37 protein-coding genes and 1 pseudogene (1 of these 38 only partly in view) are annotated in these 57,671 nt (G+C 51.8%); 7 read left to right on the top strand and 31 right to left on the bottom strand.

All coding sequences use genetic code 11. From position 1 onward, the window contains the following. A protein-coding gene (locus FHS90_RS08810; protein ID WP_182512764.1) for a LamG domain-containing protein crosses the window boundary here: on the top strand, positions 1-1,125 show its end. It extends 2,217 nt beyond the left edge of the window; 1,125 of the gene's 3,342 nt are visible here — the last part of the coding sequence; its start codon lies beyond the left edge, outside the window; the stop codon is at positions 1,123-1,125. Positions 1,126-1,830: 705 nt separating this feature from the next. Here FHS90_RS08810 and FHS90_RS08815 read toward each other — a convergent pair. Next, entirely contained in the window at positions 1,831-3,195 is a 1,365-nt protein-coding gene (locus FHS90_RS08815; RefSeq protein ID WP_182512765.1) for a glycoside hydrolase family 140 protein, read from the bottom strand. Between the two features lie 203 nt (positions 3,196-3,398). Here FHS90_RS08815 and FHS90_RS08820 point away from each other — a divergent pair, with 203 nt between their 5' ends. Continuing rightward, the gene (locus tag FHS90_RS08820) at positions 3,399-4,148 is read left to right on the top strand and encodes a GntR family transcriptional regulator (protein WP_182512766.1); all 750 of its coding nucleotides are present in this window, start codon (positions 3,399-3,401) and stop codon (positions 4,146-4,148) included. Between the two features lie 147 nt (positions 4,149-4,295). Here FHS90_RS08820 and FHS90_RS08825 read toward each other — a convergent pair whose 3' ends face one another. From FHS90_RS08825 to FHS90_RS08915, 19 genes are all read right to left on the bottom strand, one after another. Next, positions 4,296-7,358, bottom strand: a complete 3,063-nt coding sequence (locus FHS90_RS08825; protein ID WP_182512767.1) for a cellulase family glycosylhydrolase — start codon at positions 7,356-7,358, stop codon at positions 4,296-4,298. A gap of 311 nt (positions 7,359-7,669) precedes the next feature. Continuing rightward, positions 7,670-10,453, bottom strand: a complete 2,784-nt coding sequence (locus FHS90_RS08830; protein ID WP_182512768.1) for a glycoside hydrolase family 5 protein — start codon at positions 10,451-10,453, stop codon at positions 7,670-7,672. A gap of 288 nt (positions 10,454-10,741) precedes the next feature. Continuing rightward, positions 10,742-11,497, bottom strand: a complete 756-nt coding sequence (locus tag FHS90_RS08835; RefSeq protein WP_246386804.1) for an SGNH/GDSL hydrolase family protein — start codon at positions 11,495-11,497, stop codon at positions 10,742-10,744. 18 nt (positions 11,498-11,515) lie between these two features. Continuing rightward, complete coding sequence (locus FHS90_RS08840; protein ID WP_182512769.1) at positions 11,516-14,101, bottom strand: hypothetical protein; 2,586 nt, start codon at positions 14,099-14,101, stop codon at positions 11,516-11,518. Positions 14,102-14,421: 320 nt separating this feature from the next. Continuing rightward, positions 14,422-15,843, bottom strand: coding sequence for an arabinose isomerase (locus FHS90_RS08845; RefSeq protein ID WP_377047807.1), 1,422 nt, complete (start codon positions 15,841-15,843; stop codon positions 14,422-14,424). 202 nt (positions 15,844-16,045) lie between these two features. Next, positions 16,046-17,296, bottom strand: coding sequence for an MFS transporter (locus FHS90_RS08850; RefSeq protein WP_066831592.1), 1,251 nt, complete (start codon positions 17,294-17,296; stop codon positions 16,046-16,048). A 152-nt stretch (positions 17,297-17,448) separates the two neighbouring features. Continuing rightward, a complete protein-coding gene (locus tag FHS90_RS08855) occupies positions 17,449-18,357 on the bottom strand; it encodes a DUF5017 domain-containing protein (RefSeq protein ID WP_161947694.1) in 909 nt (302 codons plus the stop codon). A gap of 12 nt (positions 18,358-18,369) precedes the next feature. After that, the gene (locus FHS90_RS08860; RefSeq protein WP_066831597.1) at positions 18,370-19,983 is read right to left on the bottom strand and encodes a RagB/SusD family nutrient uptake outer membrane protein; all 1,614 of its coding nucleotides are present in this window, start codon (positions 19,981-19,983) and stop codon (positions 18,370-18,372) included. A gap of 16 nt (positions 19,984-19,999) precedes the next feature. Continuing rightward, entirely contained in the window at positions 20,000-23,158 is a 3,159-nt protein-coding gene (locus FHS90_RS08865; protein ID WP_182512770.1) for a SusC/RagA family TonB-linked outer membrane protein, read from the bottom strand. A 121-nt stretch (positions 23,159-23,279) separates the two neighbouring features. Then, positions 23,280-24,365, bottom strand: coding sequence for a glycoside hydrolase family 5 protein (locus FHS90_RS08870; RefSeq protein WP_182512771.1), 1,086 nt, complete (start codon positions 24,363-24,365; stop codon positions 23,280-23,282). A gap of 1,823 nt (positions 24,366-26,188) precedes the next feature. Continuing rightward, complete coding sequence (locus FHS90_RS08875) at positions 26,189-27,580, bottom strand: SGNH/GDSL hydrolase family protein (RefSeq protein ID WP_182512772.1); 1,392 nt, start codon at positions 27,578-27,580, stop codon at positions 26,189-26,191. A gap of 249 nt (positions 27,581-27,829) precedes the next feature. Beyond that, the gene (locus FHS90_RS08880; protein ID WP_182512773.1) at positions 27,830-28,417 is read right to left on the bottom strand and encodes a LutC/YkgG family protein; all 588 of its coding nucleotides are present in this window, start codon (positions 28,415-28,417) and stop codon (positions 27,830-27,832) included. Further along, on the bottom strand, positions 28,407-29,798 hold the full coding sequence (locus FHS90_RS08885; RefSeq protein ID WP_182512774.1) for a lactate utilization protein B: 1,392 nt from the start codon (positions 29,796-29,798) through the stop codon (positions 28,407-28,409). The genes FHS90_RS08880 and FHS90_RS08885 overlap by 11 nt, the downstream gene beginning before the upstream one ends. Beyond that, on the bottom strand, positions 29,795-30,535 hold the full coding sequence (locus FHS90_RS08890) for a (Fe-S)-binding protein (RefSeq protein ID WP_182512775.1): 741 nt from the start codon (positions 30,533-30,535) through the stop codon (positions 29,795-29,797). Before FHS90_RS08890 ends, FHS90_RS08885 begins: the two co-directional genes overlap by 4 nt. Position 30,536: 1 nt before the next feature. Then, entirely contained in the window at positions 30,537-31,928 is a 1,392-nt protein-coding gene (locus FHS90_RS08895; RefSeq protein ID WP_182512776.1) for an FGGY-family carbohydrate kinase, read from the bottom strand. Positions 31,929-32,414: 486 nt separating this feature from the next. Continuing rightward, a complete protein-coding gene (locus FHS90_RS08900) occupies positions 32,415-33,689 on the bottom strand; it encodes a sugar isomerase (protein ID WP_182512777.1) in 1,275 nt (424 codons plus the stop codon). 619 nt (positions 33,690-34,308) lie between these two features. Next, positions 34,309-36,435 carry a bifunctional aldolase/short-chain dehydrogenase gene (locus tag FHS90_RS08905; RefSeq protein WP_182512778.1) on the bottom strand — a complete coding sequence of 709 codons (2,127 nt, stop codon included), beginning with the start codon at positions 36,433-36,435 and terminating at the stop codon, positions 34,309-34,311. A gap of 637 nt (positions 36,436-37,072) precedes the next feature. Further along, positions 37,073-38,104, bottom strand: coding sequence for a GntR family transcriptional regulator (locus tag FHS90_RS08910; RefSeq protein ID WP_182512779.1), 1,032 nt, complete (start codon positions 38,102-38,104; stop codon positions 37,073-37,075). 111 nt (positions 38,105-38,215) lie between these two features. Next, positions 38,216-38,365, bottom strand: coding sequence for a hypothetical protein (locus FHS90_RS08915; protein ID WP_182512780.1), 150 nt, complete (start codon positions 38,363-38,365; stop codon positions 38,216-38,218). Between the two features lie 572 nt (positions 38,366-38,937). On the opposite strand from FHS90_RS08915, the gene FHS90_RS08920 reads away from it, so the two are divergent. Next, entirely contained in the window at positions 38,938-39,639 is a 702-nt protein-coding gene (locus FHS90_RS08920) for a fasciclin domain-containing protein (RefSeq protein WP_182512781.1), read from the top strand. Between the two features lie 121 nt (positions 39,640-39,760). On the opposite strand, the gene FHS90_RS08925 is transcribed toward FHS90_RS08920, so the two are convergent. From FHS90_RS08925 to FHS90_RS08965, 9 genes are all read right to left on the bottom strand, one after another. Beyond that, positions 39,761-40,456 carry a LytR/AlgR family response regulator transcription factor gene (locus FHS90_RS08925; protein ID WP_182512782.1) on the bottom strand — a complete coding sequence of 232 codons (696 nt, stop codon included), beginning with the start codon at positions 40,454-40,456 and terminating at the stop codon, positions 39,761-39,763. Between the two features lie 168 nt (positions 40,457-40,624). Beyond that, on the bottom strand, positions 40,625-42,130 hold the full coding sequence (locus FHS90_RS08930) for a sensor histidine kinase (RefSeq protein ID WP_066838047.1): 1,506 nt from the start codon (positions 42,128-42,130) through the stop codon (positions 40,625-40,627). 824 nt (positions 42,131-42,954) lie between these two features. Continuing rightward, positions 42,955-44,115, bottom strand: a complete 1,161-nt coding sequence (locus FHS90_RS22605) for an NTP transferase domain-containing protein (RefSeq protein ID WP_182512783.1) — start codon at positions 44,113-44,115, stop codon at positions 42,955-42,957. Beyond that, positions 44,096-44,572: a cyclic pyranopterin monophosphate synthase MoaC gene (gene moaC, locus FHS90_RS08940; protein WP_066838041.1), complete on the bottom strand. Its 477-nt coding sequence runs from the start codon at positions 44,570-44,572 to the stop codon at positions 44,096-44,098. Before moaC ends, FHS90_RS22605 begins: the two co-directional genes overlap by 20 nt. Positions 44,573-44,812: 240 nt before the next feature. Next, entirely contained in the window at positions 44,813-46,018 is a 1,206-nt protein-coding gene (locus FHS90_RS08945; protein WP_182512784.1) for a molybdopterin molybdotransferase MoeA, read from the bottom strand. 438 nt (positions 46,019-46,456) lie between these two features. Continuing rightward, positions 46,457-47,440: a GTP 3',8-cyclase MoaA gene (gene moaA, locus FHS90_RS08950; protein WP_182512785.1), complete on the bottom strand. Its 984-nt coding sequence runs from the start codon at positions 47,438-47,440 to the stop codon at positions 46,457-46,459. A gap of 261 nt (positions 47,441-47,701) precedes the next feature. Then, the gene (locus FHS90_RS08955; protein WP_066838032.1) at positions 47,702-47,884 is read right to left on the bottom strand and encodes a hypothetical protein; all 183 of its coding nucleotides are present in this window, start codon (positions 47,882-47,884) and stop codon (positions 47,702-47,704) included. A gap of 312 nt (positions 47,885-48,196) precedes the next feature. Next, positions 48,197-49,048 carry a metallophosphoesterase gene (locus FHS90_RS08960; protein ID WP_182512786.1) on the bottom strand — a complete coding sequence of 284 codons (852 nt, stop codon included), beginning with the start codon at positions 49,046-49,048 and terminating at the stop codon, positions 48,197-48,199. Between the two features lie 355 nt (positions 49,049-49,403). Next, on the bottom strand, positions 49,404-49,883 hold the full coding sequence (locus FHS90_RS08965) for a vitamin K epoxide reductase family protein (protein ID WP_182512787.1): 480 nt from the start codon (positions 49,881-49,883) through the stop codon (positions 49,404-49,406). Positions 49,884-51,067: 1,184 nt separating this feature from the next. Here FHS90_RS08965 and FHS90_RS22740 point away from each other — a divergent pair. From FHS90_RS22740 to FHS90_RS08985, 3 genes and pseudogenes are all read left to right on the top strand, one after another. Next, a pseudogene (locus FHS90_RS22740) lies at positions 51,068-51,841 on the top strand (DUF6544 family protein). Between the two features lie 50 nt (positions 51,842-51,891). Then, a complete protein-coding gene (locus tag FHS90_RS08980) occupies positions 51,892-52,608 on the top strand; it encodes a VIT1/CCC1 transporter family protein (protein ID WP_066836520.1) in 717 nt (238 codons plus the stop codon). A gap of 188 nt (positions 52,609-52,796) precedes the next feature. Continuing rightward, positions 52,797-54,185: an MBL fold metallo-hydrolase RNA specificity domain-containing protein gene (locus FHS90_RS08985; RefSeq protein ID WP_182512790.1), complete on the top strand. Its 1,389-nt coding sequence runs from the start codon at positions 52,797-52,799 to the stop codon at positions 54,183-54,185. Positions 54,186-54,480: 295 nt separating this feature from the next. Here the strand turns inward: FHS90_RS08985 and FHS90_RS08990 are convergent, their stop codons facing one another. Further along, the gene (locus FHS90_RS08990) at positions 54,481-54,918 is read right to left on the bottom strand and encodes a hypothetical protein (protein ID WP_066836518.1); all 438 of its coding nucleotides are present in this window, start codon (positions 54,916-54,918) and stop codon (positions 54,481-54,483) included. Between the two features lie 232 nt (positions 54,919-55,150). Further along, entirely contained in the window at positions 55,151-56,710 is a 1,560-nt protein-coding gene (locus FHS90_RS08995) for a DUF3943 domain-containing protein (protein WP_182512791.1), read from the bottom strand. Between the two features lie 286 nt (positions 56,711-56,996). On the opposite strand from FHS90_RS08995, the gene msrB reads away from it, so the two are divergent. Beyond that, on the top strand, positions 56,997-57,479 hold the full coding sequence (msrB, locus tag FHS90_RS09000) for a peptide-methionine (R)-S-oxide reductase MsrB (protein WP_182512792.1): 483 nt from the start codon (positions 56,997-56,999) through the stop codon (positions 57,477-57,479). Positions 57,480-57,671 lie beyond the last annotated feature (192 nt).

Here is a 57,671-nt window from a genome sequence, read left to right on the forward strand (position 1 = left end):
AACCCGGCGGCCAAGAAAGCCTGGATTGACTGGCGGTGCAAAGTCCTGTATGAGCATTACAACCAAATGGGAAACCTGGTGGCAGCCCACCGGTCTGACCTGAAACTCATCCTGAACCTGTTTGTACACCTGACCCACAACAACCGGTTGGCAGACTACCTGAACCAAAACCCGGTAGAGGTGCTGCGCGAGATGGGGATAGACCCGGCCTTATACAAAGATAACCCCAACCTCCAGCTCAACTACACCTTTGTTCCGGCAGATTTGCGTTGGAAACGGGTTAACTATGAGCCAGACACCCATGAGGTAAACCGTACCATCATGACCGCCCCAGAGGTGGTGGCCTCTCTACAGCCGTTAAAAAATGTGGGCGTGACTATTCATGACCGTTATTGGGAAGACCCGGTAGGCAGAACCCACCAGATGGAGGGCCTTCAGAAGCTGGGCGTGCAGGAATTCACCTGGCGGGTAACCACCTTCAACCCTGTGAGTTACCATAGCCTTGAACCTTATGTGCTCGCGCTAAACAACCTGGAGGCTACCACCATCACCAAAGGAGGCTATTTGATTGGCACCTTCGGGATGGAGAAAGAGATTCAGCGGTTCTCAGATGCGTTCCATGCGTTGCCCGCTGTTAAGTTTGAAGACGTGGCCACGGCCACAGATCCCGTACGGATCAGGCAACAAGTGGTAGATGGCCAACTCTACTTCTACGTGCTCAATCTGCTCCCTACGGCTGTAGAGACCGAGGTGCGCCTGCTGGAGAAAGGCGAATTGGCCAACCCAGTGACCGCCGCTAAAACCAAGAGGAAAGACAAGCTAACGGTTCGGCTTCAGCCGTATGATTTGCAGGTGTTCACCAGCTCCTCCTCTACCCAACGGGTCTCTTCCGCCAGGGCGGAAGTAGATGAGGCGTGGGTGAAGAAACTGGAGGAAGACCTGAAAAAGTTACAGCTTGAAGCCAATCAAAAAGGGTTGGGCACCGGAAAATATGCTCCCTATCTTCAATTAGCGCAAGACAGCTGGCGCCAGAAACATTACTCCCGCCTGTACTTCCTGCTGCAGGAGCACTGGGTGCGGGAGATTTCAGAAGCCGGGCAACAGAAAACTGTTCCTGCTCAATAACGTGCAATTCTACCCCTGTTTAAGCCTGCCTCAAATTTCTGTTTTCGGCCTGTTTTTCTAAAAACAGGCCGAAAACAGACCTACCCATGAAAAGAGGTGCGGGCCATGGCCCGCACCTCTTTTCATGGGTAGGTAATCAGCAGCATTTGCAATTTCAAGATGAACTCAGGAAATATGACCCATTTTTGCCCCTTCCTTGAAAGGGGTAGAAGCTTACAAGGGCGCAAGAAGACCAATGAAGTGGAATAATAACATGTTCAGGAATAATGCCTGGAAATGTTCAACTCAGCACAAGTCATCATCCCCTGTCCCCTACCCTGGGCACGGATTTCTATCCTAAAACAGTGCGGGACTACCAACAACGTAGGCAGAATGATTTTCTAGGGTGCGGGTGCATCGTCAGATGCTCTTATATATTTTGTCTAATAGAAAGGACTGCAGAGAACAAGTTGAGTTCTCATTTTTCCGCCGCTGTTCGCCACCCAGAACCTTTCTAGAGGACACACAAAAAAAGTTTAGAGCTTGTTTAATTTTTGATTTTGCAAGCGAAAACGGGGAGCGAAAGGTTCTGGCGAAGCGTTTTTTGAGCAGCATACGCCCCGCTATGGTTCGAGTCAACTGCAAAGTCTGGTTCTTTTGATACCCGTTTGCAGCACAAAAAGCAAATTTAAACATGCTCTAGGTGTTTCTGTCCATTCACTTGGTTTACTTGACCGGGTATTTCTTTCTGGTGTCATCCAGCACTAAAACCCAGTCCTGATCTGCTCCCTGCGTGGGCGGGGTAAAACGCCTTGTCCCGGTGTTCTTGAAGGTGCCGGCTTTGGTATAGGTTCCAGTTCTGGGGTCAAACCAGTGGGCCTTGACTTTTTTACCAGAGATCTTGCCCAAGCTAACTTCCGGGGGGATACCGGAGGCCGTATAGACAAAGGCATAGTCCAGGCCGCGGGTGGCTTGAATACGGGTACTGAAATCATCTGAGGTTTGCACCACCAGTGACTGGTCTGGCACCCGCTCTAACAGCGGCCGTGACTCCATCAGTTTCCGGACAAAGGTCATCTGCTGGGCGCCGGGCAGGTCCAGGGATTCATACCACGGCAGGTTGGCCTCCACTGCTTTTGTGCGGCCCGGCTGCCACATCTGCCAAATGTTGTTGCAGCCATAGGTGTGGCCGTGCGCACCGGCAAAAAGACTGAGGTATGCCCTTCGGCGCAAATCTACCACCTGGGCCCGGCCATTCTTCAAATCAAAGCAAACCGGAATTTCTTCATACAGCGGTTCCCCGTCAAAAGTGGGTTTGGTGGGCTGCCGTTGGTAATCATGCGTGATGCGTTCCCACACTTTTATATCCGGGCAATGCCCGGTCTGCTGCATATTAAAATCCAGCCATTCGTCTTGGTGGAACCACTCAGAGGAGTTGGTCTGGGGGTGGAACGTCATAAGCGCCTTGTCTTGCCCGCCCACGCCCTCAATAATACCGTTGGCCAGCGCCCGCCAGATGGCGACATCAGTGGTGTCTTTTCTGGGGTTTCGGTCGCCGCCCACTACCCAGATGATGTTGGGCTGATGCTTGTACCGGTTTCCCAGGTACTTGCCATAAGTAAAGGCATTCTTCTGGTTGAACACCTCAGGGCCCACCCCCCAGCTGTTTTTGAAAATTTTATCTCCCCAGGTAGGCAGCAGGGCCATGTGCAGCCCAAGCTCTTGTGCTTTTTTGATGATAAAATCTACGTGCGCAAAATAAGCCTCATTGGGCGTGGCCGGGTTATTGTTGAGAAGCGGGGTGTTCCCGTAGGGATTGGGGTCTTCCAGCCCGTTATGCTCGGCCAGCACCACCGCCTGAATGACCGTGAACCCTTTCTGGGCCCGGTTGGTCAGGTAGCGGGCGGCCTCCTCGCGGTTCAGGCGGTGAAACAGCTCCCACGCGGTATCTCCCAGGTAGAAGAAAGGCTTTCCGTTTTGATACACCAGGTACCGTTGGTTGGCGCTCACCTTCACATCTGACTGTGCGTAGACTACCAGTTGAGTGATAAAAAGCACCAGAAACAAAAAAGAAGGGAATAATTTACGCATAAATATAACTTACTTGTTAATAAAGGAGTAACAGGCAAGTGGCGCCAAAAGCGCCACAGCCAATAGATCTTAATGGCTCTCTAGGGCCCCGCTCCTACCTCATACCGAAAAAACACAAATTCATACCCTGAAAAAGCGGGTAGATTGCATTTAAATTTTAATTTTGTAATAGTAGTCCAATTCTACCGTTGCCATTCAATCATATGAAGCCAAAGTTTATTTCTATCAGCGAAGAAATAATAGAAAAAATCAAAAGCGGTGAGTTGCTTCCCGGAGACAAGGTTCCCTCTGAGAACGAGCTCATCAAAACCTACCACATCAGCAACACCACAGCCCGCAAAACCCTCCTGGAAGTAGAGAACAACGGCTGGGCGAGGCGAATCAAAGGCAAAGGCACCTTTGTGCTCAACCGGTCTTCTGACCACCACGTGATGCGCACCCTTGGCTCCCTGGACATGACCCGCCGCGGGTTCAATGAGAACCTTAAAGCCGAAGGGTTCACCCCAAAGAACATCATCATAGAAAAAACCATCTTAAAGGAAGGCATCTCCTCTGACATAGTGGGCAAGCACCTCATCATGGAAGGCCCCGTACTCAAAATACACCAGTTGCGCTACGCAGATGACGACCTGATGAAAGATGAGATCAAATACATCTCCCTCACGCTCTGCCCTAAAATTGACCGCCTTTCCACTGAAATCTCATACTTTAAGGTGTATGAAGACAACTACAACCTGAAAATTTCTGACATTAAGCAAACACTTAGTGTTGACATTATGCAGCCCGCTGCGCCCAACAACAACTTTGACACCAAAGCCCCTATTCCCATCTTTGTGTTAGACAGCGCCGTGTTGGCAGACACCGGCAAGGTCATTGAGATTGAAAGGTCTCTTTACCGGGGCGACAAGTATAAGTTTGCCATTGCAGTGAACCCGGAATACCAAAGCAAATAAATTAACGCCGGGCTGCTTCTGGTTTACTTGTTCCTGAAGGGATTCTCTCATCCCTCTGCCCAACAGAGGAGGTGGTTTTCCTGTTTTGGGGCTATTTTTCAGAAAACAGCCCCAAAACAGGAAAACTACCTCCTCTAGCAGCAACCGTTACTCTTTGATAAACCGTTTATACAGACGCTGCTCTTTCTTCACTACCACCAGCAGATACGTACCGGCTGGCAACGCCTTAACGTCTATGGTTCTTTCCTTCACCGTTCCATTCAGCACAGTTCTCCCTAACAAATCTGTAATGGTTACCTGACCGCCATTGAAGTTTGGGGTATCCAGGAAAAGCTCATGGCGGGATGGGTTAGGGAACAATACGTATTTCTTTGAGGCTTCCAAATCTTCTTTGATACCGGTCAGGGTAGAACAGTTATTGCTGGCAAACTGGTATTTCTGGAGCGTTGGTAATTGCGGCCGGTCCACCCCTCCCCTGGGCTCCACCGCAAGTTTGTAGGTATTCCACCAGGGGCCGGCAGCCCAATACGTACCGTTCACACAGTTAACAGACAGGTAGTTGAGCATATTGTCTAAAGTCACCAACCACCTGGGGTCATCATCTGGCACCCCGTACTCTCCAACAAAGCCTTTGAAATTGTTCTGCTTGAGCCAGGCTACAAACGGTGTCACCCGTTCTACACCCGTGGTTGGGGTGGTTCCTTCAGTGTCATAGGTACCGGCGTAGCTACCAGAGGCATCTCTGTCAAAGTACTGATGGGCTTCAAACACCAGCTTTTTTGACGGGTCTGACAGGGTTTTTAAATTATCACTGGCGGTTTGCCATCTGGCAGCAGAACTCCAGCTGTCACCGGCCACTACAATGGTAGTTTGGGTATCTACCTCCCGTATTTTGGTGATCAGGGCTTGGGCAATGTTCTTCCAGGGCGTGGAGGCCAGCATATCATGGGGCTCATTCATGAGGCCGTAACCCCAGATGTTGCCGTAGTCTTTGAATTCAGCCGCCAGTTTGCCCCAGGCATCTGCCACATGCGCAATGGTGAGTTCAGGCGCGCCAATAATGTATTCGGTGCCGTTGATCTTGCGGCGCCCGTAGTTGTGCATGTCAAGTAGCACCCAGATTCCCCTCACCCGGGCCGCCTCTACAAATTTTTTCATTCGTCCCAACTCCGCCTGGTCCAGGGCACCGCCCAGCGTTAACTGAATTCGTTCCCATTTGAATGGAAGCCTAATCAACGTAAGCCCTTTCGATTTGAAATAGTCCAATTCAGGGATAGTGGGGTAGGTATAGTCTGTATTGACGACACCCGGCATGTTTGAGCCAAATTCGGCCCCTGCCAGATTCACCCCAAAGGGCGCCGGGGTGCGGTCTGGCATGTCTGGGAACGTATACAGGCGTACATTGTCTACGCTGATCTGCTTGGTGTACTCAGAAGCACTGAGGGAGGCAGGAATATCAAACCTGATGATTTTAATACCACCCGCCCAGCGGGGATCTCTGCTTAAATCAATGATGTACTCCTTGAAATCAGTATCATTGGCCGAAATATCAAATTCAATAAAGGCAGCATCATGGGTAGGGTTGGAGGACCACCAGTAGAAACGGGCTTTGTTGTGGATGGTCTCATTCTTTAGCCTGATCACAGCCACCTTAGACACCGCGGGGTCAATAGAACCAACCGGTGCGTCATATCTGATGAGGTTATTGGCCCTGGTGCCAAACAGTTTCAAAATGCCGTTCTCAGTGGTGGCGGGGCTGTAGTTGACTATGGTCCATCCCTGAATGGTGTTGTTTACTATAGGGCTATCAAAGTCCCAGATGTGGGTCTGGGTCTGGAAGCTGCGTAAGATCTGATACGTATGCTCTACCGGTTTATTGAGGACATATATCTGATCAGCAAGGTCTGTTAGCTGCTGCTCCAGCGCCTGCTCCTGCGGCTTGTTTACCAGGTAACTATCAAACAAGGCTTTATTTGCCGTGTATTTGACATCATTGGTACTGATGAGTTGATTGATGTACGCCTCTATCTCAGAATACGGCTTGCCCAAAAGATCGCGGGGCAGGTAACTGAATTCCACCCGTTTCAGGTCTCGCACTTTTATCTGTACGGTTCTGTAGAGGGAGGTTTGCCCCTGTACCTGAAGCGCTTGTTTGTACTGGGGGGTATTTTGTATGGTGGCCAGATTCACACCGGCCTGCAGTTGCTCATGGGTGAACTCAGAAGCCACCGTGCCGTCTATCAGCAGGGTGTACTTGCCCGGGCTCAGGGGGGAAACCTGCAAAAATTCCTCATTGAACTCCCTTATAAACGGAACCCACGCCAGAGCGGGGGCGGCATCTGAGGCAACCGGATACGGCAGGCTGTTGGCTTTTACTTTGAACTCTACCTTACCCATGGCCATGTTGACGTCACGGGCGGTGCAGTTGGCACACTCTTTTACAGCGCCGTTTTCTATCACCGTTTTAGATACATACCTGGGGGCATTGGTCTCCTTGAGGAACTGGTATGCCATGACCAGATGCCCTGGGGCACCGGGGTGAATGCGGTCATTGCTCACAATGGTGGCGGCTGGGTTGGTAGCCTGAAGCTGGGCATTGATGGTGTTTAGGATGGTGTAATAGTCCACCGTCTTCAGGTTGTACTTCTGGGCCAGCTCATCAATGATAACGGTGGCCTTCTGCAAGGCTCCGTTTACGCCCGGCATGTTGGGGGCGGGCAGGGTACCGGTCTCATCATAAATGGTAGGCTTCTGCAAGATCACTTTTAGGTTGGCGGCCAGTAATTTCTGAATTACCTGCTCATAATAGCCTTTGTAGTCTGTTAGGGCGCGTGCCTTTTTGGTCTCTATGTCAGCCTCATTCTGGCGGGCCGGGTCATAGAGGCTGCGGTTTACGTCATTCATTCCGGCCATAACCACGGCGTAATCTGCCGGTTTGCTCAGAATATCAGCGTCCATGCGCTGCAGGAAACTGTTGGCATTGTCTCCCCAGATGCCTGAGTTGTAGAAGACTACTTTCTGGTTGGGAAAACGGGTGGCATAAAACAACAACAGGTAATTATGGAAGTACCCGCCGTGCGTGATGCTGTTGCCAACAAAGTTCACCCTCTCCCCTTCCTTGAAGAAGGGCTCAGGAGTACTTTGCGCCTTAGTCTGAAAAATACCCCAGCTTAAGGTGAACAAAAGGAGTAGTAAAAGTTTATGTTTCATGTAGGTGGTTAGGTATGCGTATAAAATTGAAAATCCTTTTGGTCTGATCAGGCAGTGGCAGCTTCACCGTTTCTTATTGTTCTTTTACCCTGCCTTCTGTTTTTGACCTGTTTTCCTAAAAACAGGCCAAAAACAGAAAACTCAGAAAAGTCATGCGTACCCCTTTGAATCCTACTGAAATACAGCAGGAAGGAAAGGGGGCTGATGAACTGCCCCCCTCCCGTTGTAAGAAATAGTCTCTTTTTCAGAAAATGGCCTCCCTTCCTGACCTTGTCTGGAAAAAGCCATACCAGGTCAGGAATATTCAGAGGTCAGTTGACTTTCACTTTCTGGGTGATCTTTTCCCTGCCGTTGTACCAGGTCACCACATAAATACCAGCTGCCATTCGCTTAACTTTTGCCTCCAGAACTGTTGTGCCTTTGGGAAGGGTGTGCAGTTTTGAATACAGTTTTCTAACGCTCAGGTCAGAGATAAGCAGTTGTCCCCTCTCTTCCTGGGGCACTGTTGCCATGACCTGAAACACACCATCTTTAGCGCTCACTACCTGCCATTGACGTTGATCTTCTAGAAGACTGCCTTCTGCCACCAGGGGCTGTGAGATGCTGGAGACATTTAGGGTTTGCATTGGAGACGCCGTAGCCGCCAGAGAGATAAAATCAATGGCCACCGGGGCTCCCCACGAGGCCGCCTGTACGGGGGTGGGCACGTCAAACCTGATCTGCTTAATGGTGCCCTGACCTGCCCAGGCAGCTATTTGGCTTAAATCAACGGTATATTCTTTAAAAGTGGCGTCATTGGCAGTAATGGTGAACTCAGCATAATGTGCCGCCAGGTCTGGGCCTCTCCAGTAGAAACGGGCTTTGGTTTCGGCGGTGCCGTTTTTTAACTTGATGGTGGCATATTGATAGACAGCCGGGTCAATGGGAGATGCTGCAGGCACATCTAACTTGATGTGGTTATAAGTCACCGGGGCAATGAGGTTCAAAATCCCGTTAGCGGTACTGGCATTGGTGTAGTTCACAATTACCCAGTTCTCTACCATATAATTGGTAACCGGGGCATCAAAATTCCAGGTCAAAGGCTGCGGGGCCGGGGCTACGGCAGAAAGTAACTTTACCTGGTCTACCCGCACTATTTTACCTATGGCGCTGGCACTGGAAGGGCTGGGCAGATCAAACCTAATCTCCTTAATGGTGCTCTGCCCGCTCCAATTGGTGTTCTGGGTCAGGTTCACCACATACTCTTTGAACTGGGTATCATTGGCCGTGATGGTGAATTCCACAAAGTGGGCCGCCAGGTCAGCTCCCCGCCAGTAGAACCGCGCTTTGGTGTCTGGGGTCTCATTCTTCAGCCTGATCACCGCATACTTGCTTACCGCCGGGTTGATGGCATTGGCAGCCGTGGGCTGATGCTTCAAGTGGTTGTAGGTCTGGGACACCGTCAACGAAAGAATGCCGTTGGCGGCGCTTACGCTCCCGTACTGCACAAAAGACCAATTATCTACCAGTCCGTTGGTGAGGGAACCGTTAAAATCCCAGACGTGGGTCTGGTTGGTAGGGCTGCCGGTAGGCACTACATCTGCTGTTAAATAGTTCTGCAGCACGGTCATCTGGGGCCTGTCTACTCCACCCAAAGGCTCTACAGCCATTCGGTTGGCTCCCCACCGGGGTCCCGCCGCCCAATAGGTGCCGTTCACGCCGTTGGCTTTCATGTAAGCCAGCATGTTGTCAAGGGTGACGCGCCAACGGCTAAGATCTGCAGCGTCATCTGGAATACTGTATTCCCCCACAAAGCCTTTCAGGTTGTTCTGTTTGAGCCAGTTGACAAAGGGGGCAATGCGGTCAACGCCGGTGGTGGGGGTTACCTGGTCAGCATCATAGCTGTTGGCATAGAGGCCCGAAAAGTTGGCGTCAAAGTACTGGTGCGCCTCAAAGATGAGCTTATTAGATGGATCATAGAGGTTCTTCAAGTTATCACTGTAACTGGGCCAGTGATAACCGGAGCTCCACCGGTCGCCGCCCACCACAATGGGGGTATGGGTATCTACGTCCCTGATCTCCTCTATAAGATCTTGTGCAATTTCAAACCACGGGTGGGTGGGCAGCATGTCATGTGGTTCATTCATGATGCCGTAGCCCCAGATGTTGTCATAGTCTTTGAACACCAAAGCCAGTTTTCGCCAGACATCTGTCACCGTAGCCACCGGCAAACCAGAGGCCCCAAGAATGACTTCATTGCCGTTGATCACCCGCCTGCCGTAGTTGTGGAAGTCAAGCAGCACCCACATGCCGCGGGCCCGGGCTTCGTCTACAAACCGTTTCATCTGGGTCAGCTCAAAGTTATCCAGCGGCCCGTTCAAACTTTTCTGAATGCGTTCCCAAACAAAGGAAAACCGCACCAGGTTCAAGCCTTTCGCCTTCCAGTAATCCAGCTCGGCCTTGGTGGGGTACTCATAGTGCTGCATGTACACGCCCGGCATATTCTGCTTTTCACCAAAGCCAGCCCCGGCCAGGTTGATGCCAAACGGAGCAGGCTCCCGGGCGGGCATGGTGGGTTTAGGCAACGGTGCGGGCGGAGGCAACACTTCAGTACTCAGCTTTACATAGTCTACCTTCACCTGTTGGCCGTAATAAGCCGTTTGCAAGGTGGTAGGCACATCAAACCTGATGGCGCTGATGGTACCGGTCCAGGCGGTGTCACGGCTCAGGTCTATTTTGTACTCCCTGAACTGGGAATCATTGGGGGTTATGTCAAAATCAATAAAAACCGCACTGGCTTGGCTGCCCCAGAAATAGAGGCGGCCTACCGTTTCTGACGTCTCGTTCTTGAGCCGAATGATAGCCGTTTTGCTTTGCAAGGGGTTAATGGTGACCCCAGAAGGCACATTGTACCTGATGTGGTTGAACCGGGCGCTGCCCGTCAGGCTCAGAATACCGTTGGCCGTGTTGGCGTTGGTAAAATTCACAATGTTCCAACCGTCTACCTGGTTGTTGACCACTGAGCTATTAAAGTCCCAGGCGTGGGTGATGGTTTGGGCGGCTGCTGATAGGCAGAGGCAGAATACTAGGAGAATAAGGGGGAATATTCTTGTCATAGTACATGGGGTTAGAGGTTCACTAATCACTTAAAGAATGAAAGCTTTACAGCGCTGTACTCTGGGAACACAAGGTGTCAATCTGTATCCTTATGGCTTTCTGTTTTTGGCCTGTTTTCTGAAAATCAGGCCAAAAACAGCGGTAGTTCCTAAAATGGGTAAGCTATAAATCCCCCTTTTTCATTCAAGAATAGGCCTCGTTCCTGTTCCTCCAGGTAAGTGCTAGAGGAGCCGGACAGTCTTCTGCCAGGGTTGTATTTTTATCTCATGGGGTCAATGGGTTATCTTCTATTTCTTCACCAGCCACTTGGCCAGCTCTGTGGCAATCAGGTCATGGCCTTTTTTGTTGGGGTGGTTCACGTGTGACATGTACTCCTCCACGCTGCCTCTCTCCCTGGCCAACTTTACAAACTCGGCGTAAGGGTCTGCCAGCCCCACGTGGTATTTGGCAGCCAGTTCGCGCACCTGCTGGGCGTGTTTAGATAATTGGTCATTGGGATCAGTGATGTTCTGGCGTTTGTCAGGAGACGGCGTTACCAGCACCACTTTGAGGTTATTCCGCAACGCTTCTTCAATCATCTTCTCCCAGGCAGCCCTGGCTCTCTCCAGCCCTATACCCTGGTCATTCAAGGCGTAGTCAATAAACAGCACATCTGGCCTGTGCGGCAATACTTCTGTGGCCAGTCTGGGGGCACCCTTCTCTGAGTATTCCCCGCCAATGGCCGTCGTGATCACATTCACCACGGCGTGCGGGTACGCCTCTTTCACTTTGCCCAGCAGCAGGTACGGGTATGACTCCAGCGTATGCACCTCAGAGTTGGCCCAATATCCCGCCGGCACCGAGTGCCCATGAAACACCAGGTTAATGGTGCGGTTGTTCGGCCATTTCACCGTGAGTTCCTGCATGAGATCAGCCAGATACGTGTTAGGGTGAGCCACCCCGGCTGGCACCCTTACAGAGGCCGCAGTAGTTTTCTTCACGGTCTGGCACTGTGAGGCCAAACCCATGAACACAGCCAACAGAAGCAAAAAAGTTTGTTTCATTTTCATGTTCCTTCGCCTTTACCAAGATACTACCACGTCGCCCGTCACATTCTTCACCACGTAATGTTTCCCCAGGGCCGGGTCTCCCTTTTCAAAGCCCAGTTTCCCTTCCTTCCAGGGGTAGGTGGTGTTTAAATAAAAGTGGATGCTTTCATCTGTGGTCTCCTCAGTGGGGTACACCCGTACGGTGGCATTTTTGAGGCCACTGATGGCCAATCTTCTGCTAATGCCCAGCTCCCCGGAGTGCATCTCCTTGCAGGACACAATGCCGTCTTGCTGCTCCACAAACACCCGCACCTCGCGGTGGAAAGCGGTGGGCAACGAGTAGGTGGCGTAGCCGTTCCGGAGACGGGTGTCATAACCCAGCAACACCGGGGCGCCCTGCGGAAACTTGAAACGGTGCTGCACAGAGGTGTTGGGCACGTAGCCGGAGAACTGGAACCCGTTATCATTTCTGGCAATGGTTAACACTGGGTTTTTGACCGTGGGCGCATACTTGTCTACGCTGTACTCCATGCCAAACTCCTTCAGCACATAGCGCAGGTACGCCGGCCCAATGAAATACTCCTTGGCATCATCTGGCTTGAGCAGACGGCCTCCCTCAAAGTGGCTAGAGTTGGTGCCGCGTACATAAGCCACTTTGCCGCCTTTCCAATCTGGGAGGGCTCTGGTCCACACCGCATCACGGGTTTGCTGCCCCTGCTTCATGGTTACCTGCACTGTGGTATGGGCGTCTTTGGTATTCTTCACCTTGGTGCGCAAGCCGCCGCCCGAAAACAGCGCCTGGTGTCTGATCTTCTTTGGGAAACCTGTCTCCACCTGATCTGGCATGTAGTGGTTCACAATCTGCAGCTCGCCTTCAATGGGGCTGGCATTATGCAGATTCAGCAGCTCTGCAAAGGCAGGGCTGATATAATCGGCGGGGCCGAAGACAATCAATTTTCCGCCGTTTTTCACGTGGCTGATCAAGGCTTTCTCATACTCAGAACCAGCCTCCGGCACTATGGCCAACAAAGTAGATTCCTTGAACAGCCCCGGCTTGTTTTTCACCGCAGGCGCCAGGTATTTAGTAGAGATGACCGTGTTCAGTGGGAAGCCGTTGTTGATGGCCTGTCGGATAAACCAGTCACCGTAGTAGATTTCTGGTAACCGCTGGGGCTTGTTCTTTGCCCAGTCATGGTACTCCTCAAACGGATACACCCACACCACCGGCCCCGGCGAGGTGGGGCTGTCATAACGGGCTTTCAGGATATGCGGGGTCACCTCATCTGGCACCTGCGTGGGCATGTTCCCGAAGGAGTCATCAATGGTCAGGAAGTTAAGGTGGGTAGGCAGGTGCATCTCCCCTTTCTCATTGATTCTGGCCACGGCCATGGGCAGGTAGATGTCATGCGGCTCGCGGCCGTAGCGGTCCAGCCAGGGGCTGTTGAGCCACCACGGGTCATGGGTGTAGTACCTGAAAATATAGCGGTCATCTGGCAGTTGCGCCATGCGCGACATATAGCCAATCATCTCCAGCCCAAAATCCCCATCTAAGGCGGCCCACGGCGAATTGGGGGGCGGCAGAATGTTGAACCCGCCCCCATAGATGGCTTGCAGGTCCACCCCGTCTTTGGCCAGGTCAATACCGGTAGAGAGGTTGGTGCCGCGGGTTTCAATCCTGAACTCAGGGCATTCTTTTCTGAAAAGGCTCCAGAAATTGATGATCTTCTCCTTGGTTTCGGCCAGCTTCTCCTCATTGAATCCTTTGCCGGTGAAAATGACCCCGGTAGAGGCCCAGGGTTCCATGCCAAAGCCGAACCCGTTGCTGAACCAGATATAGTCATAGCCCAGGTCCTTTAAAAAGTGCTGGCTCTGCCGCCCGAAAAACGTCCCGAACGGGGTGTTGTCCGGAATACCGTTCGGGAAGCCCGCGTACGGGGTTTTGTCTGCGATGAGGGTGGCGTAGCTGAACACAAATGATTTTTCGCCCATGGCGCTGCCTTCCAGAATCTCGGGGTGTTTCTTGTATTTGAACTCAGACTTGGCAAACTCCGGGCCCGGGTCAAAGGTGGCGCCAATTCTGATGGGTTTGCCCGTAATGGCCTTGCCCATCTCCTTGAGCGTCTGAATGATGAACTTAAGGTCCTTGTAGGTGTACTGCGGCGGATTCTCCAGGTACAGGTACGCCCGCTCATGCAGCGACAGCTCTTTAGGACCGGAATTCACTGCATGTTCTGTGTTGGGGTTCCCAATGTACTTTGACCATTCCAGGCTCTGGCCCAAGTCTCCGCTGTAATCCAGAATCTCAGACCCATCTGAGGTCCAGAGCATCACAGAGACGGTATCAGCGTGCCGAAGCAGGGAATGCCATTGGGTGAACATCTCAGCGGCAGCTCTTCTGATGGCCGCCGGGCTGTTCTCTTTGAAGGGTTTGAGGGAGGCTTCTAGGGTGATATTATGGAAACGCTTGCCCTTCAGGTTGGCATCTTCCAGGGGTAAGGGCGCTACTTCAGCGGTAGCGGCGGCAGTAGTTGGGGCCGCCGCGGGCGTTGAGGTACGGCCCGCACATCCAAAGATGACCGGGACTAAGACAGAAAGGAACAGGTTACTTTTAAGATTCATTCGCTACTGGTTTACTAAGAGTGTTTCATGCCACTTGCCGCCCTTACGGCAGGTAAAATAACCACTAAACACTTGCACTGGCCAAGGCTTTTCTGCATTTCTGTTTTGGGGCTGTTTTCAGAAAACCAGGCCCAAAACAGAAAATTATTTCTTATAGATAGGCTCCCACAGCCTACTGTCTGCCAGTCACCAGGTTAACCCAAAAGCTTGTCTGTGAAGACAGAAAACAAGGCGACAAACTAGATTGTGTTTTCGACCTGTTTTTGTAAAAACAGGCCGAAAACAGCAGACAACAGACAACCTAATCACTAAAAAACTACTTATTCTACAATCACCGCTTCTATTCCCAGATAGTCGCCAATCTTCTTAATGGTCTGGGCGTGGTGGCCAATCCCCAGGGCAAAGTGGTGGGTAGGCCCTTCTTTCACCCATTTCTTCAGGAAGGTTCTCACATCTGGCTTGAAATAGCCACGGGTGTTGGTGTTCCCGGTGGGCGGGATAGGGCCTTCTACAGATTCGCCCTCGGCGATGACAAATTTGAATTTCCCCTCATAGGTTGAGGTAATGCTGAGCATGGTGATAGGCCCTTCCTGTATCTTGAACTCCACCCCTGCCCCAAAGCCCGGTTTGCCGTGGTATTTCTTGAGGCTCCGCAACACCGGTTTGCCCTGGGCAATGGTCACGTTGTGCGGTCCGTCATGCCCTACCAGAATGAAATTCTCCTTGAAATCAACCGGGTGGAATTCAGCGAAGCTCCCGCCAATGCCCAGACGTTCCATGATGAGCATGGCAATGCAGCACTTGAGGTCAGACTCGCCGCACATAGGGAAGCCCGCACCGGTCAGCAGGGAGTTGCCCACAATCAGGTTGGTCATGACTTGCTGGGTCTCGCTGTTAGGGCTGCCTTCATAGTAGTAGGCCAGACCGGTCAATTGCTTCTCCTCTACAAACTTTTCCAGGGCCACAGAAACCTTGGCGGCCACCTCCAGATCAGTATCGCGCAGCTTTTCAGAAATGGGGTCAGAAACGGGGTCTGGCGTATCAAAGAAATCTAAGATGCGGCTTTTCTCATCTTCCAGCTCCTGAAACCCCACCTCCTGCACTTTGCTGACGATCTCATGCGCCTCACACTGCACAATGTGCAGCCCGAAGTGGGCGGTGAGCATGGTGGCGTCTGAGTGCATGTCCAGCATAGCCTCAATAGGGTGACCAATGTGGCCAATACGGGCGGTTTTGAGGTCATGCAGCACACGGGCTATGTTACAGTACTCGGCTATCTCGGCTTCAGCGGCCGGGTCATCATGCAAGGTGCCGATGATGACATCTGGCACCCGCTTGCCCATGCGTACTGCTACCCCGGTAAATTCAGGCAGAGAACAGATATCATCATTGTACAGCTGCTGGTGGGTAGAGGCTTTCTCATAGTTCAAAGCCTTGTCTGGCTGCAGCGCTACTAATACCATGGGCACATCCAGGCTTTTGATGATGACGCCAAAGGTGCTGGAGGTGGCGTAAGTGAGCATGTCACAGAACACCAGGTCCAGGTTGGCGCCTTTTAGTTTAGGCAGTAGTTCATAGGCACCGGTCACGTCATCTACCATGCCAAAGTCCAGCACTTCCACCTCGTTTTTCTCCACAAGTTTCAGAAGCACCTCCTGCTTTTCCAGCATCTGGTCATACAGGCCTTCAAACTGGCTCCAGTACTTCTTGTACCCTACCCCAAAAACCCCAATTCTTGGCACTGTTCTCTTTCTTGTATGTATTTGCGCTCCTTTTGCTGCGGTAGCAACCAGTTCTCCGTTCAATGCTTCTTCCACGATCTGAGTCATTGTGTTTCTAGTTTAATATAAATGATATATCCTAACGCACTAAGTTAAAAAATTTAACAAGCTTCTGCCTGGTTTATTTAAAATATCATGAGAAAACTTATAGGATAGGTGATCCTTAGGCAACTGCCCTGGCGTCTGGCTTAGGTTGTTTCTGTTTCAGGAGCAATGGCTCAATGCGCGGGATACAGAGCATCAACAGGACAAAAGCCAGAGGGTACATAAGTCCGCAGACGATCCACAGCGGGTCATAGGAATATTTCTGCACCACTATCCCTATAAGCGGGTTAATGATGATACCGGCAATGGCACCGGCCGTTCCAGACAAGCCCACCACGGTAGAAGTGGCCATATCCCCAAATACATCTGAGATGGCGGTAATGTAGTTGGTGATCCAGAAGCCATGGGCAAACAGGAGCACAGACATCAGAAAGATAGCCATATGCACGGTAGACACGCTCTCTACCATCATAGCTGAAACCGTTAACGCGGCGGCAACTCCCATAACCATTTTGCGGGCTTTGTTAACGCCCCAGTTGCTTCTCACCAGACGGTCTGAGATCCAGCCGCCCAACATGTTGGAAAGCCCCAGGGCCAGGAAAGGAATCCACAGCAGTTTTCCTACTTCATCAAAAGACACCCCGCGCTCCTCATTGAGGTATTTGGGAATCCAGAACATGATGAAGTAAAAGACAGGGTCTAATAAAAATCGGATGGCAATAAACACCAGTGCTTTGGGGTTGGTGAGCACACTCCAGAAGGATGGCTTACTACTCACCGCCTGGGGCACAGCTGCTTCTTTGGCCTCCTGCTTGCGCTTCCAGGGCATACTGACCCATGCCAGCACCCATACCACTCCTATTATCCCGGGAATGATGAAGGCCCAACGCCACCCGTATTCATTGGAGATCAGGATGGTGAGTGGCGGTGCCAGTACCGCCCCTAACGCAGACCCGCCTATGGCAATGCCATTGGCAAAGGCCCGGTCTTTCTTGGCAAACAGCTCATTCACCGTTTTGGCCGCGGCTGGAAAGCAACCGCCCTCCCCCAGCCCCAGCAAAAACCTAAATGCAACCAAGTGGTAGAAGGAAGTCATTAACCCGTGTAAACCACTGGCCACAGACCAAACCCCTACTGACAGCGCCAACCCTATTTTCCCACCCCACTTATCTGTAAGACGGCCGCCCACGGTAAACATAAGCGCGTAGCTGATCAGGAAACTGGTGTTGATCATCCCATACTGCACATCTGAGAGGTTGAATTCCTTCTGTATCTTGATAATGGTAATGGACAGCACCTGCCTGTCTAAAAAATTAAGACCGGTGGCAATGAATACCAGAAAGAGGATAATCCAGTTGGCTTTTTTCAAAACAATAAAATTGACGTTGACTTTCTTCTGTTATTCCAAAATAAGCATTCTGCCGGGAGATCTCCTTCCCCAATATCACACGAGTAAAGAATAATCCCTCAGATGCACCTTCCCTTCGGCTAGCCAGATAAAGAAGTGGTCATCCAAAACTATTACTTCACCGTTATAGTAAGTTGTTTTACAACAGACTTTTGCTCGTCTACTGTCACATTTGAGGCTAGAAAAGTGACCTTATACGTTCCAGCCTTATTATATACATGCCCATAAGTAGTCAAGGCATTGGTTCCAATACTCTGAATAGGCAAGCCTGTATCTGGTGGCACTTTGGTAAAGTACAACGGGTTAGATATATACCAGTCTTCACTAGGCTCTGCATTTTTACCTCCAGCCGCCAACAATAAATCTGGTTGAGCCAGGGTGCTTCTGGTGGTCCAATTAGTGGCATCATTTAAAACGTTTACTGGCCTCCAACCTGCCGTGAGAAGTGTTGCTACTGGTATGGCTGAGCCATCTGGCGTTAACGTTTCGGCTACGAAATTGTGCACAATCATGGTTCCCGCGGCACGGTCCGGGTCTTTCACAGACTGAAATTTATACGCGATATAGATGGGTTTGCCTGGCAATGCAATGTCTGAAAGATCTATGATACCTGATGCAATGAGTGTGGCATTTGTTGCAATGGTGGCTCTACTGGTGATATCTGTCCATTGGGTAGCTGCCACCCCCTCTTTCGTATACCCTTGCAGATCTGTGGTTACCATAATTTTTAAGGGATTGATCTGCGTTCCCCCGCCTCCGTACTGGCTTGTAAACCGGAACTGCGGTTTACCTCCTGTTATCTCTGTGCGGTTTCTGTAATCATAATCTGAGCCGGCCACGCCAGAGTAGAACGTGATGTAGTGGGCTTGTCCGGAGAAGGAGAATTTAACTGTATCTCCTACATCATACGTTAACTCTGCATTATCTGCTTTAACATCAAACGAGGGAGCATCAACTTCTAAGTCTGTAGTACATGACGTGAAGGCAAAAGCCCCCAACAGTAGAATTAGGATCTTTTTCATGGTCATTTAGAGTTAATATCCAGGATTTTGCGTTAAGGCTTTATTCAGAGAAAGGTCTGCCGTAGGTATGGGCAATAGTACATGGTTAGGGGCTACGTTGGTGGGAGCCAACACCAAACCCGCCGCATACCCCGGTTGTATCATTGCCCAGGCCCTGTACTCCTTTAACCGCTCATATAAGATACCCCACCGTATGAGGTCAGGCCTCCTTAACGCCTCAAAGGCCAGCTCCCGGGCTCTTTCCTCTTTAATGGCCTGGAAAAACTCATCTGGATTCAGATTAGGGGTTAAGTCTGCGTTTACCCCCGGATTAGGCGGTACTGGTAAATAAAGCCCATATGCCCTTCTTCTCACTTCATTGATTGCCTCATAGGCCACACTGGTAGGACCGTTCACCGCATTCTCTGCCTCAGCCAGCATCAAAAGAACATCAGAGTACCGCAAAATTGGGAAGTTCTGGTCTGACACGGTACGGTCCTTGCCCGAAGCTTCATACTCCCGGCGCCATTTACCCATGGTTTTACGCCATACATCATTGTCTTGTACTTTCACACCGGCCGCCGAAATTATATAAGGCGCAATAGTCCAGTCCCGGCGTAAATCCAGAGATTTTTGCGGCACCGGAACAGTAGCGGGGGGTGTAGGCGGGGTTGTAGTGCTGTTGGGGTCCAGCGCATACAGGTCCCATAGGTATTTGGTTGCCCTGATGGCCCCGCCACTAAAGCCCAATGCCTCATTTTCTGAGTATAAACCCGCACGTTGCCCAATGAAATAATTGAACTCTGCACTGTTTTCAGACAAACGGCCATAGAATTCTACCTCCCAAATGCTTTCCTTGATATCATACTTGTTTTGGGCGTAATTGATGAACACCTGAGAATAGTCTGGGTTAAGCTGGTGAAAATTTTGGTCTTTCACTTTCTTCGCCCACTTTAAAGCTTCTGCGTAGCTGGATTCTATACGCAGAGGGGCACCCGCCATTGTGAGATGCACGCGGGCCAAAATTCCCTGTACCGCAGACTTTGACACTCTCCCGCCTCCGGCAAGCTTGGAAGCGTCTATCACCAGTTGCTCTGCCGCTTCCATGTCTTTCACAATCATGGCATATATTTCACGGCTGGGGGTACGGGGCACGTTTACATTGTCTATGCTGGGTTTATCTGTTTGCAACAAAGGCACATCTCCAAAGTTACTTACCAACATAAAGTAGTAGTAGGCGCGCAAGAACAGCGCCTGACCCTTTATTTCATTCCGGCGGGTTTCGTCCAGGCTGGGGTTATCTACCCTTGCCAACACTAGGTTTGCCCTAAATATACCCTGGTATAATGTTTTCCAGAATTCAGTGACATACCTGTCACCGGGGGTAATCACGTAGGCGGTAATATCCTGGCTACCGTATCTGGAATAGCCCAGGTCTGTGCCTACATTCAGGAAGAAGGGCCAGTTATCACCGTAAAACATTCTGCTGCCCAGCACGTCATAGACCCCAGTAAGACCGGTTTCCAGTTCAGCTATTGTATTATAGGTAGGGGCAACAAAGTTGGTGGGTTCTGTGCTCAGGAAGTCCTCACAGGAAGAAGAGCCCACGCTTATCAAAAAAGCTGCTATGTAATGTCTTATTTTCATATCTATGTATGTTGTCTTAGAAGCTGGTGGTCAGACCAAATGTAACGGTCCTTGCCAACGGATAAGCTGAAAAATCAAACCCTGGGGTTAAAGCAGAGTGACGGGTAGATACGTCTGGGTTAGAACCTGAATAGTTGGTCCATGTGTAAATGTTTTGAGCGGAAGCATACACCCTCAGCGTCTTCAATTTGATTCTGTGAAGAAGGGCTTCACTAAAGTTGTACCCCAATGAAACAGTTTTTAAGCGCAGGAACGATCCATCTTCCACTTCTCTACTGGAGTAATACAGGTCCCTTTTCCCTCCGGTGCGGAAGTAAGTGTTGCTAGGGTTTTCGGGGGTCCAACGTTCTGCAACTTCAGCGTATTGGTTTAAGCCCACCATCCGTTTGGCATTGCCCTCAAAGAACAGCCTGTTGGCATTGATGATGTCATTTCCGTAAGACCACTGAAAGAATACATTCAGGTCAAACCCTTTATAAGTAATGTTATTGGAGAACCCACCTGTGTGCAACGGAATACCTCTGCCAATCACCGCGAAATCAAGTTCATTCACCACAAGGTCCCCATTGATGTCTTTATACTTGATATCTCCAGGTTGTATGTTCTGTCTGGGCTGGGAGTTGTTAGGCACCGTTGACTTTAACACATATGCGCCGTTTGTTGACACATCAAAATCTTCCAGCTGGTAAACACCATCCCAGATCAACCCGTACATCTGCCCAATGGGTTGCCCAAGGGTAGCAATATAGGCGGGTGTGTTGGCAAAATCCTGATCAAACCGTACGGTTTGCAACAACGAGGTTTGTCCTTCATTCAGCCCCAGCACTTTATTCTTATTGAAGCTGATGTTAAAATTGGTGCTCCACTCAAAGGTGTTCTTCCGGAGATTGATGGTATTGATGGTGAACTCCAGACCGTCATTCTGCACCTTACCAATATTTTTGAAGGCAGTGGCCTGCTCACTGGTGTTCACCAGACCTGTAGTGTAAGGCAAGTTGGCATTGAGCAATACATCTTTGGTTGTTTTTCTGTAGAAATCAACTACCATGTCTACCCGGTGGTTGAAGAATGCCAGGTCTACGCCTATGTTAGATTGCACAGTGGTTTCCCATTTAAGATTTGGGTTCCCATAGCTTTCAAGAATAGCCCCTCTGGTGGGTGAACTGTTGTTAAATGAATACCCGCTTGTTCTGGGTACCACCAGCGTAGACATATAGGCAAAATCTGAAACACGGTTGTTTCCAGTGGCGCCATAGCTCGCCCTCACTTTAGCATCTGAGAGTAAGCTGATGTTTTTCATAAAGTTTTCTTCAATCACTCGCCAGGCAAGACCAACCGATGGGAAAACACCCCAACGGTTTCCGGGGGCAAACTTGGAGGAGCCATCATACCGAAGGGTCCCGGTTACAATGTATCTGTTTTTATAGCTGTAGTTTACCCGACCCAGGAACGAAGCCATACTCCAACGGGAAGAACCAGAGGTTCCAAAATTTGCTTCCGCCTCATCTAAACCATCTACTCCGGTCTGCTCGTTCAATGCCTGTATAGCCTGGAAACCATAGTTGCCATCTTCCTGCTTTTGGATCACAGTTCCTACTACCGCTGTAACCGCATGGTCCGTTTTAAAGGTTTTGCGGTACGTTAAGGTATTGGTGTTATTCCAGTTGGTCACTGGCCGGTGGTAGATATACCCGTTCAGCTTTTCATCCCGTCTAAAGTTACCGCGGGCGGTGCTGGAGTTGAAGAAGCCTTGTCTTTCCATCATGATATTGGTGGCGCCGCCTGCAATACGCAATGTAAGGCTTGGAATAATGGTGTACTCTACATAGGCATTGGCCCTGAAGTTATTCACCAATACCTGCAAAAAGTCGTTTTTGGCAGAGACTACTGGATTCACCCTGAAATCAGACTCAGGCAAGGTTGGGTCAAACAACTGGTCTCCCGCCGTTTCATTAGGTCTGTTCACTGGCCGGTGCCCCCAAACTGAAAAAAGAAGACTGAGGTTGCTGTACATTAACCGGGTGGTGTTGGCATCAGTGGCGATAGTCCCGTTTGTCTTCTCATTACTATAGTTGAGGTCAACGCCTACTTTTATCTTCTTACCTAATTTCTGATCAAGCGTAATTCTCCCCTGGTAACGTCTAAAACTGGAATTAACAATGATCCCATCCTGATCAATGATGTTGCCTGAAATTGAGTAAATGGTATTATCATTCCCCCCCCTTACCGATATCTCATGGTTCTGCACTGGAGACCGTTGGTAGATCTGATCCTGCAAGTCAATAGTAGGGGCATTGCGGTAAGACTCTAAATCACGTCCCTCTACAAAAAAAGCCTTCTCAGCAAACTCAGCATTTAGCTCAGACTGGTATTTTACATATTCATAAGCATTTAGCAGCTTAAGAGATTTGGGGTTTTCAGAGAATCCGTAGTAGGCGTTATAGGTAACCACAGGGGCACCCTTTTTACCACGTTTGGTAGTAATCAATATGACACCGTTGGCTCCCCTGGCACCATAAATAGCCGTTGCCGAGGCGTCTTTCAAAATATCAATTGACTCAATATCATTAGGGCTCAACGAGTTGCTGTAAGACTCCTCCATGGGGAAACCGTCAATCACATATAAGGGCGCTGAGCTTCCTGTAATAGACCCCACCCCTCTGATGACAATATTCTGATTTGAGCCTGGCTGTCCGTCATTGGCAGAAACCAATACGCCGGCCACCCTGCCTGCAAGGGCCTCATCTACTGATTTCACGGGCGCTTTATAAATATCCTGCATGTTGGCCATACCCACAGAACCTGTCAGTTCCTGCCGTGTGGCGGTACCATAACCAATCTCCACCTCCTGCAGGAGCTTCGCATCTGTCTGCAAGGCCACATTCACTTCGCCAGAGGCGGGAATTGCCATTTCCCTGGGCTTGTAGCCAATAAAGGAAATAACCAAAGTACCTTCCCGGTTAGGAACTGTAAAGGAGAAAGTACCGTCAACTCCCGTTGACGCACCGTTGGTTGTCCCTTTTACCATGACAGTGACGCCAGGAAGCCCTTCCCCTTTTTCATCAGTGATCCGGCCTCTTATGTTCAGCCCTTGCGCAAAGAGTTCTGAAACAGAGAGGAGAACCAATAGAAGCATTAAGAGATAACTCACCCTACTCAGTAAATTGTTTTTCATACATAAAGCGTTAGAAGTTACTATACCATTGAAACCAGCCAGCATAGAAGGGGGGGCAGCCACAAAAGTGAGGCTATACCTACCGCTCATGCATCTGATAAAAAACTGCAGTGGTTGCAGGTTATTTACAGTTTGTATTAGCTATTTTATATTTTTCAAGGATCTGCATCTGCGGTCTTTCCTCGCCGTTTCTAGGCTCCACCGCCAGTCTGTATTTCCCCCATCTGGGCCCGGCAGCCCAATAAGTGCCATTGATGCAGTTCTCCTGTAAATGTTTCAAGAACACGTCAAGGGTCACTAACCAACGGGGGTCGTCATCTGGCACCCCATATTCCCCTACAAAGCCTCTCTTATTATTGTCTTTTAACCATTTCAAGAACGGTGCGAACCGGGTAATACCAGTGGTAGGCGAGGCCAGTTCCTCTTCATAAGACTTTTTATAACTTCCTGAGGCGTCATTGTCAAAATAGACATGCACCTCATACACCAGGTTGTCTGCAGGGTCTTTCAGGTCTTTCAGATTATCACTAAACTCCATCCAGCGCTCGGCAGAACTCCAACTGTCACCACCTATTAGGATAGCCGTTTCAGGATCTGCCTTTCTAATGCTGTTGATACAGGCTTGGGCAATGGTAAACCATGGGGTGGAGGGCAACATGTCATGCGGCTCATTCATAACTCCGTATCCCCAGATATTTGAATAGCCTTTAAACTCAGTGGCTAGTTTCCCCCAGGCATCTGCTACCGCCTCTACAGACACCTCAGGCGTCTCACCTATTATATAGGTGGTGCCATTGATTTTCCGGCGGCAGTAGTTGTGCATATCCAGGATAATCCACATATCCCTATCGCGGGCAGCATCTACAAAGGTTTTCATCCGTTTCAGCTCCACCTGATCTAAAGGACCGCCTAATTCCCTTTGGATCCTTTCCCATTTAAAGGGAAACCGTACCATCGTTAGCCCTTTTGATTTCATATAATCCAGTTGCTTCTCGGTGGGGTACCCATAGTCTACATTAATAACCCCGGGCATATTCTGCCCAAAGTCCCCACCCGCCTGGTTCAACCCGAAGGGAAACGACTTATCCTTTAATTTTTTTGAAGCCACCTCAGAAGGCCCCACTAACTTACCCACCGTTGAAGTACTGGTACACCCTACAAATGACACAGCAGAGAAAAAAACAAGGAGAATTCTGATAAATTGCATACTAAAATATTTTGACACGTCACCTCTCCTTAGAAAGGCTTCAATAAGAAAAAGTAAAAGAAACCTAGATCAAGTTGTGGAGAATAGAAAAACCAGAAGCAATTCTAACGAATGGCGGTGTTTATATTTCTATAATTTTCCCAATGCTCAATCTATCCAAACACCCCTAACGCACTAAGAATTAAACATTACAAACTTAGCTTATACCTTAAACTAAGACAAGTACTTTTTTAACATTTTCTCAGACAAATCTGACTATTACCGCCTGAATCTCCTATTCTGAGTCACTTCACAAGAAGAAAAAAGTGGCACGGCTTCTTAAAATAGTTTTGAAATAAGCCGCAGTTAATTAACAACCTTTAATCACTTATACCAACTCCCCAACCCTATTTGCTATTTTCACAACAGGACAATCCTAGCCAAGTAGACATGAAACCACTCCCAGATATCAGTCTACAGCATTCTGTATAATAGTTTTTTTACCAAATTCTCAAAATCACGAATCCCCGCTGCTTCTTTAGATACAGGACATTAACAACTAAACCACCCTTTCAAAACCTGTATAAATTTGCATTTTAACCATATGCAAAACCTAATCTCCAGCCTCCGCAGCAGCAGAAACGCTCATAACCTGCCTTTTCTTAAGCCAAGAGGGTTTAAAGTATCATTCTCACATTAGAAAGGCAGTAAGAAAGTAAAGGAGACAATCATCAAACCCTTTACATAACCTAAGAATGGGTATGGTGTCAAAGGCTTAACTTTTATACCTGAACAACGTCTAATCCTGGTCTTACTAAAAGATGCCTGATCAAAAGATTTCATCTTATTTCTGACAGAAGTTTCTTTCTGGGTCTTTGGGTAATAGGATTCTCTGTTTTGGAGCTGTTTTCCTGAAAGTAGCCCTAAAACGTCCGCACGCACAAGAAGACTTATGGGTGAGGAACAGAAAGGGTGGATCTGGAAACGTTTCAAAAACTTTAAGAGCTTTCTCTAAAAGCTAGACTGAGAACCTCTCCTTTCTTTGTAACTGGGTTTTGAAGGAATTAAAGTAGGGGGAAGGCAATAACGTCTCTTTCACTACTTTCTACTGCACCCAATGTTCCTAATGGTTCTTTCAGATAAAAGAATCTTCGTTTAGAGCTTGTTTAAATTTTGATTTTGCAAGCGAAAACGGGGAGCGAAAGGTTCTGGCGAAGCGTTTTTTGAGCAGCATACGCCCCGCTATGGTGCGAGTCAACCGCGAAGTCAGGTTCTTTTGATACCCGTTTGCAGCGCAAAAGGCAAATTTGAACATGCTCTTATAGTATTCTGACCTGCCAAATATTTGAGAGCATCATATTCCTTCCTACAAGAAACTTCCTGGTGCCAAGGCTCTGAAGGAGGTAGATACAAAGTGTTCTACAGCCTGGAACAATAAAGTTTAGCTGGCGAAAAATGGGAATGAGGGTTAGGCCACGTCATCTTAGATAGGCTAAGCACCACCAGTGGGAAAGAAAATGGCAGATTCCAATTCTATTGCTACCGTATTAGAGCGCAAACGGCAAATTCAAACATGCCCTAAGCATCTAAAGACTGTATACATGAGTGAGTTAACCCAGACAGATATTCCTCCCAGCGAAGTAAGGCGCACCTGTGATCTGGGCAAATTCTTTGTCAGGTCACGGGGACATGCAGGAGGGTGTGGCCGAAAATAAAACTCCTGTTTTAGGGCTGTTTTCTTAAAAATAGCCCTAAAACAGGAGCCCGGGAAACTTTACAGCAAATGGCTCTAACTCAGGAAAGCTGAACCTCACGGTTCCTAACCTACCAGATTTTAGAATAAACTACCTGGATTTCTTTTCTAATTGGTAGGTGCGCAAAACCGGTTGACTCTCCCGCCTGATGTCCACCATGAGCTGGGCAGCCTCCTTTTCAAGCTGCCCCTCCCGGGGCTTGTTTTTCCTATAGCTCTCAAAGTAGTTCCTGATACCTAGGTAGCGGGCATCTTTTTTAGCCTGTAAATCTTGCAGAATAGCGTCCATGGCTCGCTCCAGGGCAGGCATGTCCTGGGCCCAGAGGTTTGCAGGCAGGTACCTCACCTCCACCAGCCGTATATCACGTAACTGTTTCTGCACCAACCGCCGCTGCTCCGCCAACTGCCTCACGCGTAATGCCTGCTGGTATTGGGGGGTATTTTGCTGCAATGCCAGGTTAACTCCTTTGGCTAATTCTGCCGAGGTAAAGACCCCTACCCGGGTGCTGTCAATAAGCAACGTGTAAGTTCCCTTTTTGAGCCTGGTTACCTGCAGCACCTCCTGGTTCATTTCCTGGGTAAAGGGAACCAGGGCCAAGGCTGCCTCTGCCTCGGCGGCAACTGCAAAAGGCAAACTTCTTTCCTGTATGGCAAAACTGAGACGTCCTTTTGCTTGCCGCACTTCCTGGACCGTACAATTCTGCTCCTCCTCCACCTTTCCTTTTTTAAGGTGGAGACGGGACACCAATGCTGGGGCGCCCGTTTCTTTCAGGAATTGGTAGGCCATAACAAAACTTCCCAGCGCCCCGGGATGGATGCGGTCATTGCTCACCACTGTAGCCGTTGGGTCAGCGGCCTGCAGTTGTCGGTTCACCTGCTGCATAAGGGTAAAGTAGTCAACCGTTTGCACCCCGTATTTCTTCGCCAGCTCATCAATTATGACCGTACATTTCTGTAGGGCGTCATTCACGCCCAGCTGGTTTTCTGCCGGAAGGTCGCCGGTTTGGTCGTAGATAGACGGCTTCTGCAGAAGGATGTGGGTATCTGTTTTTTGCAGCCGCTGAATGAGTGCCTCCAGGTTGTTTCTATAGTTATTCAGATGCCGCTGCTTCTCTGCCTCCAGGTTAGGCTCTGCGCGGCGGGCGGGTGCATACAGGGCGCGGTTCACATCATTCATGCCGGCCATGATGATTGACCAATCAGCATCTTTGGTCAGAATATCAGTGTCTAACCGCCGCAGCATGTCACTGGCATTGTCACCCCAAATACCGGAGTTGTAGAAAGTGATGTTTCTCTCCGGAAAACGGGTGGCGTAAAACAGCAGAATATTGGTGTGGAACTCGCCGCCGTGCGTAATACTGTTGCCAATGAAATTGACTTTGTCGCCATCTTTGAAAAGCCCGGTTTCTGCAGGCTTAGTTTGCGCGTGAAGCCTGGAACTGCCAACTACGTACAGAATCAGCAGAAGAACTCTTATATGCATATACGCTGAATGATAACTTGAACAATTCACCTTCTTATCTCTAACCTGATTTCCCAAAGAAACCTTATTCTTGGTTTTATTTTTCAATTCTGGTGCAAGCGCCTGCCAGTGCCTTTCAGGGAGTGCGACTCTGTTTTTGGCCTGTTTTCCAGAAAGTAGGCCTAAAACGCGGGCAGAGGCAAATGCCTGCGCTGGGCACCGGACTGGCCAACTCCAAAGTGCTTAAGAAAGGCTGATAACACCCTTCCCTTAGTCTATCAGAAACACCGTCATGGTTCTGGGACCATGCGCCCCCAGCACCAATGACTGCTCAATGTCTGCGGTTTTAGACGGACCGGCAATGAACACCCCATAGCCGTACGCTGCTTGGCCAATTCTGGCGTAAGCGTCTGGCATAAGCGGAAGAATCTGCTTGACGGGCAGCACTACCGCCAGATGCTGCGTTATAAACGGCAGCACCCGCACTCCCATCTGCTCCTCGGTAAGCCACACCGCCCCGTTCTCTGCCACCCCAAAATGCGCTGCAGCCACTGCTAAGTCTACAGTAGCCAGCTGGTGACGGTGGGCATCTTGCAGGGGAGTGGCCTCTGCAAAGCCGGCCAGCTCAGGAATTGCCGAAATGATTCTATGGCTAGGCAGAAAGTTCTGCCTTAGCACCTGGGCCACCTCTCCATAGTCCATCACGCGGAAGACCCTTGCTCCAATGGCTACGGCCACTTCCGTGAATCTTCCCGACAATTCAGATGTATCCTGCTGGAACGGAGGCACCTCTGGCAAAGGCAGCAAAGCGGGTTGGTTCTGGGCCACCGCCCGCAAAATTTTTTCTCTACTGGTCATGCTGCTTCCGGTTTTTGCGGTACCATTCCCTGAAGGATTCATTGGGCGGTTGGGGCATCTCGCGTTGTTTGTACCAGGGATTGAACGAGTTATTCACCAGCAAGGGCACTCTTCTCATAAACAGGCGCCCTGCCTTGCCCGCCAACATGAAAGTAGCAGGTGACGACAAAACGGCGGCCATGGCTTTCATGCCCGCTGCCTTCTTCGCGTCAACATGGCCTTCCTGCACCACCACCTGCCGCCATTTGTACAGCTGGTCATGGATGTCAATCTTCACCGGGCACACATTGGTGCAGGAACCGCACAACGTGGAGGCAAAGGGCAAGTCCGCGTGCTTCTTCATGTCCAGGTTAGGGGCCAGAATAGAGCCAATGGGGCCCGCCACCGCACTCTGGTAGCTGTGCCCGCCACTTCTCCGGTACACGGGGCAGGTATTCATGCAGGCCCCGCACCTGATGCATTTGAGCGAATTCCGGAAGTCCTCCCGGCCCAGTTGCACGCTCCGGCCATTGTCTACCAGCACCACGTGCATCTCATGCCCCGGGCGTGGCTTCCTGAAATGGCTGGAGTAGGTGGTAATGGGTTGGCCGGTGGCGCTTCTGGTGAGCAACCGCAGAAAAACACCCAGGTGCTCCCGCCTGGGAATCAGTTTCTCAATGCCCATGCTGGCAATGTGCACGTCTGCCAGGTGCGCGCCCATGTCGGCGTTGCCTTCATTGGTGCAGACCACAAATTCGCCCGTCTCGGCTACCGCGAAGTTCACGCCCGTTAAGGCGGCCCGGCGGGTGAGAAACGTCTCCCGCAAATGCTGGCGGGCGGTTTCCGTCAACACCTGCGGGTCAGACATACCGGCTGCGGTGCCCAAATGCTCATGGAAGATTTCGCCAATCTCCTCTTTCTTTTTATGGATACAGGGCAACACAATATGGCTGGGCGGCTCCTGCGCCAGCTGCACAATGCGTTCGCCCAGGTCTGAGTCAGTTACCTCAATGCCGTGCCGGGCCAGGTAGTCGTTCAGGTGGCATTCTTCGGTGAGCATAGATTTGCTTTTCACCATGCGGTCTACGCCGTGCTTTTGGAGAATAGAATGCACCAGCTTGTTATGCTCCTGCGCGTCAGCGGCCCAATGTACGGTGATGCCATTGGCCTGCGCGTTTTTCTCAAACTCTTGCAGGTATTGGCTCAGGTGAGACAGCGTGTGCGCTTTGATCTGTGAGGCCGTCTCGCGCAGCAGTTCCCAGTCCGGAATGGCGAAGGCGGCTTTGTCCCGCTTCTGCCTAATAAACCACAGCGTCTCATCATGCCAGTTCACGCGGGGCTCGTCCTGGTTAAAAACATCGGCCAGGGCCGAATGGTCTTTTGTTTTCCCTGCCCCTATCATGCCTCCTGCGCGTTTAAAATTTCAGCAATATGCATGACCTTGACGTTGCTCTTCTGGCGACGCAGAATACCCTCCAGGTGCATGAGGCAACTCATGTCTGAGCCGGTAATCACTTCGGCCCCGTGCTGCAGGTGGTCAGTCACGCGGTCTTTCCCCATTTTCACAGATACCGCTTCCTCGGTCACGCAAAACGTACCGCCAAAACCACAGCACTCATCTTTCCGCGAGAGCAGAATCAGTTCCAGGCCCTGCACCAGGTTCAGCAGTTGCTCTGGCTTGGAGAAAGGAGGCTCCACCCGCTCGGTCATCTGCGACAGCCGCAAGCCTCTCTGCCCGTGGCAACTCTGGTGCAGCCCTACTTTGTGCGGAAACCTTGCGTTCAGACTTTCCACTTTCAGTACATCTGTGAGGAACTCCACCAGCTCATACACCTTGCCCCTGATGTTCTGCGCCTGCGCCTCCTGCTTATGAGAATGCAGATGCTCTTTCACGTGCAGCACGCAACTACCAGAAGGCGACACGATGTAGTCATACTGTGCAAAATTCTCCACAAATAATTCGTTGCAGCCGGAGGTGAGGTGCTCAAAGCCAGAATTGGCCATTGGTTGGCCGCAGCAGGTCTGCCGGGCCGGGAATTCTACCTGAACGCCCGCCTTCTCCAGCAGCTCCAGCGTGGCAATGGCTGCCTTGGGGTAAAACTGGTCTACGTAGCACGGGATAAAAAGCCCTACCGTCATGTTAAGCCTCCTGATGGGTTACCGCGTAATACTTCAGTTCAATAATGTCTGTGGGCAACGGTTTAGAATTCCAGTGCGGGTGGATGGCCAAGGCTGTTCCAATGGCCGTGGCCTGCGCCATGGAGGCCGCGTACACCTCCTTCTCCGGGAAAGCCGCCGCCAGCAGGTGCATGTAAATAGAATTCTTGCCAAAGCCCCCGTCCACAAAAATCCGCTTCACGTTGGTGCCCTCCACCACCAGCTGGGTAGACCGCACCTGTTGAATGACCAGATCCAGAATAAGTTGGTGGTAGGCTTCTGTGGCAGAAGCAAAAGCGGTTAAGTCCCGTTCAGCAAAAGTTGGTTTCTCCTGGTTTTCGGCCGGCGGCCGAAGGATAGTGCTTAGGTCCTGCCCTTGCAGCAGCGGCTGGAGAACCTCTGGGTCATAACTCACGGCTTTGAACTCCGCAATATTTTGATCAAAGTGGGCGGCAAGGCGTTTCACCTGCTGCTCGTGTTCATAGCCCCCGAAGAACCTGGACGCTTTCACCGGCCGTCCTTTGTATTGCAGGTAACAGAGGCAGTCTTGCCTCAGCTCCTCAGAAGTGAGCGGCGCGTCATTAAACGGGTTGAGGGTAATGCACCAGGTGCCGGTAGAAATCAGGGCAAAAGGCTCGTGAAAGTTCACCAGATACGGAATGAGCGCAGCAGAGCTGTCGTGCAGCCCCACCCCTACTTTGTAGCTGTTTCCGGAAAAAGAGGCCAGAAACGCCTCGTCTGACCGCCGCAGGGGTGCCAGCTTGTCCAAGATTCCCTCCTGTTTCACCCACGCATGGTAATCGGCTTGGGTGTAGTCCCATAAATGGGTGTGGCAGCCAATGCTGGTAATGTCTGAACAGAACTCGCCGGAGAGGAGGCAGCTCAGGTACTGGGGCAGGTGCAGGGCATATTTCACCTGGTTAAACACTTCCGGCTTCTCGTGCTTGAGGCGGTAAAGCTGCAGGCCCGAGTTTAGGCTGCCCAGCACCGGGGAAGCCGTTTCTTTGGAAAGCTGTTCCTGGCCGCCATAAGTGGCATAAAACCGCTGTAGCAACTGCGGTGGGTAGGGTTTCAGGTAATTGTACAGCGGGCAGAGGGGTTTGCCCTCGTCATCTACATACACAAAACTGGCGCCGTAGGTAGAGAAGTTGATGGCTTTCACCTCAAACTCGGGTCGTTTGAAGACTTCTCTGAGGGAATCAAACACTGACAGCCGCAGGCTCTCCAGGTTCTCACACGGGTCACCGTCTTCGTCTACCGTCTCTGTAAACCGCGCCGACCGCTCATACACCATTTGATAGTGCTCATTAAAGAGGAACAGCTTCTTGTTGGTCTTGCCTACATCAAAAACAGCGATTACCGGTATTTTCTGCATCAGGTCAATTTGTGAATCAGCGATTGAGTGAATAGGTGGAATTATAGCAGTGAGAATAGCCAGAGCCACCCATCAAATAACTCTGCCGTTGTTGAATGTTTTACCCAACAACTTAAGTTGAACCTGCTTAGAGCTTTTCATTTCCTGCATTTTATAGGTTTTGTCTGGCGCAAGCGCCGGCTTGTGCCTACGTTTTTGGGCTACTTTTTGAAAAACAGCTCTAAAACAGAAGCCCACTATTCCCATTGGCACAAGCAAATGCTTGCGCCAGAGATTAAAATGAAAACTTTAAACAGGTTCATTATGGGGAAACCTGGCAGGACAGCCACAAAAGATTGCCCTGCCTTTCTATCAATTGTGTACTTATAGCTAAAATTGTGGCAAGCTAGAAAAGCAACTATTGCCCGCTACTGCCGTTCGCCACCCAGACCTTTTCAGGATGACAAAAATGTATAGTTATTTTTGCCCTTTGCATGGTAAGGCAACTTATAAACCAGTTGAAACGGTTTTCAGCCCTCTCTCCTGAATCAGGTTCTCGCGCACTTTTAGCTGGCGGTACAGCTCTAACGCATTAACGGCCCCGCCTGCCCGTAGCTGCGCCTCTGCCACCAATGGCCGTACATCTGTGCGGAAAGCGTCTTGCAGGATTTCCTGGGCGCGGGCCACATCGTTCTGTTGTTGGGCTTCGGTCAAGGCAGTTCTGTCAACGATTAAGGCCTGGGCGTAGGCAATCATGATGGCCTGCACTGACTGCAGCAGGTCTTCCAGCGGGTCTTTCAGGTTATGGGCCTGGTCAATCATCCAGCCCAAGTCGGTGGCGTGGTTCATGCCGCGGGCATCCATGCCCTCTACCAGTTCGTTGAAAATCAGGAACAGCTGGTACGGTTTAATGCTGCCGGTGGTGAGGTCGTCATCGGCGTATTTGGAATCATTGAAGTGGAAGCCTCCCAGCTTGCCTTCCATCAAGAGCAAAGAGACAATCTGCTCAATGTTGGCATTGGGCAGGTGGTGCCCCAGGTCTACCAATGTGTACGCCTGCGCTCCCAACTTATTGGCCAGTAGCAACGACTGCCCCCAGTCCCCGATGGTGGTGGAGTAAAAATTGGGCTCAAAGGCTTTGTACTCTACGTACACCTTCCAGTTCTCCGGCAGGGCGGCGTACACCTCCTGCAAACTCTCCAGCGTGTTCTGGAACGCTTTTCTAAAGTTCAGCTGCCCGGGAAAGCAGGAACCGTCTGCCAGCCAAACCGTCAAAGACTCAGAGCCCAGTTCCACCCCGTGCCTGATTACTTCCAGGTTGTGGTCAATGGCCTGCTGCCGCACCGCCTTGTCTACGTGCTGCATAGACCCGAACTTATAGCTCAGCGGCTGCCCTGGCTGGTCCTGGAACGTGTTGGAGTTGACGGCGTCAAACGTGAGCCCGTGTTGCGCGGCCAGGGTTTTGATGGCTTTGTAATCCTGCGGAATATCCCAGGGAATATGCAGCGAGATGGCGCCGCTGGAGCGGTTCAGGGCGTGCAGCAGCCCTACGTCCTCTATCTTTTCCTCAATGGTTCTGGGCTCACCCCCGCCGGCAAAACGCCCGAACCGCGTGGCACCCGTACCCAACGCCCAGGACGGAATGGCAATCTGGAAATTTACCAGCTTCTGCAGCACGTCTTCTACCTGGGCAATGCCTTCGGCGATGAACTCAAACTTGCGGTTATGGCTGGCCTGTTGGGTGTGGTTGAATTCGTCTATCTTATATTTTTCTAATTGCATGGTGTTGTTTGTTAGTCGTTAGTGGGCAAATCAACTGCATGGAGCCACATTTTCTGTTTTCGGCCTGTTTTCTGAAATACAGGCCGAAAACAGAAAATGACAGCAATCTTAGTGCGTTAAGTTAATATTCTTTCGCGTTAAATCAAACGAGCATCCCTGTTGCTGCTGTGACTTAAGGTGCAAGTGGCTTCGCGGATATTAGCATTCCTGTTCTTAGAGGCCACACCAGTGCCCCTATAAAAAGGGCAGGAAACAGGGATTACAAATCCCCGACAGAGTGGTTCGGGATTAGAAATCCTGAACAGCGGCCAGCGGCGATCCGTGCTCTTCCTTATCTATTAGTCTAAATTCAATTTTTTTCAATTATGCCTGGGACAGAAGTACAGCACCCCATTTTGTCATCCTGAATGGATCTTGTGGGCAAACTTGGAAAGCACTTCATGCCCGCTATTGCCGTCCACCACCAAGGTCGTTCCAGGATGATAGAAAAATCACCACACCACTTTTTGTCCTGACATTTAGCAGCAAAAGGCATTAAACCAACTGAACAGGTTGTGCAGCTAAGTCCTGTTTTCGGGCTGCTTTTCAGAAAACAGCCCGAAAACAGGAGGTGAAACCTTTACCTTGGGAAAGCCATGGCAATGCCGCCGTCTACGTTGAGCATGTTCCCGGTAGTTTTGCTGAGTAGGCCGCCCACAAAGGCAAAGCAGGCGTTGGCAATGTCTTCAGGCAGAATGATCTGGTTGAGCAGCGTGCGTTTGGCGTAATAGGCGGGCAGCTCCTCCACGGTAATCCCGTAGGCTTTGGCCCTGCCTTCGGCCCAGCCGCCAGCCCAGATGTTGCTGTCAGAGATGACCGCGTCTGGGTTCACCACGTTCACTCTTATGCCGTCTGCCCCCAGTTCAGCGGCGTTGAGGCGGCTCAGGTGCAGTTGGGCGGCTTTGGCGCTGCCGTAACCGGCATTGTTGGGGCCGCTCACCAGCGCGTTCTTGCTCACAATGTTCAGGACATCACCGCCAATGGCTTGCTTGCGCATGACCTCCACGGCGGCCTGAGTGATAAAGAACTGGCCTTTCACCAGCACCTCATAAAGCAAATCCCAGTCTTTCTCGGTATGCCCTTCCACGGTTTTGGAAATGGACAGCCCGGCGTTGTTCACCACAATATCTACGCCCCCAAAGGCCAGAGCCGCAGTAGCAAAGGCTTCCTGAATCTGCTGGTCGTTGGTCACGTCTAAGGCGGCGGTGGCGTAGGAATCTCTGCCGTAAAGCTTCTTGAATTCTTCTCCAGCCCCTTGCAGACGCTCCTCGTTCATATCATTCAGAATCACCACGGCGCCTTCTTCCACAAACTTTCTGGCAATGGCTTTGCCAATACCCCCGGCACTGCCGGTCACCAGGGCTATCTTCCCTGATAAGGCTTTGGGCTTGGGCATGCGCTGCAGCTTCGCTTCTTCCAGCAACCAGTACTCAATGTCAAACGCCTCCTGCCGCGGCAGCGAGGTGTATTCAGAAATAGCCTCAGCGCCTTTCATCACGTTGATGGCGTTCAGGTAGAACTCAGCGGCTACGCGGGCGGTCTGCTTGTCTTTGGAGAACGAGAACATGCCCACGCCGGGATACAGGATAATCACCGGATTGGCGTCTCTCATGGCCGGGCTGTTGTCATGCCTGCAGGTTTGGTAGTACTGGGTGTACATCTGTCGGTACTCGGCAAACGCCGGGGCCAGGCGCTCCTTGAGCGCTGGAACATCAGACAAATCCTCATCTGGCGCTAAATTCAAGACCAGCGGACTGATTTTAGTGCGCAGGAAATGGTCCGGGCAACTGGTGCCCATGGGGGCCAGTTTGGCCAGGTCGTTTGAGTTGATAAACTCCAGTACGCGGGCATCATCTGTGAAATGGCCCACCATGTGGCGCTCACTGGAGCAGAAGCCCCGCAGGACCGGGGCCAGGGCGGCCGCCTGCTTTTTGCGCTGCTCAGCGGGCAGGCTTTCTATTTTGGCTCCGCCGAAAGCAGGGCCGTTCTTTTGGTAATTCTCCTCCAGGTATTCCGCGCAGCGCTCAATGACCTCCAGGGTGTTCAGGTAACTTTCATAGGCGGTGTCTCCCCAGGTGAAGAGGCCATGCGAGCCCAACATGATGCCCCTGATGCCGGGGTTCTCTTCCAGGCACTGGCGTAGCTGCAAACCCAGGTCGAAACCGGGGCGCTGCCAACCCACCCAGCCAATAGTGCCGCCAAACAATTCCTGCGTGATGCGCTGGCCGTCTTTGGCGGCGGCAATGGCAATGGCTGCGTCTGGGTGCAGGTGGTCAATGTGCTTGAACGGCAGAAAGCCATGAAGCGGGGTATCAATAGATGGGGCCTTGGAATTCAGGTCGAAGATGCTATGGTTGAAGAGTTCCACCATCTCGTCTTCATGGGCAATGCCGCGGTACACGTTCTCCAGGCTGCGCAGGCGGTCAACGTACAAAGCCGCCAGGCCGCTCTTCTTCAACGTTCCCAAATCACCGCCGGAGCCCTTGATCCACATTACCTCGGTATCTTGCCCGGTCAAGGGGTCTTTGGCGGAGGTTTTGCAGGAGGTGTTGCCGCCGCCGTAGTTGGTGAGGCGCAAATCAGCCCCCAGCAGGTTGGAACGGTAAATCAACAGGGCTACCTCATCGCCTTCCAGCTTGGCCGCCTCAGCCTCATTCCATAGGTAGCTCACATGTTTAAACGTAGTGTTTGCAGTTACTTCAGACATAGTTTCCATTTGTTAATTGCCTCACCCCGACGCTCTGTAAAAGGAGCTAGACGCTTTCCTGTTTTCGGCCTGTTTTTCAGAAAACAGGCCGAAAACAGGCTTGGCGGAAAGAGTGATGAACGAAAGTAGGAAGCCTCCTGCAGGGAACTGTCCTGCACTGTCCTGCCCGCTGCCGGCAGATTCTATGCAGAAAGTATTATTTATGGCGGCCTTCGCTGTTATTTCGGCAAAAAGCCAATTATAAAAACTCTAAAGATTAATAAATTGACAGCTGCCAATCCTATGAAACTCACCCGCTTGCCTGGCGCAGGCAATTGCTTTTAGCAATGGCTTAGAAACAGCCCAGTAACCAGAGTTTCTGAAAGTGGCACGAGCGTCTGTGTGGGACAGAGAACTTCTTCACCAGCTTTGATCTAAAGCGGTTTCGCGTTTCTGTGTTCAGGTTATGGCGCAGGCATCCGGTGGTGCCTTATAGATAAGTAAGTTTCTGTTTTGGGGCTGTTTTTGGGAAAGTAGCCCCAAAACGCAGGCACAGGCATGCGCTATGTCAAGACCACACGATCCATAGCGATAGATAAAGGGAAACCATTCACCCGCTGCTAAGAATGGCTGCCGGGCATTGGCCTTACCCGCCTCCTTAGATAGAGGCGCGTTTGATGATGGAAAAAGGCACCTCCAGGTGCTGGCGGGAATGCTGCAGGATAAGTTGCGCGGCCAAAGCCCCCATTTTCTGGAAATCTGTGGAGATAGTGGTAATGCCGTTGAGGATGAATCTTTTGAGCGGGGTTTCATTGTAGGAGATAACGCCCACCTGCCGGCCCACTTCCAGGCCTTCGGCCAGAATGCCTTGCAGAAGGGCTACCAGATCGCCTTCCACTAGATTAATGAACACGTCTCCCTCCTGAATCTCTGCCACCTGCACCCGGGGCAGCACCTGGTAGGCAAAATGGTATTGCCGGCAGAACCGTTCAAAGCCTGTCACAATCTCGGCGGGGAAATAGCTGTGGTGGGGGAACACGAGTTTCAGCACCCTGTACTTTCTCAGCTCTTCTGCCACCTGCGCAAGCGCCCCGTAAATATCCTGCTCAAAGTTCTCATATACGGCGGCAAAGTGGCCGGTCACGCCGGGCAGTTTCTTATCCAGCAGCACCAGCTTCTCTTTGGGCAGCAGGTTGATGACCTCGTGGGCCTGCTCACCGCCCTCTACAAAATGGGGAATGATGACGTAGTGGGTGTACTCCTCTTTGCGGCGGGCCAGCATCTTCTTGAACAGCGCGTAGTCATTGTTGTAGATGTAGAAATCTACGTGCGTCTCTGGCCCCAGCGCCTCCACAAAGGCATCATAGATGATTTTCTTGTGGGCGCTCAGTTTGTTGAACAGCAGAAACACCTTGAGGTTCTGCTGCAGCTGGGTGTTCTCTATGTAATACCCTTTGCCGGGCACTGAACCCAGAACCCCCATCTGCTTGAGCGCTTTGTAGGCTTTCTCTGCGGTATCACGGGAAATGTCCAGGCTATAGGTAAGCTCGTTGAGCGAGGGCAGCACGTCTCCCTTCCTGATCTGCCCCTTCTCAATAGCCGCCTGTATGGCGCTGGTCACCTGCTGGTATTTGGGCGTGGCCGCGTAGGGGTCAATGGAGAGACAGGAAAGAATTTGGTCTGGCGACATATTTTAAGTCAAACTTCTCTGAGCCTTAAAGGTACTATGAAACTGCTTCTGAACACTCCTCCCTATTTTTAATCTCAAACAAAAGACCTGCGGCTTTTGCGGTATGCACCATTACCAGCAGTACATGAGCGGGTCTTGCAGCAGAAGGGAGACAGGTTGGAAAGCAGAACCCGGCCGGTGCTGCGCCCGCTGTTTCACCTCATGCACATCACCGGAGGAGTCCTGAATGTCTGCCGTCCCTGCCTTCCCTAAAAGCGACACCCTGCTTAATAACTCCCTTGGCTAAGACACATACAAATGGGAGGTCCCTTTTCCATACGGCCTTCAAGTGAGCTTTTGGGCAACAATTAAAGTGAGCTTCTGGGTAACAATTACGTTTACTTTTTCTGTTGAAGCAGTTGGTTGGTATCCCGTTTCTGCATTTCTAGCACCTTGCTGGCGCAAGCTCCGGTTGTGCCCGCGTTTTAGGCCTGCTTTTCTGAAAACAGCCCCAAAACAGTAACTTACTTTTTAAAAAGAACAACCAGACGCTTGGGCCAGAAACATAAACGAGAGCGCTAATCAACTTCAGGGGTACGTCTAGTAGCCACCACGGAACAGCACGTTAGCAATTAGAATTTTCCCGATCCGTTTCAATGAAATTTCCCTATCTAAATATTCACAACTAGCTGAATATTAATATTTACAACAATTAACACGCATACATCAAAATTGCATTTAATACGCAACCTCTCCTTTTCTTATCAGTAGAACTAATAAAAGGATTGCAACTAATCTTTATTTGAAAAGCAAATTAAACAACTTAGACTATGAAAAGTACAGTTTTAAAACCTTTGGCATTTTTAGCATTCAGCTCCTTTACCCTCTTCAGTTGTGCCAGCTCCAACACTACCGCCATGGAAGACATGAGCCGGACAGAAACCTCAGCCATGGCCGGTATGGCAATGGATGAAGATGACAACCAGCTGAATGTGTTGGTAGTGGAGGAACAAGTGATGGTGCCCATTGCCACCTTGGCGCCTACCGCCCTGCTCATGGAGAACCCAGAAGACATCAATGACATGTTTGATGCCATTGATGACACCGAAAACTATACTGTGTTGGAACTGGCCAGGAAAAGCCCTAACCTCACCACCTTTGTGCAGCTGATAGAGCGGGCCAACCTAGCCGATGACCTGGAGCGGGTAGAAAAAGCCACGTTGTTTGCCCCCACCAATGAGGCGTTTGCCAAGCTGCCCAAAGAAAAACTGGAAATGTTACTCAGAAGCGACAACACGGCTTTGCTTTCCAGAATTTTGCAAGCCCACATTCTGGCATCAGAAGTATCTACCGCCAGGTTCAACAACAGCACCCGCATCAGCATGGGTGAAGACCGGTACATCCCCATCAGCACCAATAACCCAGGCAACACCATTTTTGTTGGCAGTGCCCAGATTGTTCGCAATGACGTGGAAGCCTCTAACGGTAGAATTCACGTGATTGACAGCGTGATCCTGCCAGATCAGGACGTGCGCGAAGGCAATGACATTAGATAACCTCCCTTCAATGGAAGAGAAGAAGTCTCCCTTTCTGAGAAAGGGAGACTTCTTTTTTTGGCAGCTTCTGTTTTGGGGCTGTTTTCAGAAAAACAGCCCCAAAACAGAAGCTGATTGCCTTTTACAGCTGTAACTGCTGGGCGTAAGAGGCCCCTATGGGAACTTCTGCCCCTTTAATGGTCACCTGGTGGCGCTCCACTTTCTCAATCTTGTCTTTGGCCACAATATACGACCGGTGCACCCTAATGAACCTGTCCGCCGGAAGCACGTCACAGAGTTCGGCAATGGTGAAGCGGGACAGCAGTTTCTTGTTTTCCAGCACAAACGTCACGTAATTCCCGGCCGCCTCCAGATACAAAATCTCGTCAAACAGCACCTTCACCTGCTCATAGCCGGTTTTTAAAAAAAGGTACTCTTTGACGGCTTGCGCCGAAGAAGGAGGGATCAGATGCGCCTGAGCCCTAAGTTTCAGAAGCTCCTGGGCTTTGTTGCAGGCTTTCACAAAACGGGCCAGGGAGAACGGCTTGAGCAGGTAATCAATGGCGTCCAGCTCAAAGCTGGTGACGGCGTGCTCAGAATAGGCGGTGGTGAAAATGACCTGCGGTTTTTTCTGGAGGCTGGCTACAAACTCCAGGCCGGTGATGTCAGGCATTTTAATGTCTAGAAACAGCACCTCTACCGGCTCCTGCTGCAGGTATTCCATGGCCTTGAAGGCATCTGTGAAACAGGCTTTCAGCTCCAGGAACGGCACCTTGCTGGCGTGGGAGCGCACCACCTCCAGCGCCATGGGTTCATCATCTACGGCAATGACTCTCATTCTTCTCGCTTGTTCTTCGGCCAAAGGCAGCCAAAAGGGGACTCAACTTTACAACTAATAACTCCTTTCCGTTTTGGGGCTGTTTTTCAGAAAACAGCCCCAAAACGGAAAGGAGAAAAGATAGGCAAAAACATTTAAAGTTAGAGGGAAACACCCTTTACTCACACATTACAGTTCCACCGTGAGGTGCACAAAAAATTCGCCCAAGGTTTCTCTGATCACCAGCTCATGTTTCTGCGGATACAGCAAAGCCAGCCGCTGCCTCACGTTCTCCAGCCCCACCCCAGATTTGTCTTTCTCGGGGTCCTGCTCCGGTTTCACATGGGTGCTGTTGTAGACATCAAAGTAGAGCTTGTTCTGCTCCAGGTGCAGGGTCACCCGTATCCAGGACTTCTCCTTCAGGCTGATGCCGTGCTTGAACGCATTCTCCACGAAGGGAATCAAGAGCATGGGCGCAATGAACTTCTCTGTGTACACCTCCTCAATCTGGGTCTGGATGGTGATGTCTGGGGAAGTAGACGTGCGCAATGACTGCAGTTCAATGTAGTTGCGCATGTAGTCAATCTCCCGGGAGAGCAGAATCTTTTGCTGGTTGTTCTCATGCAGCATGAACCGCATCATGTCGCCCAGCATCTGGATGCCCTGGGCGGTACGCTCGCTGTTTTCCTGCAGGGCGGTGCCGTAGAGGGTGTTGAGGGTGTTGAACAGAAAGTGCGGGTTGATCTGCGACCGCAGGAAGTCAAAGTTGGCATTGGATCTTCCCAACTCCTTCTGCAGCACATACACCTCCTCTTTGCCCTGCATCTGCCGTTTAAACAACACCCAGCAGACGGGGGTGGTGAGGAACAGGTGAAAGAACACATTGAACAAAGGCAGACCCAGGGCAAAATCCTTCTCATTGGTCAGCGTCATCAGCAAGATGGCCAACGGCAGAAAGGAGACCGCTAACAGCAGTACTGCCCGCCAGAGATACGCCAGGAACGGTTTTTTAGAGGGGAGTGCCTTCGGGATGAAGTAGTAGAAAGAGACGCCGTACAACAGAATGCCGGTGGGGGCTATAATCCCCCAACTGAGTAGAAATTCGCCTTCGGCATCAATAATCATCAGCAGGAACAGGCTCACCAGCCAGAGCACAAAGGCCGCCAACACGTCTCTGGTGAGGATCTGGTATTTTGCCTGAATGGTCTCTGAGTGCGACAGCAGGTAAACGCTGATGTACTTCAAGACCGTGTAGAACCCCAGAATCATCAGCAACCGGAACGCATAGCTGAAGCTCCCCTGGAAGAACGCCGCATAGGCGGCATCTTCCTCTACATAATGGTCAAACAGGTATTTCTTCAGATACGTGTCTGTGATGCCAAACAGGGTGCCGGTGGCCAGAAAGATCAGGATCAGGTAAAAACAGTTAAGCGCCACCCGCTCCTTAGCCACCAGTTTAGGCAGCACCTTAAAGTTGAGCAGCAGGAAGGCACCATACAGAAAGGTATACCTGATCAGGCTGGGGAAAATGAAATCTCCATAGTAGTTGAACGGAATGTGGGGGTCAAAAAAAAGCCCCTCATGCGCATTGACAATCCCGGAGAGCAGGAAGAACACTGAAAACGCGAAGATGGTGGTGGCAGCCCAAAACTCCACCTTCCCCTGAAAAGAGGGTTTAAACAACAATTCCTTCATTAGAATCAGATTTAAGACAATATTACTTCAACGGGGGCAGGGATCTCAGTAAATGTGATGAATGCCCCCTAAAATGTGATCAATGGGTTTCTTTACCCTTTCTTCCTCTGCAGGAAGCGTGGGTGTACTTTTCTGTTATGGGGCTGCCTTTCTCCAGAATCCTGGCACTCCCAAACAGGCTCACCCCGTAGCGGCCCCAGTGGCGCCCGCCTGCAGTGGTGATGACCAGAAGAATGGGACAAGGTTAGCCAATCCCAAAGCCGTTGAAAACTAAATGTGACCTATGCCGTGAAATTTGTGATAAAGGCGCGCTCTGTGGCAAAAGCTGGTATAAACGCAAACCAGGCTAGCACCCATGACACTGCTACCGCCACTTAGCAGCAGCTGCCCACAGAAAGAATAAGCGCCGCCGGCAGTCATTCCCATTTAAGGTAGAATGGCTAACCGGCAGCCCTCCTTTCAGAGGAGGGAACAAATGTGGGGGTTATAGAAGGCCGGCAGCTGGGGAAAGGGACGCAATATCAGTTCCCCGGAGCTATTGCCTCGTTCAGATGCCCCTTTTGGGGTTAAGAATTATCAGAAGTGAAGCGAAGTGACCGCGCAGACTTCACTTCCGTTTTCGGGCTGTTTTCATGAAAACAGCCCGAAAACGGAAAGGCTTTAAAGTTCATAGCCAGAGTTGCAAACTTTTAGAACAGTTTGTCTTTAGCCCATCCCTACCCGTCTGAGGAGGGGAATAATCTGCAAAAGTGGAAGGAAAAAAACCACCTCATAGGAGAGGAGGGTAAGCACGGGCACGCTGAAAAGATTGCCGCTTGAAGGCATTACCTCTGAGCCAGCAGCTGCCGCGCCCGCTCCTGTTCCTGCGGGGTGTTCACATTCAACAGCGCCTCCGGCTGCCCGGGCTGCAGAAGATGGATAGCAGAATTGATCAGGACTTTTCTGGGGCAGGTGTAGCCCTGGGCCAGAAAAGCCAGCAACTGCAAATAACTTTTCGGCTCCCAGATGGTGATGAGCGGCTCCGGGAAACGGTTCTGCGGGTTCTCAAAAGCCGTGGCTACCGCCGATGGGTTTCTCTCCTGCACCAGTTGCCACAGCGTGCGCTGGTCTACCAGCGGAAGGTCACACGCCACCACCAGCCACGCCGCCTCCGGCTGCTCCCTGAACGCCGATAGAATGGCCCCGTAAGGACCAAGGTCCAGAAAAGTGTCGGGCAGGGTTGGGTATTGGGCAGCCAATTCCGGTTGCTGCTCCGCCCGGCAGGAGATGAATACTTCGGCACAGAACTCCTGCATCATCTCTGCCAGATGGTACCGCTGCTCTTTCCCGTGCCACTGCAGCGCCCCTTTGTCCTGCCCCATGCGCACGCTCCTGCCCCCGGCCAGCACCAAGCCGTTCAGCACCGGCGCAGCCTGCCATAGTTGATGTTGAAAGAAGGAGACAATTTTTTCAGTTTCCTGCAGCCGGTACACCGGAATCTCCTGCCAGGCAGGAAGGACTTCCTGCAGGAACGGAAAAATCTCCTCGGCGCCCTCTGCCAGCAGGAACAGCTGCACGTGGGTGAGTTGGGAAAGTCTTTTCTGCAGAGAGGCCTCTTTGGCCGGATCTACCACCACCACCTGCGCCTTGGCCTGCTGGTGGTTGCCGTTCACCAAGACCAGGTCCATCTCTGAGAACCACTGCCGGAACTGGAACGGGTTCAGAGGCCGGTTCAGGGTAAACTGATGGTGCGTGATTTGATCTGTGTACTCCGCCACCGCGCCAGACGCCAGCCTACCCGGCAGTTGCGCTTGTTCCTCCCCGTGGGTATGCTGGGCATCAACGTACGCACATTTCACCTTGGGCGAAAGCGCGGCAATGATCTGGCCGGCCAAATCTTTAATGGCGCCGCAGTTGGTTCCCACTATCGCCCATTCGGCGCGGCCGAAGTTCCCGTAGTTGGGTCTGTTGATGGCGGCGTGTTTCTTATGCTCTGGTGAAGTCACGTTTGCCTCCCGTTTTTTGCATGAGTCTGGTTTCTTTGATCACAATGTCATGGCTCAGGGCTTTGCACATATCATACACCGTGAGCGCCGCCACGCTGGCTCCCACCAGCGCTTCCATCTCTACGCCGGTTTTGGCGGTGAGGCTGGCGGTGCAGTCAATCACCAGTTCCTGCGCCTGGTTCAGGTGTATCTGAATCTGGCAGTTGTCCAGCCCCAGCGGGTGGCACAGCGGAATCAGTTCGCTTGTTTTCTTGGCCCCCATTATGCCCGCAATGATCGCCGTCTGCAACACAGATCCTTTTTTGGTCTGAATATCATCCTGCGCAAACTTCTCCAGCACCTCAGCGGGCAGGGAGACAATGCTACGGGCGGTGGCGGTTCTGAGGGTCACCTGCTTCTGCCCCACATCTACCATGGTGGCCTGCCCCTTCTCATCTAAATGCGAAAAATCGCTCATGTGGTGTATGTCTTTCGCTGCGGTTTTTCCGCAAACTGTTTATCAAAGTTATCTCATTCTCCTTCTTTTATTTCATGAAAGGATCTTGGTAGCGAGCGGTAGTGGCCATCATGAAAAGCTACTCTAGTTCGCCCACAAGATCCTTTCAGGATGACAGGGAGGGAAGGAATTTTGTCCTACGTCTCTGTCTTTCTGTTTTCGGCCTACTTTTCTAAAAACAGCCCGAAAACAGAAATAAACTTACCATATTGTCTTAAACGGCCACACCCGCAGCACCTCGCCTTTCTCAAACCTGTCCCGCTCCTGCGGAAGCTCCAGAAACGCATCTGCCTCTACTAAATTAGAAAAATCACCCGAACCGTTTCCTTCCAACGGCGTCGCCAACAGCTGCCCCTGGTCAGAGTACTGGAGCCGCACCTGCAGGAAATACGTAAGGTCTGGAGGAAACCTGAAATCTGTGGCCAAGGCGGCAAATACCTCCTGCTTGGTTGGGAGGCCTACCGAAGCGTGCAGCCACGGCAGGAAATACCGGTTCAGACAGAGAAACGTGGAGACGGGATTTCCCGGCAGGGCAAACACCAAGGCTCCGTTCCCGTGCCTTCCAAACCAGAACGGCTTGCCCGGCTTCTGCCGCACCTTCTGGAACAGCTTCTGCACCTGCAGCTCCTCCAGCACCTGCGGCACGTAATCAAACTTGCCCATAGAGATGCCCCCGCTCAGCAGAATCACCTCATACTGAGCCAAGCAGCGCTGCAGTTGGTCTTTCGTGGTGGCCAGGTCATCGGGCAGGTGCAGCAGATCCGGTTCTACCTGATAGGCTTGGAGGGCGGCTTTGACCAGATAGCTGTTGGAACGCCTGATCTGGAAGGGCGCGGGCGTCTGGTGCACCTCCACCAGCTCATCACCCGTGGAAATCACCACCACTTTGGGCAGCTTTTTCACCGGCAGTTCCGTGGCGCCCACGGCGGCGGCCATGCCTACCAGCGCCGGAGTCACCAGCTGGTTGGCCAGCGCCACCACCTCATTCTGCTGTTTATCCTGCCCCTGCCGGTGCACGTTCTGCCCTTTCCTTACCTGCTCCACCAGCACCGTGGCCACGCCGTTCTCTATCTCCAGATCCTCGTACCGCACCACCGTGTCTACTGAAGCCGGCAGCGCGGCCCCGGTCATAATCTCCATGCAGGCGTTTTCCTGGGTGATCTCAAGGGGCGCATCGCCGGCGGCTTGGGTGCCCATAATCTGAAAGGTTCTGGTGCCCCTGGCGAAGTCGCAAAACCGGAAGGCAATGCCATCCATGGTGACGCGGTCATAGGGCGGCAGGGGACGGTCGGTACGCAGGTCCTGGGCCAGCACCCGCCCCAGCGCCTGCTCAAACGGCACCTGCTCTACGCCATACGCGCTCACCTGTTGTTGAATGATGTGCTCTGCGTCAGAAACTGTCACCATGGTTCATTTTTTATGTATCAGCACTGAGCAAAGGTAGAAAGTAGGTTTAGGAATTGCTTATATGGTAAGTTCTTTCTGTTTTCGGTCTGTTTTTTCAAAAATAGGCCGAAAACAGAAAATATGCTTGAATACTTAACGTGTCGATCTATAAAGTTAGGCATATCCTGTGCAAAATATTACCCACCCTCCGAGAAGGCAGGATCGTTAAGTTCTCACCACAGGTTTTTGCTCTTCCGGATTTAGAATCCGGAAGCGGGTAGTGAGGGGATTTGTAATCCCCGTTACTGCCCCTTGAACGGAAAAAAAGAGAATTACAAATCCGAAGAATACTCAGGTTCGGGATAGCAAATCCCGAACAGCGGAGCACTAACAAGCTCCCGCTGTTTTTGGCCTGTTTTAAGAAAAGTAGCCCTAAAACAGAAACTTTCAAGAACAACCTCAGCCGCCAATGGTAGCCATAGAGGCGTGCGGAAAGGCAGACATGGCTTTTTCGGCTTCCCAGCCGTCTTTCTCCTTCTGACTCACTGCTATTTGTAAAGCCTCTTGCAGTTGATTATCCGGAATTCCAGAGCGCATCAGATCACGTACATTCAGCACCGGGCCGCCGTACAGGCAGGTTTTCATATCACCCTGCGGCGTGAGCCTTAGGCGGTTGCAGGTGCCGCAGAACGAGCGGGTGTAGGCGGCAATAATGCCAATGGAGCCCTGGTGCCCCGGAATGTGGTAGTGATAGGCGGTGGAGTTGGCGGGGTCAGGTACTTTCTGCACCTCTGGGTACCGCTCCTGTATTGCTTCCAGAATCCTGAAATGATCCCACGCCAGGGTTGGCACAGCTTGGCCGCCTCCGTTGAACGGCATTTCCTCAATAAACCGCACGCTCACCGGCAAGTCTTTGGTCAGTTCCACCAACGGGAGAATATCCTGGGTGTTTTTGCCTTCCATCACCACGGCGTTGATCTTCACCTCCAGCTGGTGGTGCAGCAGCGCCTCTAAGGTTTCCAGTACGCGGGGCAGCTCATCGCGGCGGGTGATGGCAAAAAAACGGTCCCGGTCCAGCGTGTCCAGACTCAGGTTGATGGAGTTGATTCCCAGCTTCTTGAGCTCCGGCACCAGGGGGGCGGTGACCACCCCGTTGGTAGTGATGGAGACCTGCTGCAGGTGGGGCAGGGCCGTGAGTGACGCCAGAAACTGCAGCATGTCTTTGCGCACAAACGGTTCGCCGCCGGTAATGCGTATCTTTTCAATGCCCATCTGCACCAGCACCGAGCAGACCCGCAGCATCTCCTCATAGCTCATGAGCTCCCGCCTGCTCAGCCAGTCGTTGCCCTGCTCCGGCATGCAGTAGAAGCAACGCAGGTTGCAGCGGTCTGTCACGGCCAGCCGAAGGTAATTGATCTTTCTATGGTGGGAGTCAAACAGCACGCGCAGGTTCTCTGGTTATTGGTCAAAGCTAGGAAATTGCCGCCACTGGAAAACCTCTTCGCAAGGAAAATTCCTCCCGGTCACGGGCGGCATTGTGTACCCGTTTACTCAAAACGCGCAGCGGGGTTACTTTCTGCTAAAGAACCCGTCATAAAAAAACCACCTCGGCGGGTGGCTGATGATTGTATTCAACACGTTTGGCCTCAAACACTCGTCTGTTTTCGGCCCGTTTTCTTAAAAACAGGCCGAAAACAGAAAAGGCTACTCACTCTTCTTTGCGTTGAGAATAGCCCCGTAGAGAATTGGGCTAAAGAAACGGAGGTTCTCCAGGATGCAGGTCATGCTGAAAAACTTCTGCGGATCAATTTCCTCGGTCTCGGCCATGGCGTGGAGCACCGCGTCTAGCGCGGCCGTATAGTTGGTGTCAAATTCTTCTTCGGTCATTGGGCAAGCGGTGTCATGAGGCTTTGGGTAAGCGTGTCACAAGATAACACTTTGCCCGCCTCCATGATTCCTTCACTGGCGCATTTACTTAAATATTCGCTTCTGCCAACCGTTCCAGCGCAGGAATGGCAGAGGGTACTTCACCTAACTTTGCATAGTATTGGAGTGATTTGGAAGGAACCCACCTCTACCCTTCCCCAGAGGGGAATTATCAGCCAAAGTGGGAAAAAATATCTCCTCTGAGCAGGGGTGATCTCAGAGGAGCAGATAAATATACAGTTGGGGTCACTTATAACTTTTATCCCAGAAGGCTTACACATGGTAATGGAAAAGCGTGAGCTCAGATCTGGCCCCAAACCGGAACGGGAGCCGGGAGGTGCCAAAGCCTTTGGAGAGGTAGAGGTAAGGCGCCTTCTGGTTGTACCAACCCTGCACATAGTGGCCTGACTGGTCTGGCAACACGGGCACATAGCCCAGCAACTTTACCTGTCCGCCGTGGTTGTGGCCCGCAAAGATGTACCGGATGTTCAGTTGGTCTGCCTCGGTTCTGGTTTGGTTCAGGGCTTTGATGGTTTCTCTTGCCTTCTCCTGCTGCAGCGGACTGTGAATCAACAGCAAATGGTGTGTTTCATGGCCTATGCCTGCCACCGCATCGGGTAGATTGCCTTCTCCCTGCAGCAGATCATCCAGCCCCGTGACCGCCACCCTGGTTCCGACCAGGGTAAATACCTCTGTTTCATTGACCAGCAGCCGGCAGTTGTGCTGGGCATACACTTCCTTCAGGTGAGCTGTGCTGTCCTGAGCCAGATAATCATGGTTGCCCAGCACCGCCACTTTCTGAATGTCCCTTTCTATCAGCCCCAGAAAATTTTGGGCCACGGCGGCCTTGCCCGAAGAATCTAACGTGTCACCGGCAATGAGGAGGAGGTGGGGTTTCAGTTGGTTGATTCTATGCGCCAGCTTTTTGTAGTGCGGGTAGAGGCGGGTTTTCAAATGCAGATCAGTGACCAAAACCAGCCTCAGCTTTTTCTGGCTGCCCACGTTGCCAATGTCATAGGTCTTCAGGTCGAAGAAATATTTCTCCAGAAAAAGGGCCTTCAGCAGCACTCCGACCGCGCCCAGGGCCAACACCCCTGCTCCCCACTTGAGGTATCTTTTCTTCATTCCATCTTCGTTTTCGTTAGAACCTGCTTACGTACCAGAATTCTGCAGGTAGGGTTTGGCGGGGCTGAGTTTACCGCTTTCTTAGTTTCAGGTCTGATCTTTTCTGCTCATTTACGCGAACCGGTCCCTGCCGGGAGGGGAATCTGCCTAAGAGGAGAATTCCCCTCCTAGGGCGGGGGTGAGTACTCTGCTCAGAGAATTGCCAGCTAAGTTGAGAGACTTTCTGGTAAAGATCTGACCAAGGTGTAGTGTACGGCAAGGCTGGGAGTTCCCTCTGTTTTCGGCCTGTTTTCCTGAAAACAGGCCGAAAACAGAACTGATGTTTCAAGCCTTCTATTTAGGAGATAGCTTCTGGTTACCTCTTGCTTTTGAGCAACGCCACCACCGGCTTGAGCGCCGCAAAATTGATAGCCGCCCCGGCCACGCAGTAGAGGCAGACTTTCTTCTGCACAAAGGCCATTTTATACAGATACTGCGCCGCCCCAACGGCCTGCCCCGCCACCACACCCGCCAGTGCCCAATCCAGCAAGCGGGACTTCTTCTGAAACCGGATTCCCGCCGTGGCCAGCAACATGGTCATCACATACCCGCCCAGACTGATCACCCCGTCAGGCATGCCCAGCAGCACCGCGTCTTGGGAGGTGTTCACTTTCTTGGTGTCAAAGACCTTGCCCGGCAGATCAGGGAGCGACTGGAAATACCCCATCTGCAGCAGAGAGATCAGGCTGAAATCAGCAATACCGACGGCGGCCAGGGCGGCTACGGTGCGCCGCTGCTGCGCGGCTGGGCTTTGGTCTTCTCTGATGCGGTCAATGGCGGTGGACTGCTTTTCCATGGTTTCTGAGGTTTGGTACCCGTTCATGTACGGCGCACTCCCATGGCTGGATTCCTGCAACGGCACCACAACCTGATCACCTGCGCAGTTTTCTGAATCTCCGCGTTTCTCTTTCGTGTCAAGCGTCCCTGATTGACATCAACCGTACACTCCTGTTTTCGGCCTGTTTTCAAAAGAACAGCTCCAAACAGAAGCCTCTACAAATCAAACTTCAAGCTATGCTCTCCAGACGTGAAGCAGTTTAGAGCATGTTTAAATTTGTCTTTCGCGCTGCAAACGGGTATCAAAAGAACCTGACTTTGCCTTTTTCTCGCACCATAGCGCTGCTATGCTGCTCAAAAAACGCTTCGCCAGAACCTTTCGCTCCCCGTTTTCGCTTGCAAAATCAAAATTTAAACAAGCTCTTATTTTCATCGGCTCCAGCCGGTCAGCACCGGCTTTTGCTTCTTACTATTTTCTGTTTTAGGGCTTTTTTGGCCAAAACAGCCCTAAAACAGACGGGTGTATTAATCCGGCGTTTCTCAGTTTTACGGCAGCGCAGGCTTAAGCGGCAGCTCCTCAGCTAGCCAGAGGGATTTAACCATACCTCCGCCCTTTCCTCCCCTGATTGCTCCAGCACTACAAGATTTTCCCTATTTTTACTTCTCTTGATGCCCAAAGAGGGTGCCCCTGCCGGAAAGGCTGGAGCAACCAATCTCCTTCTGGGCGAGGAGAGCCCGCTAAGGCAGATCATGTACCGGGGTGATTTTCATCATTAGGGAGTCCCTCTTGCCTTAGGTAACTTTACCGCACCGCAACCTCGGTTTCAAAGCATTCAATTTATGGCTCGGCTCGGTTTCATATTGCTCCTGGTGCTCCACGCCCTTATTCACCTACTGGGCTTTGTTAAGGAATTCCATTTAACCACAAAGCACCTGCTAACGGGCAAAACCTCCGTTCCCCTGAGCCCGGCGCAGGCGAAGGCGTCGGGTATTGCCTGGCTCGTAGCCTGTCTGTTGTTTGCCATAGCAGCGCTTTTGTACCTCCTCAGGAAGGAAAGCTGGTGGCTGTGGTCTGCGGGGGCCATTCTGCTGTCACAGTGCCTGATCTTTCTATATTGGCAAGACGCCAAATATGGCACCCTCGCCAATGGTTTACTCCTGGTTGTGACGGTGGTGGCGTATGGGCAGTGGCAATTCAGCCAAATGGTGCAGGCAGAGAAAGGGCCGTTTATGACCGCTCCGGCTGAACCAGCCGATCCCCTTTCCCCCAACCAGGTCGCCCATCTTCCTGCCCCCGTCCAGAGATGGTTGCACCGGTCTAACGTGGTGGGGAAACAGCCCCTTCAGACGGCTTATCTGCAGCAGCAGGGGCAATTGCGCACCTCGCCAGACGGGGCCTGGATGCCGGTACAGGCAGAGCAGTTCTTCACCGTTGACACCCCGGGGTTCCTGTGGGTGGCCCAGGTTCAGGCGGCTCCCATGGTACACCTGGCCGGACGTGATAAATATTAACGCGGAAAAGGGCACATGCTCATTAAACTGCTCTCTCTGTACCCCGTGGCAGATGCCCAGGGCCCCGAGATAGACCAGGGCACCCTGCTCAGGTACCTGGCCGAAATGGTATGGTTCCCCTCTGCCGCCGTCAGCCCTTACCTAAGCTGGAAACCTGTGGATGATACACATGCCGCGGTAACCATGACCTATGCGGGAGTGACCGCAACCGGTACGTTCACGTATTCCCCGGCTGGAGATGTGACCCGGTTTGAAGCCTTGAGATACTATGACCGGCCTACCGGCCCCACGCTGGAAAAATGGGTGGTCACGGTGCCTGAAAACGGCTATCAGACCTTTCAGGGCATCCGGATTCCTGCCCACGCCGCCATCACCTGGAAACTTAAGACGGGTGACTTCCCCTGGTATCAGATTCAGATCACGGGGGCAGCGTTCAACAAAAACTGGCACCAGCAGCATCCATAGCACCGTTTCCCTTTTGAACACGCCCCCAGCCCCTAACCCATAGCTAAAAAATGATGATACCATTCCGAACCAACGTACCCGCCAAACCCAAAAATCCTGAGTACTTGAAAGATCTGGTATATGGCGCGGTAGACGGGGCCGTCACCACTTTTGCCGTGGTTTCCGGGGTGGCCGGGGCCAATCTTTCCCCGCAGATAGTGGTGGTACTGGGGCTGGCCAATCTGTTTGCAGACGGGTTCAGTATGGCCATCAGCAACTACCTGGGCACCAAAGCCGAACAGCAACAGCTCCTGAAACGGCAACAGGAGATCATGGTGGAGATTACGCAGCACCCAGACAGGGCGCGGGAACAGGTTATGCAGCTTTACGCCACCAAAGGGCTGCAAGGGTCAATGCTGGAGCAGGCCGTTCAGGTCATTACCGCCACCCCGGCCTTGTGGGCAGACGCGCTTCTACAGGACGCGCACGGGGGCGGCAGCCTCAAAACCTCTCCGCACAAGGCTGCTTTGGCCACCTTTGGGGCTTTTTTAGGCATAGGGGCGCTTCCGGTGCTTCCGTTTCTGGTGAATTACTTTTTTTCGGCGCCCCTCTCCCACCCCTTCTGGTGGAGCAGCGTGAGTACCGGGGTGGCTTTCTTTGGCATAGGCGCTCTCAAGAGCAGGTTTGTGAACAAGAAATGGGTTTGGTCAGGGTTAGAGACCCTTCTTTTGGGTGGGGCCGCCGCTTCGCTGGCTTACCTGGTGGGGACTCTGCTCAAAGGGATCTAGCCCAACTGGTGCCCACCCCGCAGTTTCTGTTTTAGGGCTGATTTTCAGAAAACAGTCCTAAAACAGAAACCGCCTTCGCACATCATTGGTGACCAACATCAGGTGGGGTATTGAGTTACATCATCCCTTTGTTTTACTTGTGAAAGGATCTTTGGGCATTTAAAACCTCACCTACTTCTGCCATCGCTATGAAAAACCAGCTTTCCCTTTCGTTCCTGGGTGCTGCCGGCACCGTGACCGGCTCCAAATACCTGCTTTCCGCTTGCGGCAAGAACATTCTCATTGACTGCGGACTCTACCAAGGCAAAAAAGAACTCAGGCTGTTGAACTGGGAGGAGCCGGATTTTCCCCCACAGGGGATAGATGTGGTGCTGCTCACCCACGCGCACCTGGACCATACCGGGTACCTGCCTAAACTGGTGCAACTGGGCTACCGCGGCGAGATCTGGGCAACTGCCCCCACCCTGGACGTGGCAGAGATCATTCTCAAAGACACCGCTAAAATACAGGAAGAAGAGGCCAAACAGGCCAACGAACAAGGGTATTCAAAGCACCACCCGGCGGTTCCCTTCTACGGGCTAAAAGACGTGGAGAAAACCATTAGGGCGTTCAGGATGAAACCGCAGGACAAATGGATTCCGCTGGGCGACCAACTGCGCTGCCGGTTCCGGTACAACGGCCACTTACTGGGGGCCTGCTTTCTGGAGCTGGACGTGGCGGGCAAGCGCCTGGTTTTCTCCAGTGATGTGGGCCGCCCCAAAGATGTACTGCTCTTTTCCCCCCACAAGCCAGAAAAAGCCGACATTCTCCTGCTGGAAAGCACCTATGGGGACCGGCTGCACCCCACAGAAAGCACCAAGGAGCGGCTCCGGGAAGTCATCACCAACACCCTGGCCAAGAAAGGCACCTTGCTCATTCCCAGTTTCGCGGTAGAGCGGGCCCAGGCATTGATGTACCTGCTCTGGCAACTGAAGATGGAGCATGCCCTGCCCTCTATCCCCGTCATCTTAGACACCCCCATGGGCGCCGATGTGCTCAAGGTGTTCTACCAGTCCCAGTCCTGGCACAAGCTCACCGCCCAGGACTGCCTGCAAATGTGTGAAGACATCAGGATTGTGACCTCTTTCAGGGAGACCTGGGAAATCATTGACCGGAAGGAGCCGAAGATTGTCATTGCCGGCAGTGGCATGCTCACCGGCGGCCGCATTCTCACCTACCTGACCCAGTACCTGGAAAACCCGGCTACCACCATTCTACTGGCGGGGTATCAGGCCGAAGGCACCCGGGGGCGGCAGTTGGAAGACGGTGCCAAAGAGCTCAAAATCTACGGCAAGACCTATGCCGTCAAAGCCGACGTGTGCAGCCTGGAGGGGTTGTCTGGCCATGCCGACCAGCAGGAGCTGCTGGATTGGCTAAGCGAGCTGCAGACCGCCCCAGAACAGATTTTCCTGGTACACGGCGAGCCTGATGCAGCAGCAGGCTTACAGAAGAAAATACGCGAAACCCTGGGGTGGGAGTGCGCTATTCCCCAGCGGAACGAGCAGTTCGTCACCACCCTTCCCCAACCAGTGGAGTAAGGGAAAACAGCCTGCCCGGCGTAACAGCCTAGAAGTAAAGGCGCTTCCCTCTTTTGGCTTGCCCCGGCCTGGGAGGCAGAGCCGCTATGCCTTTCAGCCATCTGGCAGCGTGTCATTTCTGCCCATTTACAAACGGCCGGGGGAGTCTGAGATAATTTTATGGGGTGGGCAATGCTTTTTTGCCCCTGGTTGCAGATCAACCCCAGCACAAGCGCCACCAGCTACACCTAAAAGCCGTTCCCTTGCAAGAGGAACGGCTTTTAGGTGTAGCTGGTGGCTGCGCTCAGTGAGGGTTTTAGAAGCGTTTACGGCTGGTTTTGGTCTGTTTGAAGCCTTTCTCCTTTTCCCGCTCCTTCCTGAACTGCTCAAACTCAGCGGGCGGAAGGGTGACGGTATAATCTAGCGCACTGATAATGGTGACATCCTCTTCAAAGTCATACACCACCGTTACCTCCAGGCGTTTGTTTTCATTGAGCACGTACTCCCCGTCTACCTTGTCATAGACGTTGAACTCGAAATCCCCTTCGGGCTGCTTGTTCTTGTCAGCGCGGGCGAGGCAGTCACCGGTAATCACCAGCGGCGTCTCCAGCTCCTCCTCATAGGCGTAATCCTGAAAATACCGCCCGTCTTTCTTGCTGGTGACGTACTGCACCGAGCTGATGTGAATTTCCACGTTTGCCAGCTTACTGCTCCGCTGCTGGGTAATGGCCTTGATGTTGCCTACTGCTTTCATAGTCTTTACATTCACCTCCTGCCAAAAGAGATTCTCCCGTAAAGGTAAGACGAAGCACACAGAAACCCACCCCCCCTCACGCCCACTGGCAAAAGTAATCCCCCTAGAAAAAGAACAGGTATCTGTTTTGGGGCTGCTTTTCTGAAAACAGCCCCAAAACAGATACCTGTTCTTCAAGGTTGGGGACAAAAGCCTATCATAAATTTAACATAATTTTCATGATATAGTCACTTTATTGATACCGCCCCCGGCGCTGCGAATCTTCCAGGAACAGCTGCAGGAAGATCTTCTGGTCAGTGATCACTGAGCGCTGCGTAGGGTAGGCTTCCAGCCTCCGGTTGGTCGTGTACCCAAAATGCTCATACCCCAGACTCACGTTCTTAAACAGCCTCACCGTGGCACGGGGCCGCACAATGCCAATGGAGTTGGAGCCCTCCAGCCCCTCAAACGTGTTCAGCCAATAGTGGTAGTAGACAAAGGCAAGCGAGGCGTAGCGGCCCAGGCTCAGGGTGCTTTCCAGCTTGCCGTGCAACCCGGTGGTGTAAACATAGTTCCTGAGGCCATTCTCATCTGGTGCAAAACGGGTACTGTTGCCCGCCAGCGGAATCACCCCCAGATGCAGGTTGTTGTACAGGTTCACCTGCTTGCTCAGCGGCAGACGCGTAAAAAGGCCTCCGCCAAAACCCAGGGCACCCAGATCAAAATTACGGGTGTTCCAGTAATCATAGTACTGAAAGAAACCAGTGAGCAGGTCCATTTTACCCAGTTTGCCGTTTCTGCCGAACAAAATGCCGTAGCCCGTGATGTTGTTGATCACCCCCGCGGTAGTGTCTTTGCCCCCAGCGCTCAGTTCCACCCGCAACCGGAACAGGTCAAAGGGTTTGCGCTTCTGCACTTCAAACGGATTGCCGTAGTCCAGCTGCGCGTTGAACATCACCTTGGTGTCACCGTCGCCGAAGACGTCATCCTGCTCCTGGTTCTGGCGGTGCACCCCGGCAAAGAACGTCAGGTTGATGGGTTCCTTCTCGTAGACCTCCCTGTTGGTTACCTGCCGGGTTTTGCCCTGCAGGAGGCGGTTCAGGCCGCGCATTGGGTTTACCAGCCCGGCAGCTACCTCCCGTATCATGCGCTCACGGCCGGTGGTGCGGTCATCTAGGATGTTGGAACTCAAGCGGTACAGGATTTCGCCCAGGGCGGCGCCGTTCAGCGGCGTATAGATCAGGTCATTGTAAGACGGCAGGGTGTTCTCGCCAAAGTACTCCCAGGTGAGGCTTCCGCCTACGGCGAAGGGCAGTGACTGCCAGTAAGTATAGCCTTGCGAACGGGCGGCGTTAAAGTAGAGGGTGCCCTGGTACGGATGGCCAATGAAGTTGATCCCAAATTCATCTGTGTCCCATTCCGGTTCGGTGCGCAGGTTGCGTTTCCAGGACTGGGTGCTCACGTAGCCGTAGTCTGCCTTGGCAATGAACCGGTTATAGCCCATAAAGACGGCATTGATGCCCACCACCTGCGCCACAGGTTTCCAGAGGGGCTGGCGCGGGTTGTACTCAGGGTCGTCATGGAGCAGGTCGCCGTATTTGTTGAACAGGGTGGTGTCCAGCAGAAAGGTGTTGGCGGGCTCCGTGCCGCCCACAGAGTCTCTGAACAGCCGTTTCTGCCGTTCTTTGATTCGCTTTAGCTGCTGCTCCCGGTTGCCCAAGCCAGGCTTGATGGAATCTGGGGCGGTAATCACCTGTGCCTGCAATAATACTGCTGACCAAAGGCAGAAAAACAGGGTGTAGAATAGTCTCATAGAAATGGGGTGTGGGGCAGGCAGAGTATGCCCCCCCGCCATGCGCCTGCATGCCCAGGAGGTGTCGCCTGTACCTACACGCGTTCTACGTATAAACACGGTAAAAGTGGCCGTAGCCCTTGCTGCCCCACCTAAACCCTTTAAATGCAGCTGGTTATTTTTCTGTTTTCGGGCTGTTTTCAGAAAAACAGCCCGAAAACAGAACCTGGTGCCCCCTTGGGTAAACCCGTTGCCTACAACCCTCTCCCCATTCCCACGTTTTTCAGAAACCACCTTCCGCCCGCCTATGCTCCGTTGGAAAGATGTAATTACGTTTGCCAAATACGGCAACCCGGAACCACCCCGCCGGGTGGAGAAGTCTGAAGAAGAATGGCAGCAGCACCTGACACCCGCCCAGTTCCAGATTCTTCGGCTCAAAGGCACTGAAGCCCCCTACCGCAACGCCTACTGCCGCTCCTACCACCCGGGGCGCTACGTCTGCGCCGCCTGCGGCAGCCTGCTGTTTCACGCTGCCACTAAGTACCACGCCATCTCCGGCTGGCCCAGTTTCACCCAACCCGCCAGCAAGGGTGCTATTAAATACCTCTTTGACAACAGCCACCGCATGCAGCGCATTGAGGTACAGTGTAATGTCTGTGACGGCCACCTGGGCCACGTGTTTCCAGACGGGCCGGAGCCATTTGGACTGCGGTACTGTATCAATTCTGAAAGTTTGGCGAGGATTGAGGAAACCGATGGATCTGTACAGGAGGCTTCTGCAAATAATTAAAGTTTTCCTTTTAGCCACTGATATTGCGTGGAACCTACACCAAGGGCCTGCTTTTACTAATTGCAGTAAACGACCTTCTTAGCAGCCGGTATTGCGCCTTACCTACCCCTCCAGGGAGGGGAATTTTATTTAGAGAGACGATTGGCGTGATGGAATACATCACATTCCACTTTCTCGCTCTTTAAGCTCCTT

The sequence above is a fragment of the Rufibacter ruber genome (assembly GCF_014138425.1).
In the GTDB taxonomy this organism is placed as follows: domain Bacteria; phylum Bacteroidota; class Bacteroidia; order Cytophagales; family Hymenobacteraceae; genus Nibribacter; species Nibribacter ruber_C.

What these genes read in the sequence shown, in the direction of transcription:
- FHS90_RS08880 (WP_182512773.1), bottom strand. Translation starts at nt 28,417, where the DNA reads ATGACCAGTAGAGAAAAAATTTTGCGGGCGGTGGCCCAGAACCAACCC.
- FHS90_RS08875 (WP_182512772.1), bottom strand. Translation starts at nt 27,580, where the DNA reads ATGCATATAAGAGTTCTTCTGCTGATTCTGTACGTAGTTGGCAGTTCC.
- FHS90_RS08930 (WP_066838047.1), bottom strand. Translation starts at nt 42,130, where the DNA reads ATGAAGGAATTGTTGTTTAAACCCTCTTTTCAGGGGAAGGTGGAGTTT.
- FHS90_RS08865 (WP_182512770.1), bottom strand. Translation starts at nt 23,158, where the DNA reads ATGAAAAACAATTTACTGAGTAGGGTGAGTTATCTCTTAATGCTTCTA.
- FHS90_RS08825 (WP_182512767.1), bottom strand. Translation starts at nt 7,358, where the DNA reads ATGAAACATAAACTTTTACTACTCCTTTTGTTCACCTTAAGCTGGGGT.
- FHS90_RS08855 (WP_161947694.1), bottom strand. Translation starts at nt 18,357, where the DNA reads ATGAAAAAGATCCTAATTCTACTGTTGGGGGCTTTTGCCTTCACGTCA.
- FHS90_RS08990 (WP_066836518.1), bottom strand. Translation starts at nt 54,918, where the DNA reads ATGAAAGCAGTAGGCAACATCAAGGCCATTACCCAGCAGCGGAGCAGT.
- FHS90_RS08870 (WP_182512771.1), bottom strand. Translation starts at nt 24,365, where the DNA reads ATGCAATTTATCAGAATTCTCCTTGTTTTTTTCTCTGCTGTGTCATTT.
- FHS90_RS08820 (WP_182512766.1), top strand. Translation starts at nt 3,399, where the DNA reads ATGAAGCCAAAGTTTATTTCTATCAGCGAAGAAATAATAGAAAAAATC.
- FHS90_RS08840 (WP_182512769.1), bottom strand. Translation starts at nt 14,101, where the DNA reads ATGAATCTTAAAAGTAACCTGTTCCTTTCTGTCTTAGTCCCGGTCATC.
- FHS90_RS08965 (WP_182512787.1), bottom strand. Translation starts at nt 49,883, where the DNA reads ATGGAAAAGCAGTCCACCGCCATTGACCGCATCAGAGAAGACCAAAGC.
- FHS90_RS08860 (WP_066831597.1), bottom strand. Translation starts at nt 19,983, where the DNA reads ATGAAAATAAGACATTACATAGCAGCTTTTTTGATAAGCGTGGGCTCT.
- FHS90_RS08890 (WP_182512775.1), bottom strand. Translation starts at nt 30,535, where the DNA reads ATGACGGTAGGGCTTTTTATCCCGTGCTACGTAGACCAGTTTTACCCC.
- FHS90_RS08945 (WP_182512784.1), bottom strand. Translation starts at nt 46,018, where the DNA reads ATGGTGACAGTTTCTGACGCAGAGCACATCATTCAACAACAGGTGAGC.
- FHS90_RS08895 (WP_182512776.1), bottom strand. Translation starts at nt 31,928, where the DNA reads ATGCAGAAAATACCGGTAATCGCTGTTTTTGATGTAGGCAAGACCAAC.
- FHS90_RS08995 (WP_182512791.1), bottom strand. Translation starts at nt 56,710, where the DNA reads ATGAGACTATTCTACACCCTGTTTTTCTGCCTTTGGTCAGCAGTATTA.
- FHS90_RS08955 (WP_066838032.1), bottom strand. Translation starts at nt 47,884, where the DNA reads ATGACCGAAGAAGAATTTGACACCAACTATACGGCCGCGCTAGACGCG.
- FHS90_RS08910 (WP_182512779.1), bottom strand. Translation starts at nt 38,104, where the DNA reads ATGTCGCCAGACCAAATTCTTTCCTGTCTCTCCATTGACCCCTACGCG.
- msrB (WP_182512792.1), top strand. Translation starts at nt 56,997, where the DNA reads ATGCTCCGTTGGAAAGATGTAATTACGTTTGCCAAATACGGCAACCCG.
- FHS90_RS08905 (WP_182512778.1), bottom strand. Translation starts at nt 36,435, where the DNA reads ATGTCTGAAGTAACTGCAAACACTACGTTTAAACATGTGAGCTACCTA.
- FHS90_RS08900 (WP_182512777.1), bottom strand. Translation starts at nt 33,689, where the DNA reads ATGCAATTAGAAAAATATAAGATAGACGAATTCAACCACACCCAACAG.
- FHS90_RS08925 (WP_182512782.1), bottom strand. Translation starts at nt 40,456, where the DNA reads ATGAGAGTCATTGCCGTAGATGATGAACCCATGGCGCTGGAGGTGGTG.
- FHS90_RS08830 (WP_182512768.1), bottom strand. Translation starts at nt 10,453, where the DNA reads ATGACAAGAATATTCCCCCTTATTCTCCTAGTATTCTGCCTCTGCCTA.
- FHS90_RS08815 (WP_182512765.1), bottom strand. Translation starts at nt 3,195, where the DNA reads ATGCGTAAATTATTCCCTTCTTTTTTGTTTCTGGTGCTTTTTATCACT.
- FHS90_RS08980 (WP_066836520.1), top strand. Translation starts at nt 51,892, where the DNA reads ATGATGATACCATTCCGAACCAACGTACCCGCCAAACCCAAAAATCCT.
- FHS90_RS08885 (WP_182512774.1), bottom strand. Translation starts at nt 29,798, where the DNA reads ATGATAGGGGCAGGGAAAACAAAAGACCATTCGGCCCTGGCCGATGTT.
- moaC (WP_066838041.1), bottom strand. Translation starts at nt 44,572, where the DNA reads ATGAGCGATTTTTCGCATTTAGATGAGAAGGGGCAGGCCACCATGGTA.
- FHS90_RS08985 (WP_182512790.1), top strand. Translation starts at nt 52,797, where the DNA reads ATGAAAAACCAGCTTTCCCTTTCGTTCCTGGGTGCTGCCGGCACCGTG.
- FHS90_RS08835 (WP_246386804.1), bottom strand. Translation starts at nt 11,497, where the DNA reads ATGAAACAAACTTTTTTGCTTCTGTTGGCTGTGTTCATGGGTTTGGCC.
- FHS90_RS08960 (WP_182512786.1), bottom strand. Translation starts at nt 49,048, where the DNA reads ATGAAGAAAAGATACCTCAAGTGGGGAGCAGGGGTGTTGGCCCTGGGC.